This is a genomic window from Brevibacterium gallinarum (genome assembly GCF_014836885.1).
GTDB classification, from domain to species: Bacteria; Actinomycetota; Actinomycetes; order Actinomycetales; family Brevibacteriaceae; genus Brevibacterium; species Brevibacterium gallinarum.
Map to the genome: position 1 here is coordinate 55,861 of NZ_JACSPY010000008.1, position 56,304 is coordinate 112,164.

A 56,304-nucleotide genomic window follows, 5' to 3' on the forward strand; every position below is an offset into this window, starting at 1 on the left:
GTCTGCTCGGAGCGAAGTGGTGGCCCGCCGGTGTAGTTGCAGGCGTATTTTATGGATGGGCTTGGAAAAACCAGTCTGCCGTCAAGAAGTGTGCTTCGAAGGGCACTGGCATCAAGTTCAAAGAAGTCGGTGGCGTTGTGACTGGGTGCACAGCTCAATAAGGAGGAGCAGTGGAGAAGAATATTTCCGTTATTGTTCTGCTTGCAGCTGGGATTTCAGTACTCGTTGCTCGCTCGTTCGGATACGTGAGTGAGATTTTCACCACTGTAGCGCTTGGTTTGCTCATTGTCGCTGGGCTTGTGCTGAATTTTGTTTTTACTCGTAAGGAAAACACTGGTGGAAGACGTTGACTGCTGACGTATGATTCTTCCTCAACCCGGCACCGGGACGATATCGAAGCATTTCGATATCGTCCCGGTGCTTTTGGTTGCGTAATGTAAGTCTACGGGCTGTGGTACGGCATTTGGATGGCTGGGGTGCCATCGTTCCTTCATTGCTCAGTGCTTCCCGTCCCCGCCGGCGGCCCTGAGCCGGATCGAGCGGGCGAGGTCGTCACGCAGCTCGATGAGCAGCCGCCGCTGGGCTGCTGGGGCATCCGCATGGGACTCCAGCCACGCATCGGTCATCGCAAGCACCTCATCGGGGCGGATCGACCAGCTGGGGTAGAGCTCGTTGACGAGCCGGCGGGCGATCTCGATCGACCGCTCCCAGAAGCCTTCGAGCAGCCGGAAGTACTCCTCGACGAACGGCTCGGTGATCGGCAGACCTGAGGAGACCGTGAAGCCTGCGATGCGCGCGGAGATGACGTCGTTGCTCAGCGACTCATCGCTCGTTGCCGCGGTGAATGCCCGCTGCTTGGCGATCGGCAGCGGCCGGGCGGCCTCGGCGGTCAGGGCGTGCAGCCGGCCAGAACCGGTCTGGTCGACCACCAGCGCCTCGTCGATATCGCACACATCGGCCCAGCCGAGGGTCGCCAGCGCGGTGAGCGCATGCCAGCGCAGCGCATGGTCGATCGTCAGACCCGGGAAGTCCGGGCGCATATCAGAACCGGCTTCGACGGCGAGCATCGCCTGTGCCAGTTCCCGGCCGGCGCGCACCGGCGGAGTCGACGTGTGGACCTTCGCGCTGCGCAGAACAAGTGAGAGCAGCGTGCGGGCCAGCGCCAGCTGCTCATCCGAACCCGGTTTCGAGGCCGCCAGCGCATCGAAGCTGACACCGAGCAGCCCGTCGAGGGCCGGGTCGACGAACCGCTCCGGCAGCCACTCATCAAGCGCGGTGAGCATCGTGCGCATGAGCGTGGCCGAGATCCCGGCGTGGGTCTCGCGGCTGAGCGACCGGCTGTAGGCGGTGAGGAAGTCGGTGACCGGCAGCAGCCCGTCGCGCATCGCATTCGTCAGCGCCGACCACACCAGCGCCCGGTCCATCGGATCAGCGAACCGGGACACATGCCTGAGCGCGGTCTGCGTGGACGTGTCGTCGAGGCGGACCTTGACGAAGTCGTCGTCACCGTAGTTCAGCAGCAGCAGATCCGGACGCGCGACGCCCACCAGACCCGGGACCTCGGCACGTGCCGAATCGAAGTCGATCTCCCACGTCTGTGTGCGCGTGAGCACACTGCCCTTGCGGACGAATCCGGCGAGCTGGAGCCGGTGCGGGCGCACCACCTCGGCGCCGGCCTCACCCGCACCCGAGGTGCCGGTCCCGGAGTTCTGCTGCACCACCTCGGCGGCGGTGATGGTGCCCTCGTCATCGGTCTCGATCTCCAGGCTGAGCTCGGAGACTCCCGTCGTCTTCAGCCACGCATCGGCCCAGGCAGCCAGATCGCGGTCCGGGGCGGCTGCCTCGAGCGCGGTGAGGAAGTCGGTCAGCGTCGCGGTGCCGAACTCGTGGGCGCGGAAGTACTGGCGGGTGCCCTCCATGAAGGCGTCCTGGCCGACGTAGGCGACGAGCTGCTTGAGCACCGAGGCGCCCTTGGCGTAGGTGATGCCGTCGAAGTTGAGCTTGGCGGCCTCGACATCGGGGATGTCGGCGACGATCGGATGGGTCGTCGGATACTGGTCCTGCCGGTACGCCCAGCCCTTGCGCTGCAGCGCGAAGGTCACCCAGCCGTCATCGAACTCGGTTGCCTCAGCCAGCGCGAGCCCGCCCATGTAGTCGGCGAAGGACTCCTTGAGCCACAGGTCATCCCACCACGCCATCGTCACAAGATCGCCGAACCACATGTGCGCCATCTCGTGCAGGATGACGTTGGCGCGCGCCTCATAGGAGGCGCGGGTGACCTTGTCGCGGAAGATGAGGGAATCGGTGAAGGTCACCAGGCCCGGGTTCTCCATCGCGCCGAGGTTGTACTCAGGCACGAAGATCTGGTCGTACTTGCCCCACGGGTAGGGGTAGTCGAAGTGCTCGTGGAAGAAGTCCAGGCCCTGCTTGGTGACGGTGAAGATCGACTCGGCATCCATGTGCTCGGCCAGTGAGGCGCGGGTGTGGACGCCCAGTTCGATCGTCTGGCCGGTCTGCGGGTGCGTGTACGTGTCGGTCGCGGTGGCGTAGTGGCCGGCGGTCACACAGGTGATGTAGGAGGACTGCACGCCGGTGACGGCGAACTCGTGGCGCAGCAGACCCTGGGCCGGTGCCGAGACGCTGGCAACCGGGGAGTTGCTGAGGACGGAGAAGTCCTTCGGGGCGGTGACGGTGAACTGGAATCGGGCCTTGAGGTCGGGCTGGTCGAAGTTGGCGAACACCCGCCGGGCGTCGGTGGGCTCGTACTGGGTGTAGAGGTAGACCTTGTCATCGGCTGGGTCGAAGTAGCGGTGCAGGCCCTCACCGGAACGCGAGTACAGGCAGGCGGCGGTGATCTCCAGCCGGTTCGCCCCGGCGGTGACCGGGAAGTGGACGCGCGCGCCGTCGAAGGCGGTGCGCGGATTGAGCGGCTCATTGTTGATCGTGACCGAGGACACCGAGTCGGCGATGAGGTCGATGAAAGTCTCACCGTCGCGCACGGCATCGAGATCGACGATCGTCGTCGAGGCGAACGTCTCCGCATCAGGATCTGTGGCCGCACTGAGATCGAGGTCGACGGTGTAGAGCTCGACGCTGAGCAGCTCCGAACGGGAGCGCGCCTGCGCGCGCGTGAGATTCGTGGTCATCTGTCCTCCTGTCACCGAGTCCCAGCATGTCATATAACCGACCGCGCCGGGCAGGTGATCACTGGGATTCGCAGCACAGCCGACGACGGGCCGGACCACCCGTCTCTGCTCTCAGCAGATTTGGCAGACAGGCGGAGAACGTGCGGCCTACCATGAAGCATGACTGAGATACACGTCGTCGCAGATGTCGATCACGCAGGTTCTGCCGCAAGCCCGGTCACCGTGCGCTCGCACGAACCGCTGTGGCGGCAGATGGTCGGCCAGGCGCTGAGGCAGCGGCGGAGCGCTCGCGGTCAGACACTCGGACAGGTTGCGGCCCGAGCGGGGGTCTCACCGCAGTATCTATCGGAGATCGAGCGCGGCCTCAAAGACCCCTCGAGTGAGATCATCGCAGCCCTCAGCGGCGCCCTGGGCACCAGCCTGCTCGATCTCACCGCCGATGTCGCACGAACGCTCTCAGCATCGCGCACTCCTTGCGCGCAGGCAGCACCCGCCACGCTGTCGTGTGCGCTCGCTGCGTGAGCGAGCCGCGTCTGCATTCCCGGGCTGCTCACCGCTGAGTGAGCACATGATCGAGCAGTCCGTAGTCGCGGGCCTGCCGAGCGGTGAAGACCCGATCATGGTCGGTGTCAGCCCGCAGCGTGGTGAGGCTCTGCCCGGTGTGGTGTGCCAGCACCTCCTCGATGTCGGAGCGCAGGCGGATCACCTCGTCTGCCTGCAGGATGAGGTCCGGGATCGTGCCCCGTCCCTGTGCGGCCGGCTGATGCAGCACGATGCGCGCGTGGGGCAGTGCGGCGCGCTTGCCGGGGGCACCGCCTGCCAGCAGGACCGCACCGACAGCCACGGCCTGCCCCACGCAGGTGGTGGCCACATCGGGTTTGATGAAGGTCATCGTGTCGTAGACGGCGAGCATGGCGCTCGGGTCGCCGCCGTCGCAGTTGATGTAGAGCTGGATGTCACGCTCGGGGCTCTCGGTCTCCAGGTGCAGCAGCTGGGCGATGAGCGTATTCGCCGCCCCAGCGTCGATTCCGGTGCCCAAGTAGATGACGCGTTCGGTCAGCAGGTGGGAGTAGACGTCGACGATGCGTTCGCCGCGGGGATGCTGGGCGATGACATTGGGAATGGTGTAGCTGCCCATCAGGCATCAGTCTCCTTCTGAGGTGCGAAGCCGGCTGTCGAACGTGCCTGTGGGCGGTAGTCTGCGAACGATTTGACGATCACGTCGATGAAGCCGTAGTCGCGGGCCTCCTGCGCCGTATACCAGTGGTCGTGCAGCGAATCCTCGAACACCTGCTCGAGCGGCTGCCCGGTGTCTGCTGCGATGAGTCCGAGCACGGTGTCGCGCGTGTGCCGCAGGTCGTCAGCCTGGAGTGAGATGTCGACTGCGGAACCGCCGATCCCGGCCGAACCCTGGTGCATGAGCACGCGTGCGTGCGGCAGCGCCCTGCGCTTTCCCTTCGTCCCGGCGGACAGCAGGAACTGCCCTGCGCTGTAGGCGATGCCGAACACCAGTGTCGAGACGTCGTTCGGGATCGTGCGCATGACATCGCGTATCGCCAGCATGGCCGGCACCGAACCGCCGGGGGAGTGGATCCACAGGGAGATGTCGGAGATCGGGTCATCAGCTGCCAGCGTGATGAGCTGGGTGGCGAGCAGCGTGCCGTTGTCATTGTCGAGCGCCCCATCGAGGACGAGCACGCGGCGGTCATAGAATTCGCGTCGCACGGTCTCACTGAACAGCGGCGCAGTGGGAGTCTCAGTCATGAGTCCATCGTCGTCCAGGCTGCGTCTCGATCGGCCGTTCTCGTCTCACAGCAGAGCCGCTCAGAGCAGAGGCAGAACTGGGCAGAGCCGCCCAGAGCAGAGGCAGGACTGAGCAGAGCCGTTCACAGCAGAGGCAGGTCTGAGCGGTGCTGGAGCACGGTGATGGTGGTCGTGCACCGCACGCGTCGGCGATTGTGACCGGATCACAGGCGTGCGGTGAGCATCGGGTACAGCGTGGCGAGCAGCAGACCGGCCATCACGAGATTGACGATGCGCCGGTTCCGGGAGTTTCGCAGCCACCCGCTCACGGCCGAGCCGAAGACCGCCCACAGTGCGACACACGGCGCATTGACGAGCGCGTAGGTTGCGGCGACGACGGCGACCAGGGCGATCGAGGAGTCGGCCGGCAGGTAGTTGGCCGATGCGCCGACGGCCATCACCCACGCCTTCGGGTTGACCCACTGGAAGGCGGCAGCGCCGAGGAAGCCCATCGGCCGGCTGCGTGACTCTCCCTCCCCAGGTGCCGCAGCAGTCGCGATCTGCCACGCCAGCCATATGAGGTATGCCGCTCCGGCGATGCGCACCCCGGTGTAGAGCGGTGCGTAAGCGGCGAAGATCTGCGCTAACCCGAGTCCGACGCAGAAGACCATGACACCGAATCCGATGCTGATTCCCGCCAGATGCGGCAGCGTCCTGCGCAGTCCGAAGTTGACGCCGGATGCAAGCAGCATGAGGTTGTTCGGCCCCGGTGTGATCGACGTTGTCAGCGCATACAGCGCGAGAGCAGCGAGGGTTTCCGGGGTCACTGCGAGCACCTCGCATTCAGCGGTGTGATTCTGAGGTTCATCCACATCATTCGAGTAGCGTGGCATGCGTGGAACTGTGTGACAGGTGTCTTAGTACACGGAGGGCTGCGCGGTGACGGCCGAGCCGGGCTGGCAGCCGCGCATCGGTGAAGGGGTGCGTGCACCGCTGTACGAGCGGCTGGTGGCCGCGTTGGCCGAGGATATCGCCGGCGGCGTGCTGGCACCTGGAGACCGGCTGCCGGCGCACCGGGACCTTGCCGGGCGTCTGGGAATCTCCGTGGGCACCGTCACGCGGGCCTACGCAGCTCTTGAGCGACAGGGGCTCGTGCATGCTGTGCATGGGAGGGGAACCTTCGTATCGGATGCCGGGCCCGCCGATGAGGCAGTCGAGGTCATCGACCTGTCTGTCAATGTGCCCCCGCCCAAGCTGGCGGAGAGGACGCTTGCCAGTGCGCTGGCAGAGCTGCCGGGCAGCCTCTCGACTGCCGAGATGTTCACATATCCGGATCCGCTGGGCGCACCGCGCCATCGCCACGCGATCGCCGCCTGGCTGCGAGCACAGGGAGTGAATGCGTCCCCTGACCATGTGCTCATCACCCATGGCGCTCAGCACGCGCTGACGGTGGCCTTCGCCGCAACCTCGGAAAGCGGTGGGACGGTCCTCGCCGACCCGCACACCTACCCGGGAGCGCTCATCGCAGCGCAGCACGCGGGCCTCCGGGTTCTGCCGGTTGACAACGACGGCGCCGGGATGGATCCGCGCGCCCTGGATGCGGCGCTGCGGCAGACCGCCAGCGCACCGGCGAGGATCGTCTACCTCATGCCCACACTGCACAACCCCTACGGCACCACGCTGAGTCAGCGTCGCCGGCGTGACATCGCCGCCGTCTGCCGCCGGCGCGGCGCCGTCATCGTCGAAGACGACGTCTATTCGGTGTTTCGATCCGCGAGAACCACCCCGCTGGCAGCGCTCGTGCCCGAGCGCACCTGGTACGTCAACGGATTCTCGAAGAGCCTGAGCCCAGGGCTGCGCGTCGGAGCCCTCGTCGCGCCCGGTCAGAACCGAGCGCAGGCGCAGGCAGTCCTGCAGGCGACCACGCTGGCGGTCAGCCCGCTGATGGCGCAGCTCGTCTCTCAGTGGATCCTCGATGGGACAGCTGCCGGAGTCGCGGCAGCGCTGCGGGCAGAGTCGGAGGAGCGCCTGCGCATCGCCGCAGCCGCACTCTCCTCGCACATGGACGCGGTTCCTGCGGCCGGGTTCCATTTCTGGCTGCCGATGCCCCGGGCACAAGCAGAGCAGACCTTCCAGCTGGCTGCCGGGCAGGGACTGCTCCTCACGCCCCCTGCCGCCACGCTCGCAGACCCCGACTCCGATCGTGCCGGACTGCGCGTCTGCATCGGCCGCCCGCCGCTCCGCCAGCTCGAACGGGCACTGCACCGCCTGCGCGCAGTGCTCCGCAGAGTCTCACCGACCGGACCTGACGCCGCGATCCCCTCAAGCCGGTCCCCTCAAGCTCGGACCAGGTGATGGGCGGCCGCTGAGCGCGCACCCGGCGGGCCCGCCGGTGCACAGGACCGCAGCCCTCATCACCGCCTGCCGACCCTGGCCAGGACACTCAGTCCGTGCTCCCGGCCCTGCCCACCCGAGTAGACTCAAGAAGTGCAGCCAGGTGACTGACGCTGGTCAGCCGGCTGATGAGCGCATTCCGCAGTGTCGAAAGGCAGGAGGAGAGCTGATGCAGCAGCAGTCGTGGGCCCGCCCGTCCGACTGGCCCCGCCACCTCGGCAGCGTCGCCGAGAACCGCTCGCGCATCGGCGCTCGCCGGATCCGCACGAACATCTCCCAGCTGCTGCAGGTCACCGTCGGTGCCACAGCCGCCTACGCGTTCTGCTACTTCGTCCTCGGCCACGAATACCCCTTCCTCGCCGCCGTCGCCGCAGCCGTCGGCACCGGTGTGATGGTCGATCGCCGACTGCGCCGGGCGATGGAGATCGGCTTCGGGGCCACCCTCGGCGTGCTGGCCGGCGAGGTGATGGTCCACCTGTTCGGCCAGGGGATCATCCAGCTCATGATCGTGCTGTTCATCGGCCTGCTCATCGGCACGATGATCAACTCCGGGGGCATCTTCATCACCCAGATCGGGGTGCAGTCCGTCTACGTCGTCACCGTGCCCCCGGCAGTGGCCGCCCAGCCCTTCGACCGCACCATCGACGCCCTCGTCGGGGCGACCGTGGCGATCATCATGGCCCTCATCGTCCCGCATGATGCGCGCAAGGCCCCGCGCGACCGCGCCTCGGCGCTGCTGCAGGAGATCTCCGAACTCCTCATCGAAGCCGCCGATGCGCTCAAGCGCGCCGACGCCCACGCTGCGGAGCGGACCCTCTCACGGGCCCGTGACACCCAGGCGATGATCGACTCCTGGCGCTCCTCGCTGCGGATCTCGCAGGAAGCCGCTCGCATCAACGCCCGCTCCCGCCGCTACGCCGCCGAGGTCACCCGCCTGGCGAAGGCCTGCGAGTACGCAGACCGGGCGATGCGGCTGGTGCGCGTCATCGCCCGCCGCATCCTCGCGGTGTCGAAACTCGGCCAGCCGCACCCGGAGATGGCCGCGATCGTCGCCGACCTCGGCGAGGGTGCGAACCGGCTGCGGGTCGCGCTGCGCCGCGGCACCTCCCGGATCCCGGCCGAGGAGTACCTGTCCCAGGCGGCCAGCAGGCTCGACCCCAAGGGCGAGGCCGTGCGCGACTCCCAGGACGAAACACTCGTGCTGCTGCTGCGCCCGCTGGCCACCGACCTGCTGCAGGCCGCGGGCATGACCGACGGGCACGCCCGCGAGCAGCTGCCGACCCTGGAGGGCGACAGCTCGGAGGGCCCGCCGGTCGAGTGACCCGCACCCGAGGCGGTGGTCACCGGTGCCGTGTGCGCACCCCGGTCTGCTGCACACCCGGGCCTGCTGCTCAGCCGGGCCTGCGGCTCAGCCGGTCTGCACAGCGAAGACGGCCAGCGTGCCGGGTTCGAGGGCCTCGAAGCTGTGGGCGGCATCGCCGGGATAGCGCAGGTAGTCACCGGCTGCCAGTTCGATCGTCGCCTCCGCCACCGTCGCCCGGGCTGATCCCGAGCCGATGATGACGTGTTCGACGGTGCCGGCCTCATGCGGTTCGGAGTGCTTGATGGAACCCGGCTCTGCGGTGATGAGGTAGAGGTCGCGGCGGGCATGCGGCGGGCACGAACTCAGAAGCATCGCGGCATAGTCCGCCGAACCTGAGGCCAGCTGCGGCAGCTCCCCAAACCGGATGACCGACACCTCGGGAGCGGGAGGATCGAGCAGCTGGGCCAGCGGCACCTGGTAGGCCGTTGCCAGGGCCCACATCGTCTCGATGCTCGGGTTGCCGACGCCGGCCTCGAGTCCGGACAGCGTGGACTTCGACACCGCCGCGCGCTTGGCCGCCTCCGACAGGCTCAGGCCAAGACGCGTGCGCTCACGGCGCAGGGCGGCAGCGATCTGGGGCAGCGGAGATGACGTCATGCGGCCAGTGTAATGGACGCATGTTCGGTTTGACGAACGCTGTGGGCTCGTGCACCATGTGCTCATGGTCCCGTCTCCCGCCAGCAGCGCACTGCCCGCCAGCGCCTACCGCACCATCGCGGTCATCACCCTGACGATCTTCGCCGTCGCGGTCTCCTACGGCGCGATCTCGGGAGCTGCCGGCTTCCCGGTCTGGCAGACCCTCATGCTCGCCGTCTTCGCCCTCGGCGGGGCGGCCGAACTCACCTTCGTCGGCGTCATCGCCGCCGGCGGCGCACCCGTGCTCGCTGTGCTCGCCGGTCTGCTCGTCAACACCCGCAACCTGCCCTTCGGCCTCACCGTCGGTGCCTGGATCCCGCAGGATGCCCGCTCACTCTTCGCCGCCCACCTCGTCAACGACGAAACCGTCGCCTTCTCCCGCGCCCAGCCCACCGAACGCACCCGCTGGCACGGCTTCCTCATCATGGGTGTGGCGATCCTCATCTGCTGGCCGGCCGGCGCGGCCACCGGCCAGCTGCTCGGCCGCATCGTCGATGCCGACGCCCTCGGCGTCGACGCCGCCTTCCCCGTCATCCTGCTGGCCCTCATCACCTCCGACCTCAAACACCGCATCACCGGCCCGGCCGCCCTGCTCGGCATGGCCATCGCCTTCGCGCTCACCCCGCTGCTGCCGCTGGGCCTCGGCCCGGTCTCCGGGCTGATCGCCCTTCTGCCGTTCGGCATCTGGGTTGCACTCCGCTCCCGAGGCGGTGGTCGCCGGTGAGCCCGCTCGTCTTCCTCATCAGCCTCGCCGGCTTAGCCGGCGGCACCTATCTGCTGCGCCTGACCGGTGTGCGCCTGGGCGGTATGACCCGCACCGCCGGGCCCGATGAGACTGCTCCGAGCCCGGCCCGCATCTGGCTCGACCGGTCTGCCGTCGTGCTCATCGCCGCCGTGGCACTGACGACCGCGGTGTTTGACGGTCAGGAGCTGGCCGATCCGGCTCGGCTCATCGGTGTGGGCACCGGTGTTGCGGCGCTCATCTGCCGGGTGCCGATGCTCATCGCGGTGATCCTCGCCATGGCTGTGACCGGCGGGCTGCGGGTCTCCGGCTTGCTAGGCTGAGGGCATGCAGGTCCTCGCCAATATCCAGAGCCTTCTCTACCTGGCGATCGTCGTCGTCGCCTTCGTCGTCGAGATCGCCGCATTCCTCGATTCGCTGCGCTACAAGGACGAGGTCTACCGTGCTGCGGACAAGAAGTCGAAGGTGTTCTGGACGGTGCTGCTCGGCATCGCCGCCGTCGTCGGATTCCTCGCCCTGCCGCTCGGTGGCGGCATGCGCTTCCCGTTCTTCCTCTCCCTGCTCGGCTTCGTCGCCGCAGCCGTGTACTTCGCGGATGTGCGCAAGGCCCTGCGCTCGGTCGACCCGCGGTTCCGCAGCCGATGACCACCACTGCGGGAACACCTGACCGCAACCGTCCCGGCCCCGAGGCCGGTTACGTGTCGACATTCGGCGACGGCAGCCCGGTGACCCTGTTCGGTCACGGCTTCTCCGGCGCGATCCGCGATACCCGCCCGTTCGCCACCGGCGTCGAGGGCACGCGTGCGCTCGTCAACCTCGGCGGCCATGGCGGCCGCCCCTCACCGGGACGCCCGTGGACGTATCAGACGATCGCCGATCAGCTCGCCGACGCACTCGAGCGCACGCAGGCCACCCGCGCCCTCGGCGTGTCGATGAGCGCCGGCGGTCTTGCCCGCCTCATCACCAGCAGGCACCCGGCAGCCACCGGTCTGGAGAAGGTCGCCTTCGTGCTGCCGGCCTCCTTCGACGGCTTCCCCGACCACATCGCCGCACGCAACACCGAACACCTGGCGCTCATGCGCGGCCTGCTCAACGCCGGCGACCGGGAGGGCCTGTACGACGCGCTGCTGGCCGCAGAACCCGACGACCTCACCGTCCACAGACCCGTGCAGGACTGGGTGCGCCAGAAGGTCGACGCGCTCTTCGACACCGACATGTCAGACGGCGTCGGCTTAGCCGGTGAGTTCGCCGTCGATTGCCCAGCAGCTGCCGCTGAGTTCACCGGCGACGTCCTCGTCCTCACCCACGAAGACGACCCCGCCCACCCCGTCGAGATGGCCCAGCGGTACGCCGAGGCGTTCCCGGCAGCCGAGCTCATCGTGCTGCCGGCCGGCTCGATCCTGTGGAAGGGCCGCTCAGAAGTCCGCCGCATCCTCACCGGCTTCTTCAACGACCAGGGCACCTCAGCGGCGTGAACATCGCGCTCATCAGCCTGCATACCGCCCCCGACGCCCAGCCCGGGCAGGGCGATGCCGGCGGGCTCAATGTCTACGTCCGCGCCACCGCCGCCGAACTGGCCGCCCGCGGCCATCAGGTCGAGATCATCACCGCCGACCCCGCCCGCACATCCGACGCGGCAGCCGGGCACCGGGATCCCGCGCCCGAGGCGCCGGTCACCTGGGCCGCCAGCACCCACCTCGGGCCCGGGGTGCGGATCCACCGGCTGCACACTCCCGCCGGGACCAAAGAGGACCTGCTGACCCATCTCGATGCGATCGCTGCGGCGATGGCCGGGCTGCCGGAGCTGGCTGACTGCCAGCTCCTCTGGGCGCACTACTGGATCTCTGCAGCCGCGGTGCTGCGGATGCGCGAGACTCACCGCGCGGCCGCGACGTTGGCCGTGTCCTTCCACACGATCGGCGCGGTCAAGGACCGCGACACCGGCAGCCAGCGCGAACCGGCCGACCGGCTGGCAGTCGAGCCGCGCATCGCGGCTGCTGCCGACCTCGTCATCGCCAACACCCCAGCCGAACGCGGCGACATCATCGACCTGCTCGGTGCCCCACCGGCACGCGTCATCACAGCCGTGCCCGGCATCGACCACACCGTCTACACACCCGGCGACCGGCACGCCGCCCGCTACCGCCTCGGGCTCGGGGCGGAACCCGTGCTGCTGGCCGTCGGGCGGATGCAGCACATCAAGGGCACCGATGTGGCGATCGCTGCGATGCAGCAGCTGCGCGATCAGCTGCCGGAGGCGCGGCTGTACATGCTCGGGGCCGCCAGCGGCACCGATGCCCAGACAGCCGGGGCGATGGCCGAGGCTGCTGCAGCCGAACCGGCGATCACCGTGCTGCCCCCGGAACCGGCCGAACGACTGGCCGACTGGTACCGGGCCGCCGACGCGGTGCTCGTGCCCAGCCGCAGCGAATCCTTCGGCTTCGCCGCCGCCGAGGCCGCCGCCTGCGGCACGCCGGTCATCGCTGCGGCTGTCGGCGGGCTGTGCCACATCGTCACGCACGAGACCGGTGTCCTTCTTCACTCGCATGACCCGCAGATCTGGGCGCAGGCGATCGCCAGGCTGCTCGGCGACGACGCAGCCCGGCAGCAGATGGCTGCCGCAGCCGCCGGCCGGGCGACCCGGTTCACCTGGGCGCACTGTGTCGACACTGTGCTCGCCGGGCTGTCCGGTGCGGGTGCGACGGCGTAGGCTGAGACCAGCAGTGTCGACCGTTTGAGGCAGGAGCTTGAGATGCGCACGACCGATCCGCTTGCCGCCGCTGACCGGCTGGTGACCTGGGCTGAGGAATCCGGGCTAGAAGTCGACCGGCTCGCCGACACCCACGCGGTCGTCAGCCTGCCGGGGGAGAAGAAGCTCAAGACGACCGTGTCGGTCAAGTGCAGCCCGCGCAGCATCGACCTGCAGGCCTTCGTCATCCGGCATGCCGATGAGAACCACGGCGAGTTCCACGCCTGGCTGCTGCACAAGAACTCCCGGCTCAAGGGCCTGGCGTTCGCCACCGACAAGCTCGGCGACGTCTACCTCAACGCCTCGGTCCCGCCGCGCGCCTGGGACGACGACCTCATCGACGAGATCCTCGGCAAGATCCTCTCAGCCGCCGACGAGAGCTTCAACGAACTGCTCATCATCGGGTTCCTCACCTCGATGAAGAAGGAATGGGCGTGGCGGGTCAGCCGCGGGGAATCGACCCGCAACCTCGCCGCCTTCGAGCACCTGCTGGCCGAGGACAACGAATACCTCACGGTGTGAGAGCCTGGGGCGGCCTTGGGAGGGGGCAGACCGGGTCGATGTGGCACGACGAGGAACCCCAATCTGGTTGACATGGTTGACGGTGCTTATACTATAATTGGTTGACACGGTTGACGTGGGGAGGTTGCGATGAGCTCGTCGACTGCAGAAGAGAAGCGCGAAGCAATTGTGGATGGTCTGAGGAGCCGTCTGCAGCAGATGCCTGATGAGCGGTTCGATGATGTCTCCGATCCGCGGGCTGTCGGTGAGAATATGGCAGTTTTCGTTCCTGAATCGCCAGGGGCGTTCAGCAAGATCATCGGTCCGGTGTATTCCACCCGCGCCCTGACATCGCTGTGGCGTGTGTCGAGAGAGGCTGTGAGCAAAAGGGCAAGAAACGGCGACCTGCTCGTGCTGAAGGTCGAGGGAGAGAATCTGTTCCCGGTCTTCCAGTTCGACGGTGCTGAGGTGCGCCAGGACGTCATGGCGGTAGTGAAGGCCTTCGGGGAGCATGTCGATCCATTCACTATCGCGCAGTGGCTCAACACGCGTCAGGTTTCTGATGGAGCTCGGCGTACTCCGATCGAAATGCTGGACTCTGGTGCGTTCAATGAGGTGGTCAGCGCGGCACGCGTCGCTTCCGCACGGTGGGCGGCCTGAGGCCATGGTCGAGCGAAACCAGCCAAGCCAGAAGCCCCCGGCCGCCGAACTGGATCTTCAGCATTTTCCGTCGCGCGCCATCCTTGCGGGTACGCAGTGGAAGCGAGCGCATCGTGCCGAACGAGAACCGTGGTTCTTCGCATCCGCAGGCTCCGGCAGGTTCGATCTGGAAGAGCCGATGGGGACTTGCTACGTGGCCAACCGTGCCGAGGGAGCTGCACGTGAGGTGATCGGTCCAGAGTTCATCTCCACTGGGTTCGTCAACCGCCAGCTTCTCAAGGACCGCGTAGTCTCGACAGTTCTGATGCCGAGCGATCTGACCGCCGCAAAACTGACGGCGGACGGAGCTTTCGCCTTCGGGGTCTCGAATGAGCTGAGCGCGACGTCAGATTATTCGATCTGTCAGAGCTGGGCCGCAGCCTTCGCCAGTCACGGATTCACCGCAATCTGGTATCAACCGCGGTTCTCACCAGCCAAGGGTCGAGCTGTTGCAGTCTTCGGCGATGCAGGGGCTTGGACGGAGAAGCCGCACGAGACAACTTCTCTGGAATCTGTCGTCGAGCGTATGCCAGGAGTCACCATCGTCGACACTGGCAAGAAGAACAGCTTCGATATCAGAGACGAGCCGATGTGACGCGTCGTGACACAGGCCGCCGCCGGCCGCTGGGCTGCCTGACCTGCCGCCGATCCACGCGGTGGCGCTGTGCCACAATGGAGATATGACGTACAACCTTGTGCTGCTGCGCCACGGGCAGAGCGAATGGAACCAGAAGAACCTCTTCACCGGCTGGGTCGACGTGCCGCTGACCGAACAGGGCCGCACCGAGGCCGCCCGCGCCGGCGAGCTGCTGGCAGAGAAGAACCTGCTGCCCGAGGTGCTGCACACCTCCCGGCTCAAGCGCGCGATCATCACTGCCGACATCGCGCTCGAGCACGCCGACCGCGCCTGGATCGACGTCAAGCGCTCCTGGCGGCTCAACGAGCGCCACTACGGCGCGCTGCAGGGCAAGAACAAGAAGGAGATCCGCGACGAGTTCGGCGAGGAGCAGTTCATGACCTGGCGCCGGTCCTTCGACACCCCGCCGCCGGTCCTCGACGACTCCTCCGAATGGTCCCAGGCCGGCGACCCGCGCTATGCCAACCTCGGGGATGCGATCCCGCGCACCGAATGCCTCGCCGATGTCATCGTGCGCATGCTGCCGTACTGGTACGACTCGATCGTGCCGGACCTGCAGCTCGGCCGCACCGTGCTCGTCACCGCCCACGGCAACTCGCTGCGTGCCCTCGTCAAGCACCTCGACGGGATCTCCGACGCTGACATCCCCAGCCTCAACATCCCCACCGGCATCCCGCTGCACTACGAACTCGACGAGAGCTTCGCGCCGCTCAACCCCGGCGGCACCTACCTCGACGCCGCAGCCGCAGAAGCGGCGATCGGCCAGGTCGCCAACCAAGGACGCTGAAGCGCACCAGCAGCACTGACGCCATCTCACCTCGGGCACACAACCGCAGGTGAGATGGCGTCTTCGCGTCCCACCACGCGGGTGTAGCCTCAGGGCATGAGCGTCCGCGATGTGTTCATCGCCCTCGGCGTCGTCGTGCTGTGGGGCATCAACTTCCTCTTCATCGACCTCGGCGTACAGGACTGGCCGCCGCTGCTGCTCGTCGTCGCACGCTTCCTCGTCGTCGTCTTCCCGGCTGTCTTCTTCGTCCCGTTCCCGCGCGGCCGCTTCGCCCGGGTGCTGCTTGTGGGCCTGTTCATGTCCGCCGGCCAGTTCGGGCTGCTCTACATCGCCATGTCCCTGGGCCTGCCGCCGGGCCTGGCCTCGATCCTTCTGCAGATGCAGGCGGTGTTCACCACCGTCGTCGCCGTCATCGTGCTGCGCGAATGGCCCAGGGCACGCACTGTCATCGGCATCCTCATCGGTGTCGCCGGACTCGCGGTCATCATCGCCGGGCGCACCGCAGGCGTACCGGCCATCGCAGTGGTCGTCGTGCTCGGCGCGGCACTGTCGTGGGGCATCGGCAACGTCGCCGCCCGCGGTGCCGGGGTCGGCGGGGTGAGTCTGACGATCTGGTCGGCGACCGTGGTGCCGATTCCGCTGTTCGTCCTCTCCCTCGTCATCGACGGCCCGGCCGCCGTCGGCACCGCGCTGGCGAACCCCACTTGGGGTGTCGTCGCCTCGACGGCTTACACCGCGGTGTGTGCCTCACTCATCGGCTACGTCGCCTGGAACACGCTGCTCGGCCGCTACGCAGCCGCCGAGGTCGCCCCGTTCACCCTCCTCGTCCCCGTCGTCGGAGTCACCTCCGCATGGGTGGTCAAGGGCGATGTGCCCACCGTCGCCGAGGTGGCAGGCGGCTGCCTGCTGCTGCTCGGGGTGGCCGTGACGACCGGGATCCTCGGCCGCCGGCGCACACAGAAGCGTCAGGGCCGCACTCAGATCGAGTGCGGCCCTGACGGAAGTGGCGAACCGGAGGGCAGCTGAGCCGCAGCTCAGCCGGCAGCCTCAGTCCTTGGCGGACAGATCCGGGACCCAGCTGCCGGTGAGCAGGTACTCGACCCGCTGGGAGACGTTGACAGCCTGATCGCCGAAGCGCTCGAAGTAGCGTGAGAGCAGGGTGATGTCGGCGATCTGGGCAGGCGAGAGCACGCCGTGGTCGGACTCGGCGATGAGCGCGAAGACCCGCAGGTGCAGCTGGTCGAGCTCCTCGTCGATGGCGTTGATGAGCGGCACACCGCGCAGGCCCGGGTTGTCGAGCAGCTGCTCCATCTCCTCACCGATCCGGATCGCGGCCTCGCCCATGCGCAGGAACACGTCCCGGAATCCCTCCGGCAACGCCGGCTGCGGGTGGCGGATGCGCACCAGCGAGGCGATGTGACGGGCAAGGTCGCCCATCCGCTCGAGGGCCACGCTCATCTTGAGTGCGGAGATGACAACACGCAGGTCAGCGGCAACCGGTGCCTGCAGCGCCAGCAGCTCAGCAGAGCGCTGGTCGAGATCGGCAGTCATATTGTCGATCTCGGTATCGGCGTCGATGACCTTCTCCGCCAGCTCCAGGTCGTTGTTCTCAAGAGCTTCAGTCGCTGAGCGCATCGCCTCGCTCACCTTGGCTGCCATTTCGACGAGCTCGTCGGCGATGTTCTCGAGCTCGGCCTTGAAGACCTCGCGCATTCGGAATGCTTCCTTTCAGATTGAAGCGTCAGACCCCTGGCTGCAGCGCATGCACGGCTGCGGCCACGGGGCCGTGAATCGTTCTCACCTTCCCAGTCAGCAGTGAATCCATGCTGACGGCTGGGTGAACAGTTCGCTAATGTCAGAACCGCCGTCATTATATCGGACAGGCGTCTCATCAGCAGACCCGTATGCTGGTGTGTGTGGAAGATCCGTTGTTCATAGCTGCAGTGACAGGCCTCGTGGGCCTGGCGATCGGCATCGTCGCCATCCTGGCGTTCCGGTTCTCCGATCGCACGCGCGATTCAGCCGATCTGCATTCGAACAACGAGCTTCCCGACGGCATCGCCGAGGTGCTCGCCGTGCTGCCGAGTGCCGCGATCGTCGTCGACGCCGGCAACGACGTCATCAAGGCCTCACCGGCGGCCTACACCTTCGGGCTCGTGCGCGGCCACCGCATCGTCGCCTCTGAACTGGCCGCAGTCATCGACCGGGTCCGCACCCGCGGGCTCATCGAGGAGACGAACTTCGAAACCCAGCGTGGCCGCTCCCGCCAGGCGCTGCGTCACCTCCACGCCCGCGTCGCCCCGCTCGGCGCCGCATTCGTCCTCGTGCTGTGTGACGACCAGACCGACGCCCACCGGCTGGAGGCCGTCCGCCGCGATTTCGTCGCCAACGTCTCCCATGAGCTCAAGACCCCCATCGGGGCGATCGCGCTCTTAGCCGAGGCGGTCACCGACTTCTCCGACGACCCCGAGGCCGTCGAGCGCTTCGGTGGGCGGATGCAGCGCGAATCCCACCGGCTGTCCCAGCTCGTCCAGGAGATCATCGACCTCTCAGCCGTCCAGGACCACGAGGCACCCTCAGGTGAGATCAACCCGGTTGCTGACATCATCGACGATGCCGTCGACCGTGCGGTCACCGCTGCTGATGCCAAGAACATCTCGCTCACCGTCGACTGCCCCGCAGACTGGTGTGTCGAGGGCAATCCGGACCTGCTGTCCAATGCGATCCGCAACCTCGTCGACAATGCCGTGAACTACTCCAATGCCGGCACCCAGGTCGGCATCGGGGTGAGGGTCAGCGACGAGCGGGTGTTCATCGCCGTCAGCGACCAGGGCATCGGCATGACCGGCGAGGAGACCGAACGGGTCTTCGAACGCTTCTACCGCGTCGACCCGGCACGTTCCCGGGCGACCGGAGGGACCGGCTTGGGACTGTCGATCGTCAAGCACATCGTCGCCACCCACGGCGGCGAGGTGCGCGTATGGTCGAAGCCCAAGCAGGGCTCGACCTTCACCGTGGTGCTACCGTTGGCTCACACCGAAGAGCATCCGGTGATCGCCGAGGCTGCCGAATCCGGCATCCTCATCGCCGGCGAACCGGAAGCCCGCCCGGGCCCGGCGCCAGCGAAGGAAGAAGACGGACGCGCCGTGGACGGCACGGCCGACCGTGAGACAACTGAAGAACAAAGGAAACAGACGACGTGACCCGCATTCTGCTCGTCGAAGACGAAGAGTCATTCTCCGACCCCCTGTCGTACCTGCTCGGCAAGGAAGGGTTTGATGTCACCGTTGCCGCCGACGGCCTGGAGGCCATCGCCGAATTCGACCGGGTGGGCGCCGACCTCGTGCTGCTCGACCTCATGTTGCCCGGCGCCTCGGGGACCGAGGTGTGCCGCCAGCTGCGCGCGAAGTCGAACGTGCCGATCATCATGCTCACGGCCAAGGACTCCGAGATCGACAAGGTCGTCGGCCTTGAGCTCGGCGCTGATGACTATGTCACCAAGCCGTACTCGTCTCGCGAGCTGCTCGCCCGCGTGCGCGCCGTGCTGCGCCGCAACGCCGAACCCGATGACCTGATGGACTCCGTCATCGAAGCCGGCGGGGTGCGCATCGACGTCGACCGGCATGTCGCCAGCGTCCGCGGTGAGGAGCTGTCCCTGCCGCTGAAGGAGTTCGAACTCCTCGAGATGCTCGTGCGCAATGCCGGCCGCGTCATGACCCGCGGCCAGCTCATCGACCGGATCTGGGGCCAGGACTACGTCGGCGACACCAAGACCCTCGACGTGCACATCAAGCGTCTGCGCGCCAAGGTCGAAGTCGAACCGTCCAGCCCGCAGCTGCTCGTCACCGTCCGCGGACTCGGCTACAAGTTCGAAGGCTGAGCCCGCCGATAGCGAGAAATCTGGACGCGAAGCTCTTAATGATGAGCACGCGGTCTGAATAGAGGAGCCAATGGCCGAGAGCGAGCTGCAGCAGGATATCAATAGTCTCGACGAGGGGTATGGAATTACCATGGCGTACCTCGGACGCCTGGTCGAGAATCCAGCCTCAGTGGAGCGGGATGCGAACAGTGCAATCGCTACTCACATGCGGAAATTCGGCGAATCAGAACAGCACCTCAACCCTGCGTATCTTGCGTGGAGGTCTATTGCCAGCGCAGGTGAGCACGCTGGAATAGCGGAGCACCTCCGCTTTGTGACGGGTGGAGGAATTCTCGATCGCCCACAGGCGAGCTTGGCGCGCGCAACCCTGCTTGGCGCCGCAAGAGCGATTTTTGTTCTGCAGCCCGATTCCGCGAGAGAGAGAATATCTCGGGCCGCGAAGCTTGCGAATAACGAAGTAAAAGACGCGCGCCGGATGCTCGATGCATGGAGTGACCGGACAGCAATGGTTCCGGGCCTACTAGACTCACTGGACAAACATACGTCGGAGCTCGCGGAAAGCGCGGGTCGAATACTAGTACGTGAGGGGCTTAAAGAACGGACCTCCGTAAATGAGTCGGATATGTTTCGGGTCGTCGCTCCTCAGCTGCCTGGAGATCCCGATCAGTCAGTCACCAGAGTCTTCGAGCTTTGGAACCGTGCTTCGGGAGTAGCACACGCCCGATCATGGACTTGGAACACGCCGTACGGCATAGACCATCAATTCGACTTCATCGATACATGGTCGGTTCCAGTCGAGCTTCTGGTTGAGGCATGGAAACTCTGGAACTTGCGCCGAGGCATTGACAATCCCTCGCCTGAGCCGCCGATCGGGTGGGAGCCAGATCGTGATCACTGGGGCTCATATCCGCGAAACGATCGAGAGTAATACCCGGCGGTGAGCGCACGAAAGAAGGGGAGGCAGAGCATCTGCTCTGCCTCCCCTTCTATGTCTGAGCGGATCAGGGGGTCGCGGTCGGCGACTCCTCTGGCCCGGGGGTCTCGACGACGCCGGTGGCGGAATCGTCACCGGGAGCGCCGGTGGGCTCGAGATCCTGGTAGTCAGGGTGGGCGCCGTTGAGCACCTGGGTGCGCACGATCTCGGTCTCGCCGTTGATCGTCACCTCGACATCGACCTTGTCGCCGGGCTTGCCGCCGTAGTTCTCGGTCAGCAGCGGTTCGGACTCAGCGGCGGCGTTCTCCGGGTTCTGCACCCAGCGGCCGCCGGCCGGTACGGTCTCCGAAGCGGTGGCGGAGCCGACGGAGATCTGGACGTCGGCGTCCTCATCGGAGTTGTTGACGACAGTGAAGAACACTTGCGCGACATCGTCGTCATTGGCGATGAGGAGCAGTCCGCGGACCTTGACCTGCTCGTTCTCGACGTTCCAGGCTCCGTCGCCGCCGTTGTACTGATACTCCGCGGTCTGCTGCGCCGACAGCAGGCTGGCACAGCCGCTGGCAGGGATCACGAGGGCGACGGCAGCGGCCGCGAGAGCCGCACGGGTGGACCGTTTCACGTTCAAGCTCCTTGGAGTGACGACGGAGTGAAATGACAGAATCACTGGATATCCTACCCGCTTTTTGACCGCACGTAGAACTCACCCGCTGACCGCATCCCCATCCCCAGCCCCGTGCCCGAGGTGGTCGCGTGCCCCGGAAGTCCAACGCGCGCCCGCGTAGCGCGTGTGACCCGCGCGCGCAAGGGGTGCACCCTAGCACGATTCAGCCCCCGGCACACCGTCTGAAGCCGCGTGTTCGTGGTAAACTGGAAGTCCGCGAAAGGGGAAAATGAAGAACATGAGTTTTCAGGTCGGCGACACAGTTGTTTATCCGCACCACGGGGCAGCCACAGTCCAGGAGATCAAGACCCGGGCGATCAAAGGCGAAGACAAGCTCTATCTGAAGCTTCAGGTATCCCACGGCGATCTGACCATCGAAGTGCCAGCCGAGAACTGCGATCTCGTCGGCGTGCGCGATGTGGTCGGCGAAGAGGGACTGGAGAAGGTTTTCCAGGTGCTGCGGGCTGACATTTCAGAAGAGCCCTCCAACTGGTCCCGCCGCTACAAGGCAAATCTCGAGAAGTTCCAGTCCGGCGACGTCATCAAAGTGGCTGAAGTCGTCCGCGATCTGTGGCGTCGCGAGCAGGACCGTGGGCTCTCCACCGGCGAGAAGCGCATGCTCGCCAAGGCCCGCCAGGTGCTCGTCTCCGAGCTCGCCCTGGCTGAGAAGAAGGAAGAGGAAGAAGCCGAGGCCCTGCTCGACGAGGTCCTCGCATCATAAGAACCTGCATCGTCATCCCGGCCGCCGGCTCGGGCACCCGCCTGGGAGCCGGCATTCCGAAGGCATTTGCCGAACTGGCCGGAACGACCCTGCTTGAGCACTGCGTTCGCGGTGCACACGCCTCGGGAGTCGCCGATCACATCGTGGTCGCCGTTCCCGAGGCGTTCCTCTCTGCCGCACGGGACACCCTCGGCACCGCCGCCGAGGTGGTGGCCGGCGGCGCTGATCGCGTCGCCAGCGTGCGTGCAGCCCTGGCAGCCGCCCAGCGCTCCGATCCTGGCATCGAAGCCGTGCTCGTCCACGACGCCGCCCGCTGCCTGACACCTCCCGAGGTGTTCACCCGCGTCACCGATGCCCTGGGCGCCGGTGCCCAGGCAGTCGTGCCGGTGCTGCCGGTGACCGATACGATCAAACGCGTCGAGACGCTGCGCAGCCCATGCGCGGCCGCCGGAGACGAACGCGTTATCGGCGACATCGACCGCGAGCAGCTCAGACGAGTGCAGACACCGCAGGGCTTCGCCGTCGAGGTGCTCGAAGAGGCCCACGCTCTGCAGGCCCGCGACCCGATCACTGCCACGGATGACGCGATGCTCGCCGAGCGCCTCGGCCACGAGGTGCGGGCGGTTGCCGGTGATGAGCGGGCGCTGAAGATCACCCACCCGCTCGATATGCGCATCGCCGAACTGCTGCTGGAAGACGCGACTGCTGGAGGGCAGAGCTGATGACTGAGGACACCCCTGCCATGATCCTGCCGCGGGTGGGCATCGGCACCGACGTCCATGCCTTCTCGAAGGACCCCGACCGGCCGATGTGGCTGGCCGGGCTCCTGTGGGCAGGCGAGGTCGGGCTTGAGGGCCACTCGGATTCCGATGCTGTCGCCCACGCCTGCTGCGATGCGCTCTTCACGGCCGCTGGGATCGGGGACTTGGGCGCGCACTTCGGTGTCGACCGGCCGGAACTCGCCGGCGCCTCGGGAGCGGAGCTCCTGACGGAGGCCGCCCGGCTCGTGCGCGCGGCCGGGTTCGAGATCGGCAGCATCGCCGTGCAGGCGATCTGCAACCGGCCCAAGATCGGCACGCGCCGGGACGAGGCTCAGCAGGTGCTCTCGGCTGCCGCCGGGGCGCCGGTCGCGGTCTCCGGCACGACGACCGATGGGCTCGGCCTCACCGGCCGCGGCGAGGGGGTCGCGGCGATCGCGACCGCCGTCGTCGTCGAGCGCAGCTGAGGCGCTTCCTCAGAGCGGTTCTTCGAGCTCGCCGATCGCCCGGGCGCCGTCGCTGAAGTCGATGCGTCCGATCATCGGTGCCGACTTGTTCGCCGGCACCCACGAGCTCAGCTTCACCGTCTCGCCGAGGCTGACCGGCACCGTGTCCTTGCCCTCAGCAGGAGTCGGGGCCGGTCCGCGCAGGGTGACTTCGCCGCCGTTGGCGTAGCGCAGCACCATGCCGCGCAGATCGGAGATCGTGACGATCTCGACGTCATCGACGTGATCGGGTTCGCGTCCCTTGCGCAGCCGCTGCAGCGGCGTGATCCGGGTGGCAGCGCGCAGGGTGATCCACACGCCGAGGCCGATGATGAGGGCGCAGGCGATGAGGCAGATGATGAGCGCAGCCTGGCTGATGTTGGCCATCCAGGACGAGATCGCCAGCACGATGCCGAAGACGATCGCGACGAGACCGTAGAACACACCCCAGCCGGGGGCGTTGACGCGTTCGGTGACCCACATCTGCTCGTTGCGGCTGAGCGGGGTCTGCGGGGTGCTCACGGAATCACTCCTAGCGATCGAAGCGGTGCTCATGCACTGCTGGGGACGGAGCTGCCGAGATGACACACAGCAGCTGTCATGTACAACTGTTTCACAGCCCGATTGCTTCCCACCGAGCGGTTCGAATCCACCGGCATCATCTGCCTGGACCGGAAACACCGGCCAGGGCTCGCGCCACCTCGGCCTACCGGCCGGATGGGGCCGCAGATACGATTCAGCTATGACCTCACACCCCGCCTTCGAACGGATCGCCGGTACCTGGAGCGGCAGCGGCTTCGGCGAATACCCGACGATCGACGACTTCGAATACCAGGAGGAGACGGAGTTCCGGGACGTCGGCAAGCCGTTCCTCGCCTACTCCCAGCGCACCTGGTCACCCGACGGCACGCCGATGCACGTGGAGACCGGGTACCTGCGGCTGGTCGGAGACTGGGCGGAATTCACCATCGCGCAGCCGACCGGCCAGACCGAACTGCTCGAAGGTCACATCGATCTGACCGATGAGCGGATCGTCCTGCAGCTCACCGGCCGGGTGCTCAACACCTCGACGGCCAAGAACGTCGAGATGACCAAGCGGCGCTTCGTGTTCGCCGGCAACGACCTGACGGTGAACTTCTCGATGGCCGCCGTCGGCTGTGAGATGACACGGCATCTCACAGCCCAGCTCATGCGCAACCCCTGAGCCCAGCTCGCCGGGAACGACCGGGGCCGCCGTGCAGGCAAGGCCGGCTGCACGGCGGCCGTCAGCGTAGGTCTCAGCGGATCCGGTACAGCCGGTTCGCAGCGATCAGGGCAATCGTGCTCAGCGCCGCAACGAGCATCACCCAGTATGAGGGTGCATGCGCGTGGCCGGTCGACTTCGTCAGCCACAGCGCCACCGTCGGAGTGAGGCCGCCGAAGATCGCCACACCGAGGTTGTAGCCCAGTGACAGCCCGGTGCCGCGGTTTCTGGCCGGGAACGTATCGGCCAGCACCGAGGCCATCGGCCCGTAGTAGAACGCCTTGAGCAGGCTGAGCACGACGACGAGCACCACCAGCAGCGACAGCTGCGGTGACGCCTCTACGGCTCTGAACAGGAAGAACACAGATCCGAACACGAGCACGGCAGCCGGCAGCATGATCGGCAGCCGGCCGAAGCGGTCGGCCAGCAGGCCGGCGATCGGCGCGCCGAGGAACAGCACCACACCACCGGCGGTCGCGGCGATGAAGCCGCTGTTGGCCGCCAGGCCGAGGTTGTCGACTGCGTAGGTCGGGACATAGCTGATGAAGTACGTCAGCGCTGTCGAGACCGCCAGGGTGCCCATCGCGACGAGCAGGCGGATCTTCTGAGCGCCGAGCACCTCGCGGATCGCGATGAGACCGGACTCCGGTGCCGTGGCCTTGTCGAACTCAGGGGATTCCGGAACATGGCGGCGGATGTAGAGCCCGACCGGACCGACGAGCAGACCGACGATGAACGGGATCCGGAAGCCCCAGCTGTCGAGCGCCTCAGCCGGCATCCAGGTCGTCAGCGAGATGCCGATGAGCCCGGCGATGAGGCTCGAGGCGGCCTGGCTGGCGAACTGCCAGCTGGCGGCGAACGCCTTGCGATCGGGCAGATGCTCCATCATGAGCGCTGTGGCCGAGCCGAACTCGCCTCCTGCCGCGAAGCCCTGGATGAGGCGGGCGATCATGATGAGGACGGGGGCGGCGAGCCCGATGACGTGCGCCGGCGGGGTCACGACGATGATGAGCGTGCCGAAGAACATCAGCAGGATGGTGAGCGTGAGCCCGGGTTTGCGCCCGTGCCGATCAGCGAAGCTGCCGATGACGAGCGCGCCGATCGGCCGGATGAAGAAGGACAGCGCGAAGGTCCCCAGCGTCAGCAGCATTGAGACGAACGGGTCGTCGCTGGGGAAGAACGCAGCTGCGAGATAGACGCTGAAGTAGGCGTAGACGGCGATGTCGTACCACTCCAGCGCATTGCCGACACAGGCGGCGGTGATGATCTTCCACGGCGGCGGGTGAGCGACATGCGCAGATGGGGGCGGAGGATGGATTCCGCTGGAGCTGTTGAGGTTCGGCATTCAGGCCTCCTGGGTGGTGCGTGATGGTACGGCAGGTGCTGCGAACCAGTGACCGGGATGTTCGCCCATGTCGAGGAAGATGGTGCGCATGATCTCGTACCCTTCAGCCAGGATCGGCAGCAGCAGGTGCTCGTCCGGGGCGTGCTGGTTGCAGGCAGGGTAGGAGTGAGGGATCCAGACAGTCGGCAGGTTGAGCGTCTGACTGAAGACAGCGTTGGGAATCGTGCCGCCGAGGTTGGGCAGCACGGCCGGGTCCCTGCCCGTTGCCGAGGTGATGGCACAGGCTGCAGCGGTGACCGCCGGATGGTCGGGCGACAGGCGGGTGGCCGCCATCCCCTCCTCGGCACGCACCTCGACATTGCGGATCCCGGCGCGCGTCAGGGCGGTGCGGATCGCCGGGACCACCGCCTCGGGATCGGTGCCGAGGACGAAGCGCAGCTGGAGCAGCGCTGATGCCTCACCGGGGATCGCGTTGACAGGTGCGGCCGGGGTGCCGGCGTCGAGTGTCAGCACTTCGAGCGTGTTGAACCCCAGTGCCCGCTCGGTGGGGCTCAGGCCGGGCTCACCCCAGTCGGTGTCAACCGCAGGATCGCCGGGTGAGGCGGCGCCCGCCGGCAGTGCCGCGATGGCCTCGCGCACTGCCTCCGGCAGCGCCGGCGGGCGCAGCGCGTCGATGAGGATGCGCCCGTTGCCGTCGACGAGAGCGGCGATCGCAGCGGCGAGGACTGTGGCGGGATTGCGGAGCTTCCCGCCCCAATTGCCCGAATGGTGGGCGCCAGCGCGCTCCGTGCACGTCAGGCGGATGTTGAGGCTGCCGCGGGAGCCGAGGAAGATCGTCGGAGCTGCGGCGGTGAAGCGCGGGCCGTCGGAGCCGAGGAACAGATCGGCGCGCAGCTTCCCGGCATGGGTGCTAGCGAAGGCGTCGAGGCCGAGCGAGCCGACCTCCTCGGCGGTCTCCATCAGGACGGTGATGTTGAAGCCGAGGCGCGCAGCCGCCGGCGTCGTCTGCTGTTCGGCCGCACGGCTGGCCAGCGCGGCTTCGAGGGCGACGAAGTTGATGGTGTGCTGGCCCTTGTTGTCAGCTGTTCCACGACCGTAGACCCGCTCGCCGACGACGGTGAGCTGCCACGGGTTGAGGCCGGCGGCCCACTGCTCGCTGTGTGCGAACTGCACATCCCCGTGGCCGTAGAGCAGCACAGTCGGGCTGGCGGCGGATTCCCGGCGCGTGGCGATGAGCAGCGGGTGATCGGCCGAGGCGGGGTTGGCGCAGGTCTCGGTGGTGAAGCCGAGTGGCTGGAGCTGGCTGGCGATGTCGCGCAGATAGGCGTCGTTCGCCTGCCGGCAGTGCGGTGCCTGGCTCTCGGTGCGCAGACTGATCCGTCGCTGCAGCAGCGCAAGGATCCGCTCACGCGGGTCGGCTGCTGCGCTCGGCGCCTGTTCGCGTCCCGGTGTCGCTGTCACGTCGTTGTGCCTCACTTCGGTTTCGGGGACAGGTGGGCCACGGCCGGAATGCGGTTCCGGAGCCGGTGTGCTGGTGAATGCAACTCATCGTGACATGCTTCGCAATGATTCTGTGCAGCGTGCGTCTCAGAGCCGGTGCTAAGGTCTGCAGGAGGTATTGCGTTGTGTGCAATACGCGTTGGGGGAGTGGGGTGAGAGGTGTGCATTCGGAGGATCTCGAACTGTTTCTGTCGCTGTATGAGACGGGGTCGATCCATCAGACGGCCAGGCGCCTGTTCGCGTCTGCGTCGACGGTGAGCCGGCGGCTGCGGGGTTTCGAAGACGAGCTCGGCGTTGAGCTCTTCACGCGCTCGCCGGCTGGTCTCGAGCCGACCAGGCGGGCCGACACGCTGCTGCCGTATGCGCAGAGGATACTCTCCGAAGCGGCGACGATGACCGCCTCACTGCATGCCGAGGCCTCGGGCATCAAGCCGGTGCGGGTCGCAGCGACGATCGGGCTGGCGCAGTTCGTGCTCGCTCCGGTCGTGCGCGCTCAGCTCGGCGCTGATGCCGGGAGCATCCCCGTCGGGGTCGCGATCGAGATGCGCAGCTCCGATGACGTCCTCAGCGCTGTCGCCGGCGACGAGGCCGACCTCGGCCTCACCTTCGCAGCAGGATCAGCGCGCGGGCTGCGCGAGGAGTTCGCCGCACCGACGGCCAACGTCGCCCTCGTCGATGAGAGCCATCCGCTCGCTGCGGCGGCCGCGGTGTCGTTCGCCGATCTCGCCGACTACCCGATCGCGGTGGAGCGGCAGGGCAATACCGCCCGGCTCATGCTCGACCGTGCCTTCGCCAGCCTCGGCCGGCCGCTGACGCCGCTGGTCGAATGCGCCTGCCCGGCGACGATCCGCACGGTGGTGCGCGGCACCGACTGTGTGGCGGTGTTCGCCCAACGCCTGCTGCCGCGCAGCAGCGACGATCATGGGTTCGCGCACCTGCCGATCGATGACCCGGCAGTGCAGCCGCGGCAGATCCGGGTCATCACCCGCGGCGGCGTCGCCCGCACACACGCATTGGAGAGCCTCATCGCCGGGCTGCGCGAACGCCTGAGCGACTGATCCCCAGCCACGGTCGTGCACACAGCGACAGGGGCAGAGCGCGGCTGCGCTCTGCCCCTGTCAGTCGGCCCGCTGCCGACGGGCGGTGCGTGTTGTCAGCGGCTCACTCGCCGCGGTCGATCCACTCCTGCAGATGCGGCTTCTCCAGCCCGATCGCCGTGGCCGGCCCGTGACCGGTGAGCACGACCGTCTCGGCCGGCAGCTGGAACAGCCGGGTCGAGATCGAGTCGATGATCGTCTCGAAGCTCGAATACGACCGGCCCGTCGCGCCCGGTCCGCCCTGGAACAGGGTGTCACCGGAGATGAGGATCGGGTTCGTGGCACCGGCTCCGACCTTCCCGGCGGCCTCAGCGGCCACCTCGGGAACGGCGACCCCATCAGCGATGTAGAAGCACGTCGACCCGGGCGAATGCCCCGGCGTGTGGATTGCCGTCAGGGTCGCACCGCCGACGGTGATCGTCTCGCCGTCGGCCAGCTGCTTCTCCGGCTTGCGGTCCGGATAGACCATCTCCCACAGCATCATGTCCTCGGGGTTGAGGTGAACCGGCGGGCTGCCGAGCAGCTTCTGCGTCTCGGCGACCGCGCGGATGTGGTCGTCGTGGCCGTGGGTCAGCAGGATCGCCGTGACCTTCCGGTCGCCGACGGCCGCGGCGACCTGCTCGGGCGAGTGGGCCGGGTCGATGACGACGACCTCGGAGTCGTCGCCGACGATCCAGACGTTGTTGTCGACATCCCAGGTGCCCCCGTCAAGCGAGAACGTGCCGGATGTCTCGATGTGATCAATGCGTGCGCTCATGAAAACTCCACTACCGATCGAAGGACTTCTCCTCGTCCCATCTTGTCAAAGGCCTCCTCGACCTGGTCAACGGTGATCCGTTCTGAGACGAACTTCTCCAGCGGCAGGCGGCCCTGCTTGTACAGCTCGGTGAGCATCGGGAAGTCGCGTTCGGGCAGGCAGTCGCCGTACCAGGAGGATGTGAGCTTGCCGCCGCGGCCGAACACGTCGAGCAGCGGGAGGTTCAGCTCCATCTCCGGGGTCGGTACGCCGACGAGCACGACGGTGCCGGCCAGATCGCGGGCGTAGAAGGCCTGCCGCCAGGTCTCGGGACGGCCGACGGCGTCGATGACGACATCGGCGCCGAATCCGCCGGTGAGCTCCTGGACAGCTGCGACGAGTTCGTCTTCGCTCATGCCCTTTGAGCAGATCGTGTCAGTCGCGCCGAGCTCACGTGCGGCATCGAGCTTGCGCTCATCGAAGTCGATGGCGATGATCGGGCTGGCTCCCGCCAGGTGGGCACCGGCGACGGCTGCCGAGCCGACGCCGCCGCAGCCGATGACGGCCACCGAGTCGCCGCGGGTGACCTCGCCGGTGTTGATCGCTGCGCCGATGCCGGCCATGATGCCGCAGCCGAGCAGCCCGACGACAGCCGGATCGGCCTCATCGACCTTGGTGCACTGGCCGGCGGCCACGAGCGTCTTCTCGGCAAACGACCCGATTCCCAGGGCGGCCTCGAGTTCGGTGCCGTCGGCCAGGGTCATCTTCTGGGAGGCATTGTGGGTGTCGAAGCAGTACCACGGTTCGCCGCGCTTGCAGGCCCGGCACTCACCGCAGATCGCCCGCCAGTTGAGGATGACGAAGTCGCCGACCTCGACGTTGGTGACACCCTCGCCGACCTCGGAGACGATGCCGGCGGACTCGTGGCCGAGCAGGTACGGGAAGTCATCGCCGATCCCGCCTTCGCGGTAGTGGAAGTCAGTGTGGCAGACACCGCAGGACTTCACATCGACGATCACCTCGCCGGGGCCGGGATCGGGGATGACGATGTCGGTCAGCTCGACCGGCTGCCCCTTGGCCATGGCGACGATTCCCTTGACGGTGGTGGGCATGATGCCTCCTTCTCAGCAGAGATCAACACGTGCTCATGCGTACATCCGTCAGTCTACGGAACCCGTCTGCGGCATGCAGGAATATCCGCGTGCGTTCTCACCTGGCAGGAAACCCCTGCTCATGCCCGAGGCGCCGGGAACCATGGCAGGAACCCCTGTCCACGCCCGAGGCGTCGGGAACCATGGCAGGTTCCCAGCGCCTCGGCAGCGGTGGCGGCTGGTGCCGCGCTCAGGGTGTGCGGATCAGATGATGTCGTCGTGGCCCATCTCGTCCGGGTGTCCCTTGAGGTGGACGAGGGAGGCGACGAGGCCGCCCCAGACGATGAACAGGGCCAGGACCATCATGATGATTGCTTCAGGTGTCATCGGTTGTCTCCTTCCGTGCGGCGGGCCGCATCGGCACCGGTGGTGCCGGTGGTGGGGTTGTCGTCGAAGCCGGTCATGTGTGCAGGCGTGTACAGCTCCGGGTACGCCTTGGTGTCAGCATCGTTGGCCTCCACAGCCCGGTCGGTGAACTCCTGTGAGGCGCGCGGCCACGGCAGCACGGAGAGCACCACCGCTGCGATGATGAGGACGGCGATGATCACCCAGCCGATGATGTCGGCTGAGGTCTCGGTGTAGCCGGTCGTCGCGTAGGTCCAGATCTGCTGGACGAGCATGAAGCCCAGCACGATCGGGGTGATGATCGTCAGCGCGATCGTCCACATCTTGCCGATGCGGAACGAGGAGATCGCGTTGAGGTGATCGCGCAGCAGCGGGGTGGACCGCTTGATCCAGGCCACGGCGATGATCGCCAGCAGTGCACCGCCGACGATGCCGATGTTGTTGGCGAAGGCGTCAGCGACATCGAGCACGGTCAGACCGGTGGCCGTCGGCATGGTCAGCAGCGAGACGAGCGCCATGCCGCCGCCGACGATCGCCAGCGAGGTGCGGTTGGAGATGCCCAGCTTCTCCGCAACCGCCTGCACCGGCACCTGGATGATCGAGATGAGCGATGACAGGCCGGCGAAGACGAGGCTGAGGAAGAACAGCACACCGAAGATCGGCCCGCCGGGCATCTGCGAGATCAGCGTCGGGAAGCCGACGAAGGCCAGTCCGACACCGCCGGCTGCGACTTCATCGACACCGGTGCCGGCAGCGTGGGCCATGAAGCCCAGGGCTGCGAAGACGCCGACGCCGGCGAGGATCTCGAAGCTGGAGTTCGAGAACGCCACGACGAGGCCCGAACCGGTCAGGTTCGTGCGACGGCGCAGGTAGGCGGCGTAGGTGACCATGATGCCGAAGCCGACCGAGAGCGAGAAGAAGATCTGACCGTAGGCGGCCACCCACACATCGGCCTTCGCCAGAGCGGAGAAGTCCGGGGTGAAGAGGGCGTTGAGGCCGTCGACGGCACCGGGCAGGAACAGCGAGCGGACGACGAGGGCGAGGAACAGCACGACGAGCACCGGGATGAAGATCTTCGAGAACCGCGCGATGCCGCCCTGCACGCCCAGGAACAGCACGCCGAGCACGATCACCCACACGATGATGAGCGGGATGAGGATGCCGGGCACGAAGCTGAAGGCATTGCCCAGCGACAGCTCACCGGCGTGCAGGTAGGTCGCCTCGAAGAAGGTGCCGGCATCATCGCCCCACGCCTCGGTGATCGAGAACACCGTGTAGCTCAGCGCCCAGCCGATGATGACGGCGTAGTAGATGCCGATGACAGTGGCCACACCGGTCTGGAACCAGCCCAGCGGCTCGAAGGACTTCGACACGACCCGGAACGACATCGGTGCCGAGGACCGCGAGCGGTGGCCGAGCACGTAGTCGAAGAACAGGATCGGGATACCTGCCGTCAGAAGCGCGACGAGGTATGGGATGAGGAAGGCTCCGCCTCCGTTTTCGAAGGCGACGTATGGAAAGCGCCAGATGTTTCCCAGGCCGATGGCAGAACCGATGGCTGCCAGGATGAACGCCATCCGTGTCGGGAAGACTTCGCGCTGCAGCGACTTAGTCGACATGATGTCCTTTCGGATCCAGGTGAGGGGCACGGCGGTGTGCACTCGGGGGGCCTTATGTCAGGCATGACCCTCACAGTCCAGAAGCTCGCAGGGATCCCCACGAAACTCACAGCTGAGATTGACCTCACACTAAAGGTAGTCCGCAGGCGTGGTGCTTGTCACCTCTGGAGCCTGGGCACAGCTCCTTTGCTCCCGAAAAGTTATAACCGGAGGTCAGCCCGACCAACACCGGTCCGGGCAGCACCGCCTCGTGGCCAGGGCATGCGCTGTTGCCGGCCGGGGTGTGAGCTGTGGGCGGCCGTGGCCGCCGCTTGCGGCGAATCGCTAGACTGAGCCCTGTGACCATACAGCTCTTCAACACCGCCACGCGCCGCCTCGAACCCTTCGCACCCGTCACAGACGGTCAGGCCAGCCTCTACGTCTGTGGTGCCACCGTGCAGGGATCTCCGCACCTGGGCCACATGCGCACTGCGGTCGTGTTCGACCAGCTGCGCCGCTGGCTGCTTTACCGCGGCTTCGACGTCACATTCGTGCGCAATGTCACCGACATCGACGACAAGATCCTGGCGAAGTCGGTCGAGGAGTCCCGCCCGTGGTGGGCTCACGCCTACCACTACTTCCAGGAATTCACCGCCGCACACGACGCCCTCGGCGTGCTGCGCCCAACCTATGAGCCGCTGGCCACCGGGCACATGACGGAGATGATCGAGCTCATCGACCGCCTCATCGCCGCCGGCCACGCCTATCCGGCCCTCGACGGCTCCGCTGATGTCTACTTCGATGCGCGGTCCTGGCCGGACTACGGTTCGCTGACGAACCAGCAGCTCGACGACATGGCCGCAGCCGATGACGCCCCGCTGCGCGGGAAGAAGGACCCGCGGGACTTCGCTTTGTGGAAGGCACACAAGGACGGCGATCCGCTCACCGCCTCGTGGCCGTCGCCGTGGGGACGCGGCCGGCCCGGCTGGCACATCGAATGCTCGGCGATGTCGACGAAGTACCTCGGACCCGAGTTCGACATCCACGGCGGCGGACTCGACCTGCGCTTCCCGCACCACGAGAACGAGCGCGCCCAGTCGAATGCCGCCGGCGACGCCTTCGCCCGCATCTGGATGCACTCCGGGCTGCTCAACGTCGGCGGGGACAAGATGTCGAAGTCACTGGGCAACTCGATCTTCGCCCTCGACCTGCTCGCTGAGCACGATCCGATCGCCATCCGCTACGCGCTTTCGACTGCGCACTACCGTTCGGTCCTCGACTTCTCCGAAGACCTCGTCACCGCCCAGGCCAACGCGCTCGAGCGGTTCGAGAACTTCCTCACCCGCGCCCGCGAGGTCCTCGGCGACGATGCCCCGCCCGCGCCCGAGGTGGCAGACGGCTACCAGAACCGCGTCGCCGAGGTGCCGGCCGAGTTCGCTGCGGCGATGGACGACGACCTCTCGGTGCCCAAGGCGCTCTCGGTCGCGTTCAGCGCCGTCGGCGAGGGCTACCGGCTGCTGGAGTCCGGTGACCCCGACCGGCAGGCGCTCGCCCGCACCGTGGCCGAACTCGAGCTCATGCTCGATGTGCTCGGCATCAACCCGCTGGCTGCCAACTGGACCGCCGCCTCGGGCGCGGACAGCGCTGCCGAGACCGGGCTGCGCGTGCTCGTCGAGGAGCTGGCGACCCAGCGCCTGGCGGCCAAGCAGGCCAAGGACTATGTGCGCGCAGATGAGCTCCGCGATCTGCTCACCCGCGCCGGCGTGCAGCTGGAGGACACCCCCGGCGGCTACCGCTACAGCCTCAAGGGCTGAGGTGCCCGCCGGCCGGCGCCGCACCTGACCGCTGCTGACCTGCCGTGACAGACCGGCCGCAGTGACAGGCCAGCCGCAGTTGACAGGCCGGCCGCACGACCCAGCCCACCGACACGAACCGAAGGAGCCGCAATGGCGACGAAGAAGGGCCCTGCCAAGGGCACCGGCGGCCACGGCCGCCGCAAGCTGGCCGGCAAGGGGCCGACTCCCAAGGCCGAGGACCGCGTCTACCACAAGGCGCACAAGGCCAAGCAGGCCAAGCTCAGGCGAGAGGCCACCCAGCCCAAGCGGCGGCGCAAGGATCCCGGTTCGGACATCATCGCCGGACGCAACTCCGTCGTCGAGGCGCTGCGCGAGGCCGTGCCGGCCACGGCGCTGTACATCTCCCACAAGGCCGACTCCGACGACCGGGTGCGCGAGGCGATCGCCCTGGCCGCCGACCGCGGCATCCCGATGCTCGAAGCCGGCAAGATGGATCTCGACCGGCTCACCGACGGTGCCGTCCACCAGGGCATCGCCCTACAGGTGCCGGCCTACGAGTACGCGCACCCCGACGACCTCATGGAGGCAGCCGCCGAGGCTGTCGAGACGCCGCTGCTCGTCGCCCTCGACGGGATCACCGACCCGCGCAACCTCGGCGCCATCGTGCGCTCAACCGCGGCCTTCGGCGGCCACGGGGTGATCATCCCCGAGCGCCGTTCTGCCGGCATGACCGCCTCGGCGTGGAAGACCGCCGCTGGTGCCGCCGGGCGGATCCAGGTCGCCCAGGTCGTCAACCTCGCTCGCGCGCTGCAGGCGCTGAAGAAGCAGGGGGTGTTCGTGCTGGGCCTCGACATGGACGGCGACGTCGAACTGCCCGAGGTCGCGCTCGCCCGGGAACCGGTATGCATCGTCGTCGGGTCCGAGGGCAAGGGGCTGTCCCGGCTCATCAGCGACATCTGCGATCAGATCGTGTCGATCCCGATGGCCGGGCAGATGGAGTCCCTCAATGCCGGAGTCGCCGCCGCCGTGAGTCTCTACGAAGTCGCCCGCACCCGCCGGGCCGAGGGGCTCGCCGGGGGCTGAGGGTTTAGAGCTGGGGCTTGGAGTTGGGGACTGGGGCTTGGAGGCGGTACGGGAGACGCTTCCCGACGCGGATCAGGAGGGCCCACAGCGACCGCTGCCCGATCGCCCTGCCCTGCACGGACACGTGAGTGTGTCGTTCGTGTGGAACCGACGCCTCTCGAGTCGACACGAAATGCACGGTTCCGAGTCTCGCGGCGTGCTTTTCGTGTGGAATCGACGATGCACGAGCGAGCATGAAGTGCACGACTGACGTCGACGTGCCGGCCGGGGTTCAGCCGGCGGCCACTTCCGCAGACCGCGTTGAGTGTCATATCCAGCGTCGTCGATATCGCACTGAACGACTATGAATCGGCCGAAACGTAGCCGTTCAGTGCAAGATCCAGTGTCGTGGATTCTGCACTGAACGACGATCGACGCGAGTGCCCGGCCCGCACCCAGGTCAGCCCCAGGCCAGTCCCAGCTCAGCCCAGGTCGACGTTGCGCGGATCCACCGCCGGGGCCGTCGTGCGGGTGGCGGTTTTCGGCAGTGCGCCGAGCGAGATGGTGATGATCGCTGCGATGACCATCGCCGCACTGATCGCCCACATGCCGGCAGACTGCGAACCGGTCGTGTCGGCGAGGAAGCCGGTGATGTAGGGGGCGAAGAAGCCGGACATGTTGCCGATCGAGTTGACCAGGGCGACGCCGGCAGCTGCGGCGGCACCGGAGAGGAACGCGGTGGGCAGCGGCCAGAAGGTCGCGAGGGCGCACATCACGCCGCAGGCGAAGATCGACACGCACACCATCGCCAGGAACGGCGAGTTGACGAACGAGGTCACCGGGATGACGGCGGCAGCCACGAGGGTCGGCAGGGCGACATGCCAGACGCGCTCGCCGGTCTTGTCGCCGTGGCGGGCCCAGAACACCATGGCAACCGCAGCGAAGGCGAACGGGACGGCGGTGAGCAGGCCGCGTTCCATGAGCGAGTACTCGACGCCGAAGCGCTCCTGGAATCCGCCGATGATCGTCGGCAGGAAGAAGCTGATGGCATACAGGCCGTAGACCACGCCGAAGTACACGAACGCCAGCGCCCACACCCGACCGCTGGTCAGCGAGGTGCGCAGCGGCACATGGTAGGTCGCAGCGGTCTCCTCCTCCTCGCGGTCCATCTCGGCTTTGAGCCAGGCGCGTTCGTCATCGGCCAGCCACTTCGCATCGTGCGGGCGGTCGGTGAGGAAGAACCAGCAGATGAAGCCCAGCAGCACCGCCGGCAGACCCTCGATGAGGAACATGAAGCGCCAGCCGGACATACCCCACAGCAGGCCCTCGCCGTGCTCGATGAGCCAGGCCGACAGCGGCGCACCCAGCACCGAGGAGGCCGGGATGGCGAGCATGAAGAACGAGATCGCCTTCGCCCGCTCCCGCTTGGGGAACCAGAATGTCAGGTACAGGATGATGCCCGGGAAGAATCCGGCCTCGGCGATGCCGAGCAGCACCCGCAGGATGACGAGCCACCACTCGCCGCCGAGCCCCAGCCACGTCCCGGCCGGCACGAACGCCATGAGCGCGGCGACGATGCCCCAGGTGACGAGGATGCGGGCGATCCAGCGTCGCGCACCGAACTTGTGCAGCGCGAGATTCGAGGGGATCTCCAGCAGCAGGTAGCCGATGAAGAACACACCGGAGGCCAGGCCGAACATCGTCTGGGTCAGGCCCAGCTCGTCGTTCATGCCGTTGGGCCCGGCGAAGCCGATGTTGGTCCGGTCGAGGTAGTTGATGAAGTACAGCAGACCGAGGAACGGGGTGAGACGCAGGGCGACCTTGCGCAGGGTCCGCCTGCGCAGTTCGGCGTCGGCTGCGGTCGGCGCGGAGGATGGGGGCATCGTCATCGGCGGGTGATCCTTGTCGGCGGATGTGCGCGATCCGGCAGCGCGTGCAGATCATGTCCGCTGCCGCCGTCCGCGTTGGCTTCGGTCAGGTATATCGCCGTCGACCGCCTGCCGCCGCCTGTGTCCCAGCAGGCGAGACATAGGTCGTAGCGGCCGGCCCCGAGGTGTCACACGCGTGGGGTGAAGCGTCCGTCCTGGGCCATCCAGCCGCCGTCGACGAGCAGCGAGTGCCCGGTGACGTAGCTGGAGGCGTCCGAGGCGAGGAACAGCACCGGTCCTGCGATCTCGTGCAGCAGGCCCCAGCGGCCGAGCGCGGCCTTCTGGGCGTAGGCGTCCCACCACTCCTCATCGGACTTGATCTGCTCGGTCAGCGGGGTCTCGAACGGTCCGGGCAGGATCGAGTTGACCCGCACGCCTGCGGTGCCGAGCTCGCTGGCCAGCGTCTTCGTCAGCTGCACGACCCCGGCCTTGGCGGCGGCGTAGATCCCCTGCCCGGGTTCGACGACGATCGCGCGGAAGGAGGCGAATGTGATGATCGAGCCGCGCTGCCGGCTGGCCATCTCACGGCCGAAGCCGCGCATGAGCCGATAGGTGCCCTTGAGGTTGATGTCGATGACCCGGTCGAACTCGTCATCGGTCGTCTCGACCATCCGCTTGCGCACATTCATGCCCGGGGTCATGACGAGCACCTCGGCAGCGGGGAAACGCTCAACGAGGGCGTCGACAGCCGCCGTCGAGGTGATGTCGAGTTCGACGGCGCTTGCGGCGCTGCCGGCGCGCTGTTCGATGATCATGGCTGTTGCCTCGGCGCCGGTGAGGTCGAGGTCAGCGCACACGACGTGGGCACCGGCGTCGGCCAGCCCGAGAGCTGAGGCCTGGCCCAGGCCCGAGGCGGCGCCGACGACGACGGCGGTGCGCCCGGTCAGGTCGAACAGGTCGGGAATGCGGGGCAATGCGCTCATCGGGGTTCTTCTCTCGTCTCATCTGCGGCAGCCGGCGGTTCCGGCGTCTCAGGCGGCACCTGCCCGGACTCTGCCGGCTCAGGGTCTGCCGGTTCAGGGCCGGCCTGCGCTGATTCTGCCAGCTCAGGGTCTGCCTGGGCTGATTCTGCCTCTGCGAGCCGGCGCAGCACTGCGGTGTCCGGATCGCGGAACAGGTGGGCCTCGCGCGGGTAGTGGGCGAGCTTCTCATCGCGGTAGGCGGCCACCGCCTCGGGCGTGGAGACATCCCGGCCAGCGGTCTCCGACATCTCCGCGCGATGGTCAAGGAACTCGTGGAACACCTGCGGCGGCTCCAGCCGGCCGCTGTACTCATCGGTGATCGCCTCGAGCACCGGCCGGTAGACATCGGCCAGCCAGCGCTCGGCGACGATCACCTCGGCCTCATCATCGAGCCCTTTCGCCGCCCGGTAGACATCGAGGTCGTTGAGCATCCGGCGGGCCTGCTGCTTCTCCGCGTCGATTCCAGTCAGCCGCCTGAGCCGGCGCTGGAAGTGCCCCGGCGCCACGACTTTGGGTTCGATGCGGGTGGTGACGCCGTCAAGGTCGGTCGTGACCGTCAGCTCGCCTAAGTCGAAGCCGAGCTCGTTGAGCCTTTCGATGCGCTGGTCGATGCGCCAGCGCTCGTACATGTTGAACGCCTCAGCAGCAGTGAGCTCGGCCCACAGCTCGTCGTAGCGCTCGCTGAGCCGGTTGCTCATCGCCATCGGATCGACATCCGGGTCGGCCAGCCCGCCGGCCTGCAGGTCGAGGAACTCCCCGGCGATGTTCGTGCGCGCCAGGTCGAGGTCGTGGCTGCGCTGCCCGGCTGACAGCGAGTCGTGCAGCTCCCCGGTCTCGGCGTCGACGAGATAGGCGGCCAGCGCGTCGGCATCGCGGCGGAACAGCGTGTTCGACAGCGACACATCACCCCAGAAGAACCCGACGAGGTGCAGTCTGACGATGAGCACTGCGAGGGCGTCGACGAGCAGGTCGGCCATCTGCGGGGGCACGGACTTGCCGCACAGATCGCGAAACGGCAGCGAATACGACAGGTGCGGGGTCAGCAGCGCCCCGGGCAGCGGCTGGCCGTCGGCATCGGTGCGCCCGGTGACGTACCCCAGCGGCCGCACAGCAGGCGCGTCGAGATCGGCCAGCGCGGTGAGCAGCTCGTATTCGCGCACCGCGATCGCATCCTGGGTCTCTTTGACCGCCAGGATCGTGCCCTCGAACTCGACGAAGCGCACCACATGCCGGGAGATGCCGCGCGGCAGGCCGATGAGCAGCTCGGGCTTCCACCGCGCCAGCGGCACATCCCACGGCAGCGCCTCGACGAGCTCAGTGAACTGATCGACGTGGATCTTCACGTGTCCTCCCGCACGCCAGCCGGCCGCCAGGCGGCGGCGACCGCAGCTGCGCTTCCATCGTAGCGAAACCCCTTCCCGGGCCGCCGCTGTTGCCAGCGCGCCCGCCGTAGACTGGCGCTATGAGAGTTCGGCTGGAGGATGTCGCCGAGGCGGCGGGCGTGTCGGTCACGACGGTCTCGCGGGTGCTCGGCGGCCGCGGCACCGTCGCCGCGGCGACCCGCACCCGGGTGCTCGACGCCGTGCGGGACCTCGGCTACGACCGCTCGACCCTGCTGCACCGTCAGGCGGCCCGGCTTGTGGCCGTGTGCGCACCGGCCCAGCCGGAGCACTGGCAGATCGAGGTGTGCCGCTCGCTGTCGATGCAGCTCCAGGACGCCGGCATCATCGCCGCCACTCCGTTCCTCGATGAGGACATCGCCGAGGTCCGCGCCTGCATCGACGCCGGCGCCGCGCTTGTCGTCACACCGACCTTCACCCCGCTCGACGTCGACGTCCCGGTCGTCCGCTTCGCCGAGGCGACCGCCGCCTGGCCCACCGCGACCGCCGGGCCCGAGGTGAGCCCCGCCTCGGGCACGGGCAGCGCCGGTTCCGCCTCGGGCACGGGCAGGGCGGGTCCCGAGGCAGGAGCCGGCCGGGCTGTCGACGCTGAGCGGATCGCCGCCAGGGTCGACCTGTCCGGTGGGATGAGCCTGGCGTTCGAGCACCTGCATGCGCTCGGCCACCGACGCATCGGCCTGGTGTGCAACGACTCCGGTGCGCTGGCAGAGCAGCTGAAGAACCGGTTCCGGCGCGAGCATCCGATGCGCGATGTCACCGACCGGCTCGATGAGTGGATCGCCGCCGTCCCGAAGTCCCATTCCGGCGGCATCGCAGCAGCCACCCAGCTGCGCGACGCCACCTGCACGGCTGTCATCGTCCAATCCGCTCTGCAGCTGCACGGCGTCTTCGCCGCCGTCCGCCGCCGGCGCCTGGCGATCCCGCGCGACCTGTCCGTGGTGGGGTTCGGGGACTTCTCGACGATGCGCTACACGAACCCGCCGGCCACCGTGCTCCGGTTGGACAATCAGGCGCTGGCCGAGGCGCTCGCCGCAGGGGTGCGCAGCGTGCTCGGCCTGCCCGGTCGGCAGCTCGCCTCGGTCCCGCCGACGCTGCGCCCGAGGCTCCTGGCCCGCCAGTCGACTGCGGCGGCGAGGACCTGATGCGCTCGGACATCTCGCTCAAGCAGATCGCCGCGGCCTCCGGGCTGTCGGTCTCCACGGTCTCCCGGGTGCTCAGAGAGCAGCCCGGCACCTCAGCAGCCGCCCGCCGTGCCGTCGCCGTGGCACTCGGCACGCTCGGGGTGCGGCACGGGGAGGAGGCGGCCCGGACCGGCACTGTCATCGCCGTCGTGCACGCCGCCCCGCTCGCCGGTGACGTCGACCCGTTCGAAAGCCTCTACCTGGAGATCGTCGAGCGGATCTTCGCCCTCGGCTGGGTGGCCGTGCGCATCCAGACCGGCCCGGATCTCGCCTCGGCCGCCGAGGTGCTCGAGTCCTTCGGCGTCGCCGGCGCGGTGGTGCTCGGCGGCGGTTCGGCCGGTCCCGAGGCGCAGCGGCTCGCCGCCCACGGGGTGCCGGTCATCCGCGTCTCCAACGCCCGGCACGCAGGCTTCGCCCAGCTCGTCCTCGACTCCGGGGAGGGCATCCGCACCGCAGTCCGCCACCTCATCCACCTCGGTCACCGGCGCATCGGGCTCGTCGTGCCTGAGGACTCGGCGGCCTCCACCCGGGTGAGTGCGTTTCGGCGGGCGATGGCCGATGTGCTGCACATCCCCGCCACCCGCGACCAGGCTCCCGTCGTGGTCGCCGGGCCGGGGATCCTCGCCGGTTCGCAGGCCGCCGATGATCTGCTGGAGGCGCAGTGCTCGGCAGCGATCAGCTGCGCCCCGGCGATCACCTTCGGATTCCTCGAATCGACCCGCCGGCTGCGCCTGGCGGTGCCGCAGGACTTCTCGCTGCTGACGGTCGGGGACATGCCCGACGCCGAGGTGATCCACCCGCCGATGTCACAGGTGACCTTCGACTGGGCCGCCCTGGCCGAGGCTGCGCTGCGCGAACTCGAACGGCTCATGCGCGCCAGCGCCGATGGGGCAGGAGCTGCTGGGCCCGGGGCCGGCAGCGGGCGTACACCCCGGCTGCCGGACTACCGCGTCAGCCCCGAACTCGTGCTCCGGGCCTCCGAACGGGCCATCGGCCGGCGCTGAGTCTCCTGGCATCGAGCGCGCCGCGGCTGCGCATCGCAACGCCGCAGCTGCGCATCGCGCCGCCCGGCCCGTCCTTCAGCGTCCTGCGCGGGTCTCCGCTCAGCGGCCGGCGCGGGCGGCGGCGAGCCGGCCGAGGAACACGGCGACGTCATCGGGGGACTGGAGGCGCACCTCGGCGGCGGTGCCGGCGGGCCCGACCTTGATCGACAGCCGCGGGAAGTCCTCCGGGTAGGTGCGCAGCTTCTTGAAGGCATCCTCATCCGTGCGGTCATCGCCGATGTAGAGCGCGGCAGTCGCACCGGTCTGGCGGATCATCCGCTCGAGTCCGTTGCCCTTGGTCTGGTGGCGCAGCGCGAACTCGAACATCTCGTGCCCGGTGAGGAACCGCAGCTGGCCCAGCCGCTTGGCCAGCGCCTCGAGCTCGGTGGCATAGAAGGCGGTGCGGTTATCGGAGCATCCGCGGGTATGGAAGGTCCGCCCGAGCGGCTTGCGCTCGATGCGCAGCAGCCCGTGGCCCTCCTCCGGGGTGCGGGTGCGGATGTCGGTGAAGGCGGCATCGAGCTCATCGAGCAGCGCCTGCTCATCATTGCTCGGCCCGCTCGCGTAGGTGCCCGCGGCCGGATTGCCGCCGGAGCGGCGGCCGTCGACAGCACCGATGTCCTCACCGCCGATCGCACTGAAATCGCTCTCCACCCCATGCGAGCCGATGAAGATCGCGCCCTCGGGTGCGTTCGACAGCTGCTTGAGCACCGAGAGGTTGCGCCCGGAGATGTAGCCGACCACCGTGTTCGGATCAGCAGCCAGCGCCTCGGCCGCGGCAGCCGAGGCCGGCAGCGGCGCGGCGTCCATCGGATTGTCGACCAGCGGGGCGATGACCCCGTCGAAGTCGAGGCCGACGAGCAGCCGGTCGGCCGCTGCCAGTGCGGTGATGTCGATGTCCTCCGGGGAGGAGTACCCGGGTGCGGAATCCGGCTGGGCATCGGCGTCGGTCGGGTGCTGGTCGGTGCGCATGAGGGCTGCCGCCTCGGCCTGGCCGGCCCGGTCGGTCTGCTGGAGGCGGGTGAGGAACGCATCGGACCAGGCGCGCACGTCCTCCTCGGCGAGGCTTTCGCGCATGGCGCGCATGCGGGCGCGCTTCTCACCTGGATCCATCGTCACCGCTGCGGCGATGCGGGACTTGAGCCCGGAGATGTCATGCGGATTCACCATCACCGCCTGGGTCAGCTGTTCGGCAGCACCGGCGAACTCGGAGAGCACGAGCACTCCGTCGTCATCGGTCTGGCAGGCGACGTACTCCTTGGCCACCAGATTCATGCCATCGCGCAGGGCGGTCACGAGCATGACGTCGGCGGCGATGTAGAGCGCGGTCATCTCATCGCGCGGATAGGAGTGGTGGAAGTAGTGGATGACCGGATGCCCCATCCCGGAGTACTCGCCGTTGATCCGGCCGACCGCCAGCTCCACATCGGTGCGGATCTGCTGATACTGGTCGATGCGCTCACGGCTCGGGGTCGCGATCTGCACCAGAGTCACCGTGCCCGGATCGAGCACACCGTCGTTGAACAGCTCGCCGTAGGCCTTGAGCCGGTGGCGGATGCCCTTGGTGTAGTCCATCCGGTCGACACCGAGCAGGATCGTCTCCGGGTTGCCGAGCTCGGCGCGGATCTCCTTGGCCCGGGCGCAGATCTGCGGGTCGCGGGCGAGCTGGGCCAGATGCTCGGTGTCGATCGAGATCGGAAACGCACTGGCCTCGGCGGTGCGCGTGATCGTCGTCGTATCGCCCAGCTCGCTGGCCGGGTCCTCCGCCGCCGGGATCTTCACGAGGTTGCCCGAGCTCGGCAGGCCCAGGCAGATGCGCACGGCACGGCGGAAGTTCTGGGCATCGGCCGGACGCTGGAAGCCGATGAGGTCGGCGCCGAGCAGGCCGCGCAGGATCTGCGCGCGCCACGGCAGCTGCGCGAAGATCTCCCACGGCGGGAACGGGATGTGGTTGAAGAAGCCGATCCGCACGTCCGGGCGCATGCCGCGCAGCAGATAGGGCACCAGCTGCAGCTGATAGTCGTGCACCCACACCGTCGCCCCTTCCGAGGCGGTGCGCGCCACCGCCTCGGCGAAGCGCCGGTTGACCGTCCGGTAGCTGTTCCACCAGGTGCGGTGGAACTCCGGGGGCACGATCACGTCGTGGTACAGCGGCCACAGCGTGGCATTGGAGAAGCCTTCGTAGTAGCGGCGGACTTCCTCCGAGCTCAGCGGCACCGGCACGAGGTGCATGCCGTCGATGTCGAACGGATCGAATTCCTCATCGGCCACTCCGGCCCAGCCGATCCAGGCACCCTTGTGGGTCTGCATGACCGGGGCGACGCCGGTGACCAAACCACCAGGTGAGGTGCGCCAGGACGGCGTCTCACCCGAGGTGTCGCGGTCCACCGGGAGCCGGTTGGCCACGACGATGAAGTCGGCCCCGTCCTCCGGCGGAGCCACCAGGGTTGAACGAGCTTCCAAAGGGGCGGAGGTGTGAATCACGTTACTCCTATCAGCACTCGATCCTCATGAGAAACTCTACCGCCTCAGCTAACCTGGGTTGAGTGGCAGTACAGGAACTCGGCGGCTATCGGCTGCTGAATGAACTCGGTTCCGGCGGCATGGGCGTCGTCCACCTCGGGGTGGATGCTGAGAACAACCCGGTCGCCGTCAAAGTGCTGCACGCGCACATCGCCAACGACGAGACCGCCCGCAAGCGGCTCGCCCGCGAGGTGCGGACACTGAGGCGGATCAAGCATCCGCGGATCGCAGCGGTCCTCGACGCCGAACTTGAGACCGCCCAGCCGTTCATCATCACCGAGTTCGTCGACGGGCAGACGCTGTCCGACGATGTGCGCGACAACGGCCCGTTCGCCGAAGACGAGCTCGTCCACTTCGGCCATGCGCTGCTCGATGCGCTCAACGCCGTGCACGAAGCAGGCGTCATCCACCGTGACCTCAAGCCTGCCAACGTCATGATCATGGACGGTGAGCCGATGGTCATCGACTTTGGCATCGCCCAGGCCGCCGACGAGGTCAAGGTCACCGCCACCGGCCTCGTCATGGGCACCCCGGGCTATCTCAGCCCCGAGATCGCCGACGGCCGCGAAGCCAGCGAGAAGACCGACTGGTGGGGGTGGGCGGCGACGATGGCGTTCGCGGCCACCGGCCGCAACCCGTACGGCTCCGGCCCGCTCGAGGCGGTGCTCGGACGCGTGGCCACCGGCCGGTACAACCTCGAAGGGGCACCGGAGCTGTTCGTGCCGCTGCTGCAGGCCTGCCTCGACCCCAAACCCGAGCGGCGGCCATCGGGAGCCATGATCCTCGACGCCCTCGTCGACATCGAATCCGGGCAGCTGCCGGCATTCGGCAGCCCCCGCCATGCAGCCGGACCCGGCCGCGGCGACACCGGCGGCACCCGGGTCGACCTGCCCGCCGTCGGCGCGGCAGGAGCCGCCGCTGCCGCTGCCGCAGCCGGGGCAGCCCATGACCCGCTGGCCCCGCCGACCGGCCCGATGGGCCGCACCGGACCCGGTGGCGCCTACCAGCTCGGCGGCGAGCCCGGCGGCATGGAGGGCTTCCAGGCCGGCGGCTTCGCCGGCCACCGCCCCGACCAGCACGGGGTGCCCCGCCACGGCAACGCCCCCGGCGGCCGCCCGCAGCCGGTTCAGCCCTCACCCGGCACACCCGGCGGCAGCGTCTACGGGGGAGCAGCCCCCTACGGCAGCCAGCCCGGCCACATGCAGGGCAGCCAGCCGGCCGGATCCGGCCCAGCCCACGCCTCGGGGCCGGCACATGCCTCGGGCCCGGCACACGCCTCGGGCCCGGCACACGCCGCCGTCGGCTCACCGCCGGCCTACGGCCCGCTCGGCATCGACCCGCGCCCCCAGCCGCACCAGCAGGTCGAGCCCTACCAGCACGCCGGTGCCCCGGTGCCGGCCGAACAGCCCTGGCAGCCCCAGCAGCTGCGCCCGCCCGGCCCGCCGCGCCCGCAGCGCCTCGGCGGGGCCTGGCCGCTGCTCATGCTCAACCTGCTGGCCGTCACGCTCGTAGCGCTCGGGCCGATCATCATGCTCATCGCCTCCTACCTGTGGCAGGTCGCCGCCCGCACCACCGGATCGATGGCGCAGGTGCGCAACTGGCGGCAGTTCAACGACGGTCCCTCCGGCGTGTCAGTGTGGTCCTCGATCGCCAGCCTGCCCGGCGCGCTGTTCCGGTCGCTGTTCACCTCGCTGTTCTCGATGATCCTGCCGGCCATCGCCTTCGTTGCCGTCGCGGTGCTCATGCGCCTCGACATCGCCGGGATCATCCCCTCAGGCCGGTCCTTCGAATGGACCCTGTGGGCAGCTGGGCTGTCCTATGCGCTCGTGCTGTGGTTCGGGCCGGGCTCGGCGAACCTGCGCGTCGGCTCTCGGGCTGCACTCACCTCGATCGCCCGCAACCGCACCGGCGAATGGATCATGTTCGGGGTGCTCGCGCTGCTGTTCGTCATGGCTATCAGCGTCATCCTCTCCACCGCAGGCGTCACCTGGTGGCCGCTGACCTTCAACCCACTCGAGCTCATCCCGCGCGCCTCTGAACTTTAAGACCCAGCCACCGCCTCGGGAGCGGATGCCCTGAAGAACGGCTGAACCCCGTAGGATGGCCGAGGATCTAAGATAGCCCTCGAACCAGTAAGCCCCTGCGCCGAAGCCCGCGCAGCGACCGACATCACGTGAGGAAACATGGCGAAGAACTCATCGGCCGCCGACCGCCGACAGGCAGCGCGCGAGAAGGCCCGGCAGATCGCAGAGAACGACGCACGGCGGGAGAAGAAGGCCAAGACGATCCTCTTCACCTCGGTCGGCATCGTCGTCGTCGCCTTCATCACCGTCGTCGGCTTCCTCATCTTCCAGAGCCTGCAGCCGGTGGCCGGCCCACGCAACTACGCCCAGGGCACGATGACCGTGGCCAAGGACGGCGACGAGCTCAAGGCCTACACCGCACCCGGCATCGAGGACCCCGGCGAGAATCCGCCGCCGCCGATCGCTGAGTCCCCGCTCGGCTCCGACGCCGCCGTGGTGACCGTCTACTTCGACTTCCAGTGCCCGGCCTGCAAGGCCTTCGAGGACACCCACGGCAAAACGCTGAACAAACTCGTCGAGGACGGCAAGATCGCCCTGCAGTACGCGCCGGTCGCGTTCCTCGACAACGCCTCAGGCGGCAACAAGTTCTCCACCCGCTCCGCCAACGCCGCAGCCTGCGTCGCCGACTCCGGCCAGGTGCAGGGATACTCGGACTTCGTCATGGCGATGTTCGCCCAGCAGCCGCAGGAGGGCGCCGAGGGCATGGAGGACGACCAGATCATCTCGATCGCTGAGGAAGCCGGCGTCGACGTCAGCGCAGCCGTGGCTCCCGAGGACTCCGACGCTTCGGACGTGCGCAGCTGCATCACCGAACAGGCCTTCGCGAAGTCCGTGGAGAAGGAGACGCAGGCTGCGTTCGACGACCGCGGACTCTCCGGCACCCCGCGCGTGCTCATCAACGGCCAGGAGACGCAGTCGTGGAGCGAACAGGATCCGCAGAAGTTCCCGCTTGAGGTGCTGCGCGCCGCCGGCGGCAACTGATCACCCGATAGCCTCAGCTGGCAGACGCCCGCCAGGTCACGGATTCCGCAGGCCACGGATTCCGTGCCCGGTGGGCGTCAGTCGTCAGTGGGTGCGTCTCTGCGTGCTGGTGCCGAGACGAACGGGGTGCGGAAGCGGGCGTGCGTGGCGGACGGCAGGCCGATGTTCTACACTGTCTTAGGCTCACTGCGGTGAGCACGCCTCCTTAGCTCAGTTGGTAGAGCACCGCTCTTGTAAAGCGAAGGTCGTCAGTTCGAGTCTGACAGGGGGCTCTTCTCATACCCAGACGCACCGTCTGTTCCTCCGCTGACCGCATCTCTGCTGGCCCTCCTTCCACGCTCGAACGGAGCCCCTCATGACCCCGGAACAGGAATCACTCGTCGAACGGCTGAGGCACCTGCTCACAGACCAACCCGTGCTGCGCGAGGTCTCGATGTTCGGCGGCCGGTCCTTCATGGTCAACGAGAAGCTGGCCGTCAGCGCGCTCAAGTCCGGCGGCCTGCTGGTGCGGGTGGATGCGGCGCAGCACGCAGAGCTTCTCACTCGGCCCGGCGCCCGCCGAGCCACTATGGGGGCTGATCGCGAAATGGGGCCCGGCTGGATCGAAGTCGATGCCGCCGCAGTCGAGGACGACGAGGGCCTGGCCGCGTGGCTGGATGTCGCGCTGCGGCACAACCGCGAAGTGAACTGAAGGTCCCTGCAGGCGCGCATACCGCGCTGTCCTCGCCCTGGGCCGAAAGAGTTTGCAAAGTTGTTCACGGTTTCCAATGCCGAAACCGTGAACAACTTTGCAAACTTTTCTTCAGCAGCCCTGGGGAGCCGCTTTGTGGAGCCGCTCTATCGAGCAGCTCTGTGGAGCAGCTCAGGCCCTACTGCCTGCCTTCCTTCTCTGCCCGTGTCTTGCCGGTGGACTCGGCGGCGGCCTCCTGCGCCTCATCGAAGACCGACGGCGCGCCCTCACCGGCGTCGCCCTCCTCTTCACGGCCGGGCGTGTGGAGGTTGAACTTCACGATCGCCCACCGGAACAGGAAGTAGTACACCGCCGCATAACCCAGGCCGATGACGATGAGCAGCAGCACCGGCAGGAACCCGCCGGAGAGCTCCGCGGCCCGGCCCATGTTGAGCAGATAGTCGATCGCCCCGGCGGAGAACCCGAACCCGGATTTGATGCCCAGCGCATTCACCAGCGCCAGCGAGGTGCCGGTGAGCACCGCGTGCACGGCGTAGAGCGGGAACGCGACGTAGGCGAAGGCGTACTCCAGCGGCTCGGTGATGCCGGTGATGAAGGCGGTCAGCGCCACCGAGATCATGATGCCGCCGACGAGCTTGCGGCGGGACTTGTGCGCGGTGTGGTAGATCGCCAGCGCGGCTGCCGGCAGCGCGAACATCATGATCGGGAAGAACCCGGTCATGAACGAGCCGGTCCAGTCGGCAGTCCCGTCGACGCCGTTGAAGAAGCAGGTGATGTCACCGTGCATCGTCTGGCCGTCGGCGTTCGTGCACGATCCCAGCTGGAACCACGGCAGGTTGTTGAGCAGATGGTGCAGGCCGAAGGGGATCAGCAGCCGGTTGATGGTGCCGAAGATGAAGCCGGTGGCCGGGTTCGAGCCGTGCTCCATGAGGAATCCGCCCACGCCCTTGTTGATGAGCACATCGAAGAGCGGGTAGATGATCGCCATGATGACACCGGTGATCATCGCCGCGACAGCGGTGATGATCGGCACGAAGCGCCGCCCGCCGAAGAACCCGAGGTAAGTCGGCAGCTTGATGCGGTAGTAGCGCTGGTACAGCACCGCCGCGACGATGCCGACGATGATGCCGGCGAGCACGCCGTAGTTGATGACGTTCTCGCCGTCGCCGCCCGGGGCGCCGAACGTCGGGGCGAGGGCCGTGAATACGTTGTCGAGCACCAGGAAGCCGACGACGGCGGCCAGCGCGGTCGACCCGTCGGCCTTCTTCGCGAAGCCGATCGCCACACCGACGGCGAAGATGAGCGCCAGGTTGTCGAACAGCGCCCCGCCGGCGGCTGCGAGCACATCGGCGACCGGCTGCAGCCAAGAGGCGAACTGCGCCAGGCCGTCGGCGCCGAGCATGTCCGGCTGGCCGAAGCGCAGCAGCAGCGCGGCCGCTGGGAGCACGGCGATGGGCATCATGAGGGAGCGGCCGACGCGCTGGAGCTGCGCGAAACCGGGAATGTGGCGCTTCTTCTTGCCTGCGCCGGAGGCTGTTGCGGTAGACATCGCTGTCCTTCCCTTCGAGGTGAGCGCCCGCCTGGTGCGGCAGAACGCGGGTGGTGCGAACCGGTGGGTCTCAGCTGCGCGGATGCGCCGCCGGTGACGTCAACGGTCGTAGACTGAAACACACGAGGCCCGGGGCGGGGACCGCATCGGGGCACCCACACCTACGACAGAGGAGTCACAGATGGACAAGGCAGAGCAGATCGTCGCCGGCCTCGGCGGGGCGGACAACATCGAGGACATCGAGGCCTGCATCACCCGCCTGCGCGTCGAGGTCGAGGACGGCAGCCAGGTCGATGAGGGCGCGCTCAAGGCCGCCGGTGCGTTCGGTGTGGTCGCCCAGGGCGAGATCGTCCAGGTCGTCGTCGGCCCGGAGGCCGACATCCTCGTCGACGACATCAAGGACCTGCTTCCCTGATCACTGTCTGTTCCCCATGACAGTCTGTTCCCTTCCGTGAGCCGGCGCTGAGATCTCAGCGCCGGCTCATGCGTCTCCGGTGGCTGCGGCCTCGACGGCGTCGACCGCCTCGGCTGCGGCCGGGCCGGTGGCGTGGACCTCGATCGTGTCGCCGGGATCGGCGCCGAGTGCCATCATCTCCATGACGCTGCCGCCGTCAGCGGTGCTGCCGCTGCCGGCGTGTGTGATCTGCACGCGTGCGTCGAGTGCCTTGAGCGCCTTGGCCAGCACGGCGGCCGGCCGGGCGTGCAGGCCGGTCGGGGCGGTCACCTCGATGGTGCGGCGCACCTCGGCCTCCTCCGCGCCCGAGGCGGCGGTAGCCTGGGCTGCTTCCGCTCCCGAGGCGGTGGGGGCCTGGGCTGCTTCCGTGCCCGTGGCGGCGGGAGCCTCGGCATCGGCGCTGCTGCCTGCGGCTTCACTGTCTGCGGTTCCGCTGTCGGTGACTGCGGCGGGTGCGGCGACGGCGGCGGTGACGACCGAACCGTCAAGCGCTGCTGCGGCAGCTGCCCGGGCCTCGGCGAGCGTGACCTCGGACAGCTGCGCGGCAACCCGGCCAAGTGCCGGGGCCGACATCGACAATGATGTGACACCGAGTCCGGCGAGGATGACGGCCAGGCGCGGGTCAGCTGCGGCCTCCCCGCACACGCCCACGGTGCGCTGAGCGCCATCGTCAGCCTGCGCCTCGGCCTGCTCGGCACCGCGGACGGTCGCACCGATGAGGCTGAGGACAGCCGGGTGGGCGGCGGACTGCAGCCCGCCGTAGTCGGGCAGCTCACGGTCGAAGGCCAAGGTGTACTGGGTCAGGTCGTTCGTGCCGATCGACGCGAAGGCCACCGGCGCCAGCGTCGCGCCGGCGCACAGCGCGGCAGCCGGGGTCTCGACCATGATCCCGGCGCTCTGCAGCCCGGCATCGGCGACAAGCTCGGCGAACCGAGCCGCCTCCTCAGCCGTCGTGATCATCGGGGTCATCACCTTCACCTCGGCCTCGGAATGCTCCGCGGCCTGGGCGATCGCCTGCAGCTGGCGCTCCAGCACCTCAGGGGCGAAGGAGTGGGTGCGGAACCCGCGCATCCCCAGCGCGGGATTCGGTTCGCTCACCTGGCTGCCGGCAGCGCTGCGCTGGGCATCGCTGCGCTGGGCGGCGGTGATGAAGGGCATCGGCTTGTCCGAACCGGCATCGAGGGTGCGGATGACGACCGGCTGGTGGGGGAAGCGGGCGAAGATCGCGGCGTAGACTTCGGCCTGCTCCTCGACGCTGGGCTCATCGGCCCGGTCGAGGAAGAGGAACTCGGTGCGCAGCAGCCCAACCCCCTCCGCGCCGGCCTGCGCTGCTGCCTCGGCGTCGGCGGCTGAGCCGATGTTGGCCAGCAGCTGCACCCGGTGACCGCAGGCGAGCGCGCCGCGACCGGAGAAGGCGCTCGCCTCGGCACGGCTGGCCTGCCATTGGGCCGCCCGGTCCTTCTCCTCGTCGCCTGGGTCGGTGGTGATGATTCCGGCCGTGCCGTCGACGAAGACCTCGGTGCCGGCCGCCAGCTCGGTGATCGCCGGGTCTGTGCCGACGACGGCGGGGATGCCGAGGGCGCGGGCGAGGATCGCCGAATGGGACTGCGGGCCGCCCTGGACGGTGACCAGCGCGAGGACGAGAGCCGTGTCGAGGTCAGCGGTGTCGGCAGGGGAGAGTGATGCGGCGACGAGCACGAACGGCTCATCAGGGGAGTCCAGGCTGCTCTCTTCGCCGCGCAGGCTGGCGATGATCCGGTCGCGGACATCGGCGACATCGACAGCCCGCTCCCCGAGGTAGCCGCCGAGGCGCTCGAGCCGCTCGCGCAGCTGCCCGGCGGCCACCCAGGCGGCGCGCTCGGCGGTGAGATCCTCATCGCGGATGAGGGCGGCGGCCGCCGTGGCCAGGGCCGGGTCGGAGGCCATCTGGGCGGTGGCCGAGAGGATCTCGGCGGCCTCCCCGGAGGCGCTGGCGGCGGCGGTCTCCAACGCTGCGGCGACGGTGCCGGCGGCCTCGGTGAAGCGGGTGACCTCAGCGGCGGGATCGGACCCGGATGGCCGCTTCGCAGCCGGTGGTTCGGCGATGCTGCGATCGACGTGATGGACCGGCCCGAGGGCGCAGCCCTCACTGGCTCCGATGCCTCGCATATGTCTGTCTCCCTCTGCTCTCGCATTCGATTGTGCGCTCGCGTCTGCTTCTGCTCTCGCGCCCGATTCTGCTCTCGCATCCGCCGTACGCGCCTGTTGGCCGCCCCGCTCATCCCACAGACCGCCAAGCCCGCTGCAGCGGGAGCCGAGCCGATCGGATGGCGCTGTGACCTTTGACACAGCATAGGGCAGGTGGAAAACTTCAGTCTATGTCCAAGTCTGTGGAGAAAAACTCCTCAACATCGGGTCGGGCCCAGCCGCCGGCCCCAGAGGCGCTGCTGGCGCGCCTGCGCTCGCTCGTGCCGACCCTCAGCCGCGGCCCGGCACAGGTGGGCCGGGCAGTGCTCGCCAACCCGCAGGCCATTGTGCCGATGACGATGGGCCAGCTGGCCGCCCACACCGAGACGAGCGACGCCTCGGTCACCCGGCTCGCCCAGGCAATCGGCTGCTCAGGCTACCGGGAGTTCCGCGCCCTGCTCGCCGCCTCGACCGCGGTGCAGACCGCCGTCACGGCAACGCCGGGCACCGGACAGCTGCCGGCTGACATCGAACTCGACGACGCACCAGCCGAGGTCGTCGCCAAGCTGCTGGCCGAAGAGCAGCAGGCGCTGGCAGACTCCGCAGCCGCCCTCGACATCGCCGCCCTGACCGCAGCCGCCGAGGCGATCTGCGCGGCCCGGCGCGTCGTCATCGCCGGCATCGGCGCCTCGGGCATCGTCGCCCGGGACCTCTCAGCCAAGCTCGAGCGCATCCGCATCATCAGCCAGCCGATCACCGAGGGACACTATGCGCTCACCCTCGCTGCCGTCATGGAACCGGCCGATCTGCTCATCGCCATCAGCGCCTCCGGTGAGACCGCCGACATCCTCGAACCCCTCGACGCCGCTCGGGAATCCGGCATCCCCACCGTGGCGATCACCGTGCGGCCGCGCTCGCGCATCACCGCAGCCGATCACGTCCTCATCGGCGTCGCTGCCCGGGAGAGCGACATGCGGCCTGCCGCCATGAGCTCACGCACCGGACAGCTGTTCATCGTCGACTCGCTCTTCGCACTCGTCTACCAGCGCCGCGCCGACCAGGCCGGTGCCGCCGTCACCACCTCCCACCAGATGCTCGCCCCGCGCCGAGCGCGAAAGGACCCCTCATGACCGACAGCACCACCCCGGCATCCCCGGCCGACCTCCCGTCCACCTCGGCGGTTGGTTCGACGTCCACGGCGACGGCCGCCTCGACGACCGAGGCGATCGACTCCCGGTTCGCGCACATCGACACCCTGTCGACGATCGAACTGGCCGGGGTGATGAACAACGAAGACGCCCGCGTCGCCCCATCCGTCGGCGCGCATCTGGCCAAGATCGCCTGCGCCGTCGACGGGATCACCGAGCGGATGCGCCGCGGCGGCCGGCTCATCTACGTCGGCGCCGGCACCGCCGGGCGGCTCGGCGTGCTCGACGCCTCCGAATGCCCGCCGACCTTCAGCACCGACCCGAGCCTCGTCATCGGTCTCATCGCCGGGGGCAGGGATGCGCTCATCACCGCCGTCGAAGGCGCCGAAGACGACACCGCCCGCGGCCGGGCCGACATCGCCGCCCAAGCCGTCGGACCCGATGACGCCGTCGTCGGCATCGCCGCCTCCGGCGCAACCCCATACACCGTCGCCGCCGTCACCGCCGCCCGCGAGGCCGGCGCATTCACCGCAGGCATCTCCTGCAACGCAGACTCCGCACTCGGTGCCGCCGCCGAGGTGCCGATCGAGGTCGTCGTCGGCCCCGAGCTCATCGCCGGCTCCACCCGGCTCAAAGCCGGCACCGCCCAGAAGCTCGTGCTCAACATGCTCTCGACGATGACGATGATCCGGCTCGGCAAGACCTACGGCAACCTCATGGTCGACGTCGACGCCACCAACCACAAGCTCACCACCCGCGTGAAACGCATCGTCACCGAAGCCACCGGCGCCGATCCACGCACCGTCACCGCCGCCGTCGAGGCCTCCGGCGGGAAGGCCAAGACCGCGATCCTCATGATCCTCTCAGGCCTCGACGCCACCGCCGCCGAGGCAGCACTGACCGTCGCCGGCGGCGTGCTGCGCACAGCCCTCACCACCCACACCCCGACGCCTCCGAAGGAGCAGTCATGACCGCATCCCCGCAGACCATCGCCCACCAGGTGCTCGCACACCTCGGCGGCGCCGGCAACGTCGCCTCCGTCGAGAACTGCATCACCCGCCTGCGCCTGCCCGTGGCTGACCAGGACCTCGTCGACACCGCCGGCCTCAAAGCCGTCGACGGTGTGCTCGGCGTCGTCGAGGACCAGACGATGCAGGTGATCCTCGGACCCGGCCTCGTCGACGAGGTCGCCGACGCAATCGAGCGGACCCTCGCCTCCGGCGCGGACAGCGCCCCGGCGACTCACGCCTCGGGGACGGACAGCGCCCCGGCAACCGGTGCCTCGGGAGCGGATGCCGCAGGCACCGGTGGAGCCGATACGGCCGACCGGCTGCAGCAGCGCGGGGCGGACATGAAGGCCGCGCAGAAGCAGCGCAACCGCACCCCGGTCAAGGCGTTCCTCAGGCGGGTGGCCAACATCTTCCTGCCGCTCATTCCCGCCCTCATCGCCTGCGGCATCATCGCCGGGTTCAACGGCCTGCTCACCAACCTCGTGCAGAACGGCACCTGGACGTGGGCGGCTGGGCTGACCCCGATCCTCACCGCGATCGCCAGCGGCTTCATGAGCCTCATCGCGGTGTTCGTCGGCATGAACGCAGCCAAGGAGTTCGGCGGCACCCCGATCATCGGCGGTGCGGTCGCAGCGATCATCCCATTCGCCGGGGTTGCCGATGTCACGATCTTCGGCACTGAGCTCGCTCCCGGCCAAGGCGGTGTCATCGGCGCGCTGCTGGCCGCCGTGCTCGCCGCCTACGTCGAACGCTGGGCCCGCACCTGGGCGCCGCGCTCGCTGAGCATGCTCATCGTGCCGACGTTCACGGTCCTCGTCGTCGGCGTGCTCACCCTGTTCCCGCTCATGACGGTGGCCGGCTGGATCGCCGAGGGCATCGGCGTGCTCGCCAACCAGCTGCTGCAGGTCGGCGGCGGCATCGCCGGATTCGTCCTCGCCGGGCTGTTCCTGCCGCTGGTGATGTTCGGGCTGCACCAGGCCCTCATCCCCATCCACGCCACCCTCATCGAACAGGCCGGCTTCACCGTGCTGCTGCCGATCCTCGCCATGGCCGGCGGCGGCCAGGTCGGTGCGGCCGTGGCCGTGTTCCTCAAGGTCAAGGACGCGAGCATGCGCCGGACCATCAAATCCGCGCTGCCGGCCGGCGTGCTCGGCGTCGGCGAGCCCCTCATCTACGGCGTCACCCTGCCACTGGGCCGGCCATTCATCACCGCATGTGTCGGCGGTGCCTTCGGCGGGGCGTTCATCGGCGTGTTCAACCAGCTGGGCACCACCGTCGGCTCGACGGCGATCGGCCCGAGCGGCTGGGCGCTGTTCCCGCTCACCACCGGCAATGAGGGGATCGGCGCAGCCGTGGCGATCTACGGATTCGGTCTGCTCGTGGCCTATGTGGCAGGCTTTCTGGCAACGTACTTCTTCGGATTCTCGAAGCAGGCGCTGGCCGAACTCAACGACCCGCACACCGACGCCGCCATCGCCGACTCACAGCAGGGAGCAGCGCAATGACCACCACCATCACCGCCCCGATCACCGGCACCGTCGTCGCCCTCGCCGAGGTGCCCGACCCCGTCTTCGCCGAGGAGATCGTCGGCCCCGGTACCGCCATCGATCCCGGCCAGGCGCAGTCGCTGACCGCCGTCGCCCCGGCCGCCGGGACGCTGTCGAGCCTCAAACCGCACGCCTTCGTCATTTCCACCGCAGACGGCCGCGGCATCCTCGTCCACCTCGGCATCGACACCGTCGAACTCTCCGGCGCCGGATTCGAGCTGCTCGCCGAGGCCGGAGCCGAGGTGGCTGCCGGTGACGCGCTCATCAGCTGGGACACCGCCCCGGCCCGGGAGGCCGGCAAGTCGCTCATCGTCCCGGTCATCGTCCTCGAAGCCGAATCCGGCGACCTCAAGATCACCCCCGCCGCCGAGGTCGCAGCCGGCGAGGGACTCATCGAACTGGCATGAGCGCACCCGGCGAGGCCCCACCGGCAGCAGGTCCCGGGACCGAGGCGACGCTGCTCATCGGCGACGTCCGCCTCGTCGATGCCCACCGCGACACCCCCGCCGGCTGGGTGCTGGCCGGGCCCGCGGGGATCCTCGACGTCGGTGCCGGGCCCGCGCCCGAGGTGCCGGCCGGCTGCCAGCAGATCGCCGGGGCCGGCAGGATGCTCACCCCCGGGCTCATCGACATGCACTCCCACGGAGGAGGCGGCGGGTCCTTCGACGGTGATGCCGAGCAGATCCGCACCGCGCTGAGCGCCACCGCCACCCACGGGGTGACGCGTTCGATGCTCAGCCTCGTGACCGGTTCGGCACCGGACACCGCGGCAGCACTCGCATCGATCGCCGCGCTGGCCAACAGCACAGCAGACCCGGCAGCCCCGGAAGGTCCGGCGGCTGCCGGTGCCGGGATCATCGGCGTGCACCTGGAGGGGCCGTGCATCAGCCCGCACAAGGCCGGCGCCCACGACCCGGCGCTCATG

General features: G+C 68.1%; 56 protein-coding genes and 1 tRNA gene (2 of these 57 cut by a window edge). 37 read left to right on the forward strand and 20 right to left on the reverse strand.

The window, feature by feature from the left end:
- Together H9634_RS09340 and H9634_RS09345 are read left to right on the forward strand one after the other, a co-directional pair.
- A protein-coding gene (locus tag H9634_RS09340) for a hypothetical protein (protein WP_191726406.1) crosses the window boundary here: on the forward strand, positions 1-161 show its 3' portion. 76 nt of this gene lie to the left of the window's left edge; the window shows 161 of its 237 coding nt (coding positions 77-237); its start codon lies beyond the left edge, outside the window; its stop codon occupies positions 159-161.
- A 9-nt stretch (positions 162-170) separates the two neighbouring features.
- Positions 171-350, forward strand: coding sequence for a hypothetical protein (locus H9634_RS09345; protein WP_191726407.1), 180 nt, complete (start codon positions 171-173; stop codon positions 348-350).
- 147 nt (positions 351-497) lie between these two features.
- Here the strand turns inward: H9634_RS09345 and pepN are convergent, their stop codons facing one another.
- On the reverse strand, positions 498-3,146 hold the full coding sequence (gene pepN, locus H9634_RS09350; protein WP_191726408.1) for an aminopeptidase N: 2,649 nt from the start codon (positions 3,144-3,146) through the stop codon (positions 498-500).
- Positions 3,147-3,305: 159 nt separating this feature from the next.
- Here pepN and H9634_RS09355 point away from each other — a divergent pair, with 159 nt between their 5' ends.
- Positions 3,306-3,668, forward strand: a complete 363-nt coding sequence (locus tag H9634_RS09355) for a helix-turn-helix domain-containing protein (RefSeq protein WP_191726409.1) — start codon at positions 3,306-3,308, stop codon at positions 3,666-3,668.
- A gap of 28 nt (positions 3,669-3,696) precedes the next feature.
- Here H9634_RS09355 and H9634_RS09360 read toward each other — a convergent pair whose 3' ends face one another.
- From H9634_RS09360 to H9634_RS09370, 3 genes are all read right to left on the reverse strand, one after another.
- Positions 3,697-4,284, reverse strand: coding sequence for a ClpP family protease (locus H9634_RS09360; RefSeq protein ID WP_191726410.1), 588 nt, complete (start codon positions 4,282-4,284; stop codon positions 3,697-3,699).
- Positions 4,284-4,910: a ClpP family protease gene (locus tag H9634_RS09365; RefSeq protein WP_191726411.1), complete on the reverse strand. Its 627-nt coding sequence runs from the start codon at positions 4,908-4,910 to the stop codon at positions 4,284-4,286. The genes H9634_RS09360 and H9634_RS09365 overlap by 1 nt, the downstream gene beginning before the upstream one ends.
- A gap of 203 nt (positions 4,911-5,113) precedes the next feature.
- Entirely contained in the window at positions 5,114-5,716 is a 603-nt protein-coding gene (locus tag H9634_RS09370; RefSeq protein ID WP_318245060.1) for a LysE family translocator, read from the reverse strand.
- Positions 5,717-5,828: 112 nt separating this feature from the next.
- Here H9634_RS09370 and H9634_RS09375 point away from each other — a divergent pair, with 112 nt between their 5' ends.
- Positions 5,829-7,244: an aminotransferase-like domain-containing protein gene (locus H9634_RS09375; RefSeq protein ID WP_191726413.1), complete on the forward strand. Its 1,416-nt coding sequence runs from the start codon at positions 5,829-5,831 to the stop codon at positions 7,242-7,244.
- 208 nt (positions 7,245-7,452) lie between these two features.
- Entirely contained in the window at positions 7,453-8,604 is a 1,152-nt protein-coding gene (locus tag H9634_RS09380) for an FUSC family protein (RefSeq protein ID WP_191726414.1), read from the forward strand.
- An 87-nt stretch (positions 8,605-8,691) separates the two neighbouring features.
- Here the strand turns inward: H9634_RS09380 and H9634_RS09385 are convergent, their stop codons facing one another.
- The gene (locus tag H9634_RS09385; RefSeq protein WP_191726415.1) at positions 8,692-9,243 is read right to left on the reverse strand and encodes a helix-turn-helix domain-containing protein; all 552 of its coding nucleotides are present in this window, start codon (positions 9,241-9,243) and stop codon (positions 8,692-8,694) included.
- Between the two features lie 64 nt (positions 9,244-9,307).
- Here H9634_RS09385 and H9634_RS09390 point away from each other — a divergent pair, with 64 nt between their 5' ends.
- The 10 genes from H9634_RS09390 to H9634_RS09435 all read left to right on the forward strand — a co-directional run bounded on the left by H9634_RS09390 (position 9,308) and on the right by H9634_RS09435 (position 16,423).
- Entirely contained in the window at positions 9,308-10,006 is a 699-nt protein-coding gene (locus H9634_RS09390; protein WP_191726416.1) for an AzlC family ABC transporter permease, read from the forward strand.
- Positions 10,003-10,347 (forward strand): AzlD domain-containing protein, encoded by a 345-nt coding sequence (locus tag H9634_RS09395; protein ID WP_191726417.1) that lies wholly within the window; start codon positions 10,003-10,005, stop codon positions 10,345-10,347. The genes H9634_RS09390 and H9634_RS09395 overlap by 4 nt, the downstream gene beginning before the upstream one ends.
- A gap of 4 nt (positions 10,348-10,351) precedes the next feature.
- Entirely contained in the window at positions 10,352-10,669 is a 318-nt protein-coding gene (locus H9634_RS09400) for a DUF2516 family protein (RefSeq protein WP_191726418.1), read from the forward strand.
- Positions 10,666-11,499, forward strand: a complete 834-nt coding sequence (locus H9634_RS09405) for an alpha/beta fold hydrolase (protein WP_191726419.1) — start codon at positions 10,666-10,668, stop codon at positions 11,497-11,499. The genes H9634_RS09400 and H9634_RS09405 overlap by 4 nt, the downstream gene beginning before the upstream one ends.
- Positions 11,496-12,734 (forward strand): glycosyltransferase, encoded by a 1,239-nt coding sequence (locus tag H9634_RS09410; RefSeq protein WP_191726420.1) that lies wholly within the window; start codon positions 11,496-11,498, stop codon positions 12,732-12,734. Before H9634_RS09405 ends, H9634_RS09410 begins: the two co-directional genes overlap by 4 nt.
- A 42-nt stretch (positions 12,735-12,776) precedes the next feature.
- Positions 12,777-13,295 (forward strand): YbjN domain-containing protein, encoded by a 519-nt coding sequence (locus H9634_RS09415; protein ID WP_175293846.1) that lies wholly within the window; start codon positions 12,777-12,779, stop codon positions 13,293-13,295.
- Between the two features lie 129 nt (positions 13,296-13,424).
- Entirely contained in the window at positions 13,425-13,934 is a 510-nt protein-coding gene (locus tag H9634_RS09420; protein WP_175293847.1) for a hypothetical protein, read from the forward strand.
- 4 nt (positions 13,935-13,938) lie between these two features.
- A complete protein-coding gene (locus tag H9634_RS09425) occupies positions 13,939-14,568 on the forward strand; it encodes an RES family NAD+ phosphorylase (protein WP_191726421.1) in 630 nt (209 codons plus the stop codon).
- A gap of 85 nt (positions 14,569-14,653) precedes the next feature.
- Positions 14,654-15,397, forward strand: coding sequence for a phosphoglyceromutase (locus H9634_RS09430; protein WP_175293849.1), 744 nt, complete (start codon positions 14,654-14,656; stop codon positions 15,395-15,397).
- 96 nt (positions 15,398-15,493) lie between these two features.
- Positions 15,494-16,423 (forward strand): EamA family transporter, encoded by a 930-nt coding sequence (locus tag H9634_RS09435; RefSeq protein ID WP_191726422.1) that lies wholly within the window; start codon positions 15,494-15,496, stop codon positions 16,421-16,423.
- Between the two features lie 21 nt (positions 16,424-16,444).
- On the opposite strand, the gene phoU is transcribed toward H9634_RS09435, so the two are convergent.
- A complete protein-coding gene (gene phoU / locus H9634_RS09440) occupies positions 16,445-17,110 on the reverse strand; it encodes a phosphate signaling complex protein PhoU (RefSeq protein ID WP_191726423.1) in 666 nt (221 codons plus the stop codon).
- A gap of 230 nt (positions 17,111-17,340) precedes the next feature.
- Between phoU and H9634_RS09445 the strand changes: the two genes are divergently transcribed.
- The 3 genes from H9634_RS09445 to H9634_RS09455 all read left to right on the forward strand — a co-directional run bounded on the left by H9634_RS09445 (position 17,341) and on the right by H9634_RS09455 (position 20,205).
- The gene (locus H9634_RS09445; RefSeq protein WP_318245061.1) at positions 17,341-18,600 is read left to right on the forward strand and encodes a sensor histidine kinase; all 1,260 of its coding nucleotides are present in this window, start codon (positions 17,341-17,343) and stop codon (positions 18,598-18,600) included.
- A complete protein-coding gene (locus H9634_RS09450; RefSeq protein WP_191726425.1) occupies positions 18,597-19,277 on the forward strand; it encodes a winged helix-turn-helix domain-containing protein in 681 nt (226 codons plus the stop codon). The genes H9634_RS09445 and H9634_RS09450 overlap by 4 nt, the downstream gene beginning before the upstream one ends.
- Before the next feature lie 70 nt (positions 19,278-19,347).
- Complete coding sequence (locus H9634_RS09455) at positions 19,348-20,205, forward strand: hypothetical protein (RefSeq protein ID WP_191726426.1); 858 nt, start codon at positions 19,348-19,350, stop codon at positions 20,203-20,205.
- Positions 20,206-20,278: 73 nt separating this feature from the next.
- Here the strand turns inward: H9634_RS09455 and H9634_RS09460 are convergent, their stop codons facing one another.
- Positions 20,279-20,833, reverse strand: a complete 555-nt coding sequence (locus tag H9634_RS09460) for a hypothetical protein (RefSeq protein WP_170274477.1) — start codon at positions 20,831-20,833, stop codon at positions 20,279-20,281.
- A gap of 280 nt (positions 20,834-21,113) precedes the next feature.
- Here H9634_RS09460 and H9634_RS09465 point away from each other — a divergent pair, with 280 nt between their 5' ends.
- The 3 genes from H9634_RS09465 to ispF are packed head-to-tail and all read left to right on the forward strand — an operon-like array spanning position 21,114 to position 22,821.
- Entirely contained in the window at positions 21,114-21,596 is a 483-nt protein-coding gene (locus H9634_RS09465) for a CarD family transcriptional regulator (protein ID WP_102162005.1), read from the forward strand.
- A gap of 53 nt (positions 21,597-21,649) precedes the next feature.
- Positions 21,650-22,318, forward strand: coding sequence for an IspD/TarI family cytidylyltransferase (locus H9634_RS09470; protein WP_318245068.1), 669 nt, complete (start codon positions 21,650-21,652; stop codon positions 22,316-22,318).
- A complete protein-coding gene (gene ispF, locus H9634_RS09475; RefSeq protein WP_225210786.1) occupies positions 22,318-22,821 on the forward strand; it encodes a 2-C-methyl-D-erythritol 2,4-cyclodiphosphate synthase in 504 nt (167 codons plus the stop codon). Before H9634_RS09470 ends, ispF begins: the two co-directional genes overlap by 1 nt.
- A 9-nt stretch (positions 22,822-22,830) precedes the next feature.
- Here the strand turns inward: ispF and H9634_RS09480 are convergent, their stop codons facing one another.
- Positions 22,831-23,361, reverse strand: a complete 531-nt coding sequence (locus tag H9634_RS09480) for a TMEM70/TMEM186/TMEM223 family protein (RefSeq protein WP_191726427.1) — start codon at positions 23,359-23,361, stop codon at positions 22,831-22,833.
- A gap of 220 nt (positions 23,362-23,581) precedes the next feature.
- On the opposite strand from H9634_RS09480, the gene H9634_RS09485 reads away from it, so the two are divergent.
- Positions 23,582-24,043: an FABP family protein gene (locus tag H9634_RS09485; protein WP_191726428.1), complete on the forward strand. Its 462-nt coding sequence runs from the start codon at positions 23,582-23,584 to the stop codon at positions 24,041-24,043.
- Positions 24,044-24,116: 73 nt separating this feature from the next.
- Here H9634_RS09485 and H9634_RS09490 read toward each other — a convergent pair whose 3' ends face one another.
- Together H9634_RS09490 and H9634_RS09495 are read right to left on the reverse strand one after the other, a co-directional pair.
- On the reverse strand, positions 24,117-25,427 hold the full coding sequence (locus tag H9634_RS09490; protein WP_191726429.1) for an MFS transporter: 1,311 nt from the start codon (positions 25,425-25,427) through the stop codon (positions 24,117-24,119).
- A complete protein-coding gene (locus tag H9634_RS09495) occupies positions 25,428-26,888 on the reverse strand; it encodes a M20/M25/M40 family metallo-hydrolase (RefSeq protein WP_191726430.1) in 1,461 nt (486 codons plus the stop codon).
- Positions 26,889-27,079: 191 nt separating this feature from the next.
- On the opposite strand from H9634_RS09495, the gene H9634_RS09500 reads away from it, so the two are divergent.
- A complete protein-coding gene (locus H9634_RS09500) occupies positions 27,080-27,985 on the forward strand; it encodes a LysR family transcriptional regulator (protein ID WP_191726431.1) in 906 nt (301 codons plus the stop codon).
- A 103-nt stretch (positions 27,986-28,088) separates the two neighbouring features.
- Here the strand turns inward: H9634_RS09500 and H9634_RS09505 are convergent, their stop codons facing one another.
- From H9634_RS09505 to H9634_RS09520, 4 genes are all read right to left on the reverse strand, one after another.
- The gene (locus H9634_RS09505; protein ID WP_191726432.1) at positions 28,089-28,781 is read right to left on the reverse strand and encodes an MBL fold metallo-hydrolase; all 693 of its coding nucleotides are present in this window, start codon (positions 28,779-28,781) and stop codon (positions 28,089-28,091) included.
- Positions 28,778-29,872: an S-(hydroxymethyl)mycothiol dehydrogenase gene (locus tag H9634_RS09510; protein ID WP_191726433.1), complete on the reverse strand. Its 1,095-nt coding sequence runs from the start codon at positions 29,870-29,872 to the stop codon at positions 28,778-28,780. The genes H9634_RS09505 and H9634_RS09510 overlap by 4 nt, the downstream gene beginning before the upstream one ends.
- 243 nt (positions 29,873-30,115) lie before the next feature.
- A complete protein-coding gene (locus H9634_RS09515; RefSeq protein WP_175293862.1) occupies positions 30,116-30,238 on the reverse strand; it encodes a methionine/alanine import family NSS transporter small subunit in 123 nt (40 codons plus the stop codon).
- Positions 30,235-31,875 carry a sodium-dependent transporter gene (locus H9634_RS09520; protein ID WP_191726434.1) on the reverse strand — a complete coding sequence of 547 codons (1,641 nt, stop codon included), beginning with the start codon at positions 31,873-31,875 and terminating at the stop codon, positions 30,235-30,237. The genes H9634_RS09515 and H9634_RS09520 overlap by 4 nt, the downstream gene beginning before the upstream one ends.
- Positions 31,876-32,213: 338 nt before the next feature.
- On the opposite strand from H9634_RS09520, the gene cysS reads away from it, so the two are divergent.
- On the forward strand, positions 32,214-33,668 hold the full coding sequence (gene cysS, locus H9634_RS09525; RefSeq protein ID WP_191726435.1) for a cysteine--tRNA ligase: 1,455 nt from the start codon (positions 32,214-32,216) through the stop codon (positions 33,666-33,668).
- A 132-nt stretch (positions 33,669-33,800) separates the two neighbouring features.
- A complete protein-coding gene (gene rlmB, locus H9634_RS09530; RefSeq protein ID WP_175293865.1) occupies positions 33,801-34,733 on the forward strand; it encodes a 23S rRNA (guanosine(2251)-2'-O)-methyltransferase RlmB in 933 nt (310 codons plus the stop codon).
- Positions 34,734-35,194: 461 nt separating this feature from the next.
- On the opposite strand, the gene H9634_RS09535 is transcribed toward rlmB, so the two are convergent.
- From H9634_RS09535 to H9634_RS09545, 3 genes are all read right to left on the reverse strand, one after another.
- Complete coding sequence (locus H9634_RS09535) at positions 35,195-36,601, reverse strand: MFS transporter (RefSeq protein ID WP_225210788.1); 1,407 nt, start codon at positions 36,599-36,601, stop codon at positions 35,195-35,197.
- 167 nt (positions 36,602-36,768) lie between these two features.
- Positions 36,769-37,563, reverse strand: a complete 795-nt coding sequence (locus H9634_RS09540; RefSeq protein ID WP_175293866.1) for an SDR family NAD(P)-dependent oxidoreductase — start codon at positions 37,561-37,563, stop codon at positions 36,769-36,771.
- Positions 37,560-38,945 (reverse strand): DUF4032 domain-containing protein, encoded by a 1,386-nt coding sequence (locus tag H9634_RS09545; protein WP_191726436.1) that lies wholly within the window; start codon positions 38,943-38,945, stop codon positions 37,560-37,562. Before H9634_RS09545 ends, H9634_RS09540 begins: the two co-directional genes overlap by 4 nt.
- A 119-nt stretch (positions 38,946-39,064) precedes the next feature.
- Here H9634_RS09545 and H9634_RS09550 point away from each other — a divergent pair, with 119 nt between their 5' ends.
- Both H9634_RS09550 and H9634_RS09555 read left to right on the forward strand, forming a co-directional pair.
- Positions 39,065-40,144: a LacI family DNA-binding transcriptional regulator gene (locus H9634_RS09550; protein WP_191726437.1), complete on the forward strand. Its 1,080-nt coding sequence runs from the start codon at positions 39,065-39,067 to the stop codon at positions 40,142-40,144.
- Positions 40,144-41,187, forward strand: coding sequence for a substrate-binding domain-containing protein (locus H9634_RS09555; protein ID WP_191726438.1), 1,044 nt, complete (start codon positions 40,144-40,146; stop codon positions 41,185-41,187). The genes H9634_RS09550 and H9634_RS09555 overlap by 1 nt, the downstream gene beginning before the upstream one ends.
- Positions 41,188-41,286: 99 nt before the next feature.
- On the opposite strand, the gene H9634_RS09560 is transcribed toward H9634_RS09555, so the two are convergent.
- On the reverse strand, positions 41,287-43,710 hold the full coding sequence (locus H9634_RS09560) for a trehalose-6-phosphate synthase (protein ID WP_318245062.1): 2,424 nt from the start codon (positions 43,708-43,710) through the stop codon (positions 41,287-41,289).
- A 62-nt stretch (positions 43,711-43,772) separates the two neighbouring features.
- Here H9634_RS09560 and H9634_RS09565 point away from each other — a divergent pair, with 62 nt between their 5' ends.
- The 4 genes from H9634_RS09565 to H9634_RS09580 all read left to right on the forward strand — a co-directional run bounded on the left by H9634_RS09565 (position 43,773) and on the right by H9634_RS09580 (position 47,505).
- Positions 43,773-45,794 (forward strand): serine/threonine-protein kinase, encoded by a 2,022-nt coding sequence (locus tag H9634_RS09565; protein WP_191726439.1) that lies wholly within the window; start codon positions 43,773-43,775, stop codon positions 45,792-45,794.
- 138 nt (positions 45,795-45,932) lie between these two features.
- Entirely contained in the window at positions 45,933-46,814 is an 882-nt protein-coding gene (locus H9634_RS09570; RefSeq protein ID WP_175293870.1) for a DsbA family protein, read from the forward strand.
- Between the two features lie 199 nt (positions 46,815-47,013).
- Positions 47,014-47,086 (forward strand) — tRNA-Thr (locus tag H9634_RS09575).
- Positions 47,087-47,169: 83 nt separating this feature from the next.
- Positions 47,170-47,505 (forward strand): TfoX/Sxy family protein, encoded by a 336-nt coding sequence (locus H9634_RS09580; RefSeq protein WP_191726440.1) that lies wholly within the window; start codon positions 47,170-47,172, stop codon positions 47,503-47,505.
- 178 nt (positions 47,506-47,683) lie between these two features.
- On the opposite strand, the gene H9634_RS09585 is transcribed toward H9634_RS09580, so the two are convergent.
- Positions 47,684-49,054 (reverse strand): PTS transporter subunit EIIC, encoded by a 1,371-nt coding sequence (locus H9634_RS09585; protein ID WP_191726441.1) that lies wholly within the window; start codon positions 49,052-49,054, stop codon positions 47,684-47,686.
- A gap of 145 nt (positions 49,055-49,199) precedes the next feature.
- Between H9634_RS09585 and H9634_RS09590 the strand changes: the two genes are divergently transcribed.
- Complete coding sequence (locus H9634_RS09590) at positions 49,200-49,469, forward strand: PTS glucose/sucrose transporter subunit IIB (protein ID WP_318245069.1); 270 nt, start codon at positions 49,200-49,202, stop codon at positions 49,467-49,469.
- A gap of 66 nt (positions 49,470-49,535) precedes the next feature.
- On the opposite strand, the gene ptsP is transcribed toward H9634_RS09590, so the two are convergent.
- Positions 49,536-51,656, reverse strand: a complete 2,121-nt coding sequence (gene ptsP, locus H9634_RS09595) for a phosphoenolpyruvate--protein phosphotransferase (RefSeq protein WP_191726443.1) — start codon at positions 51,654-51,656, stop codon at positions 49,536-49,538.
- Between the two features lie 209 nt (positions 51,657-51,865).
- On the opposite strand from ptsP, the gene H9634_RS09600 reads away from it, so the two are divergent.
- The 5 genes in view from H9634_RS09600 to nagA are tightly spaced (each overlapping or abutting the next) and all read left to right on the forward strand, a layout consistent with a single transcriptional unit that may run on beyond the window.
- Positions 51,866-52,804: a MurR/RpiR family transcriptional regulator gene (locus H9634_RS09600; protein WP_191726444.1), complete on the forward strand. Its 939-nt coding sequence runs from the start codon at positions 51,866-51,868 to the stop codon at positions 52,802-52,804.
- Positions 52,801-53,793 carry an N-acetylmuramic acid 6-phosphate etherase gene (gene murQ, locus H9634_RS09605; protein ID WP_191726445.1) on the forward strand — a complete coding sequence of 331 codons (993 nt, stop codon included), beginning with the start codon at positions 52,801-52,803 and terminating at the stop codon, positions 53,791-53,793. Before H9634_RS09600 ends, murQ begins: the two co-directional genes overlap by 4 nt.
- On the forward strand, positions 53,790-55,337 hold the full coding sequence (locus H9634_RS09610) for a PTS transporter subunit EIIC (RefSeq protein WP_191726446.1): 1,548 nt from the start codon (positions 53,790-53,792) through the stop codon (positions 55,335-55,337). The genes murQ and H9634_RS09610 overlap by 4 nt, the downstream gene beginning before the upstream one ends.
- Positions 55,334-55,786, forward strand: a complete 453-nt coding sequence (locus H9634_RS09615; RefSeq protein ID WP_191726447.1) for a PTS sugar transporter subunit IIA — start codon at positions 55,334-55,336, stop codon at positions 55,784-55,786. The genes H9634_RS09610 and H9634_RS09615 overlap by 4 nt, the downstream gene beginning before the upstream one ends.
- Positions 55,783-56,304 carry the start of an N-acetylglucosamine-6-phosphate deacetylase gene (gene nagA, locus H9634_RS09620; protein WP_191726448.1) on the forward strand. The gene runs 720 nt beyond the window's last position, so 522 of the gene's 1,242 nt are visible here — the first part of the coding sequence; it begins with the start codon at positions 55,783-55,785; the stop codon falls past the right edge of the window. Before H9634_RS09615 ends, nagA begins: the two co-directional genes overlap by 4 nt.

Bases quoted from the DNA above. Each gene is read 5' to 3' on its own strand.
- H9634_RS09550 (WP_191726437.1), top strand. From the start codon at position 39,065: ATGAGAGTTCGGCTGGAGGATGTCGCCGAGGCGGCGGGCGTGTCGGTC.
- ispF (WP_225210786.1), top strand. From the start codon at position 22,318: ATGACTGAGGACACCCCTGCCATGATCCTGCCGCGGGTGGGCATCGGC.
- H9634_RS09420 (WP_175293847.1), top strand. From the start codon at position 13,425: ATGAGCTCGTCGACTGCAGAAGAGAAGCGCGAAGCAATTGTGGATGGT.
- H9634_RS09425 (WP_191726421.1), top strand. From the start codon at position 13,939: ATGGTCGAGCGAAACCAGCCAAGCCAGAAGCCCCCGGCCGCCGAACTG.
- H9634_RS09510 (WP_191726433.1), bottom strand. From the start codon at position 29,872: ATGCCCACCACCGTCAAGGGAATCGTCGCCATGGCCAAGGGGCAGCCG.
- H9634_RS09355 (WP_191726409.1), top strand. From the start codon at position 3,306: ATGACTGAGATACACGTCGTCGCAGATGTCGATCACGCAGGTTCTGCC.
- H9634_RS09580 (WP_191726440.1), top strand. From the start codon at position 47,170: ATGACCCCGGAACAGGAATCACTCGTCGAACGGCTGAGGCACCTGCTC.
- phoU (WP_191726423.1), bottom strand. From the start codon at position 17,110: ATGCGCGAGGTCTTCAAGGCCGAGCTCGAGAACATCGCCGACGAGCTC.
- H9634_RS09455 (WP_191726426.1), top strand. From the start codon at position 19,348: ATGGCCGAGAGCGAGCTGCAGCAGGATATCAATAGTCTCGACGAGGGG.
- murQ (WP_191726445.1), top strand. From the start codon at position 52,801: ATGACCGACAGCACCACCCCGGCATCCCCGGCCGACCTCCCGTCCACC.
- H9634_RS09520 (WP_191726434.1), bottom strand. From the start codon at position 31,875: ATGTCGACTAAGTCGCTGCAGCGCGAAGTCTTCCCGACACGGATGGCG.
- H9634_RS09415 (WP_175293846.1), top strand. From the start codon at position 12,777: ATGCGCACGACCGATCCGCTTGCCGCCGCTGACCGGCTGGTGACCTGG.
- H9634_RS09610 (WP_191726446.1), top strand. From the start codon at position 53,790: ATGACCGCATCCCCGCAGACCATCGCCCACCAGGTGCTCGCACACCTC.
- H9634_RS09490 (WP_191726429.1), bottom strand. From the start codon at position 25,427: ATGCCGAACCTCAACAGCTCCAGCGGAATCCATCCTCCGCCCCCATCT.
- H9634_RS09400 (WP_191726418.1), top strand. From the start codon at position 10,352: ATGCAGGTCCTCGCCAATATCCAGAGCCTTCTCTACCTGGCGATCGTC.
- rlmB (WP_175293865.1), top strand. From the start codon at position 33,801: ATGGCGACGAAGAAGGGCCCTGCCAAGGGCACCGGCGGCCACGGCCGC.
- ptsP (WP_191726443.1), bottom strand. From the start codon at position 51,656: ATGCGAGGCATCGGAGCCAGTGAGGGCTGCGCCCTCGGGCCGGTCCAT.
- H9634_RS09360 (WP_191726410.1), bottom strand. From the start codon at position 4,284: ATGGGCAGCTACACCATTCCCAATGTCATCGCCCAGCATCCCCGCGGC.
- H9634_RS09535 (WP_225210788.1), bottom strand. From the start codon at position 36,601: ATGACGATGCCCCCATCCTCCGCGCCGACCGCAGCCGACGCCGAACTG.
- H9634_RS09585 (WP_191726441.1), bottom strand. From the start codon at position 49,054: ATGTCTACCGCAACAGCCTCCGGCGCAGGCAAGAAGAAGCGCCACATT.
- H9634_RS09600 (WP_191726444.1), top strand. From the start codon at position 51,866: ATGTCCAAGTCTGTGGAGAAAAACTCCTCAACATCGGGTCGGGCCCAG.
- H9634_RS09435 (WP_191726422.1), top strand. From the start codon at position 15,494: ATGAGCGTCCGCGATGTGTTCATCGCCCTCGGCGTCGTCGTGCTGTGG.
- H9634_RS09505 (WP_191726432.1), bottom strand. From the start codon at position 28,781: ATGAGCGCACGCATTGATCACATCGAGACATCCGGCACGTTCTCGCTT.
- H9634_RS09380 (WP_191726414.1), top strand. From the start codon at position 7,453: ATGCAGCAGCAGTCGTGGGCCCGCCCGTCCGACTGGCCCCGCCACCTC.
- H9634_RS09555 (WP_191726438.1), top strand. From the start codon at position 40,144: ATGCGCTCGGACATCTCGCTCAAGCAGATCGCCGCGGCCTCCGGGCTG.
- H9634_RS09485 (WP_191726428.1), top strand. From the start codon at position 23,582: ATGACCTCACACCCCGCCTTCGAACGGATCGCCGGTACCTGGAGCGGC.
- H9634_RS09570 (WP_175293870.1), top strand. From the start codon at position 45,933: ATGGCGAAGAACTCATCGGCCGCCGACCGCCGACAGGCAGCGCGCGAG.
- H9634_RS09390 (WP_191726416.1), top strand. From the start codon at position 9,308: ATGGTCCCGTCTCCCGCCAGCAGCGCACTGCCCGCCAGCGCCTACCGC.
- H9634_RS09515 (WP_175293862.1), bottom strand. From the start codon at position 30,238: ATGACACCTGAAGCAATCATCATGATGGTCCTGGCCCTGTTCATCGTC.
- H9634_RS09365 (WP_191726411.1), bottom strand. From the start codon at position 4,910: ATGACTGAGACTCCCACTGCGCCGCTGTTCAGTGAGACCGTGCGACGC.
- H9634_RS09430 (WP_175293849.1), top strand. From the start codon at position 14,654: ATGACGTACAACCTTGTGCTGCTGCGCCACGGGCAGAGCGAATGGAAC.
- pepN (WP_191726408.1), bottom strand. From the start codon at position 3,146: ATGACCACGAATCTCACGCGCGCGCAGGCGCGCTCCCGTTCGGAGCTG.
- H9634_RS09465 (WP_102162005.1), top strand. From the start codon at position 21,114: ATGAGTTTTCAGGTCGGCGACACAGTTGTTTATCCGCACCACGGGGCA.
- H9634_RS09405 (WP_191726419.1), top strand. From the start codon at position 10,666: ATGACCACCACTGCGGGAACACCTGACCGCAACCGTCCCGGCCCCGAG.
- H9634_RS09540 (WP_175293866.1), bottom strand. From the start codon at position 37,563: ATGAGCGCATTGCCCCGCATTCCCGACCTGTTCGACCTGACCGGGCGC.
- H9634_RS09615 (WP_191726447.1), top strand. From the start codon at position 55,334: ATGACCACCACCATCACCGCCCCGATCACCGGCACCGTCGTCGCCCTC.
- H9634_RS09385 (WP_191726415.1), bottom strand. From the start codon at position 9,243: ATGACGTCATCTCCGCTGCCCCAGATCGCTGCCGCCCTGCGCCGTGAG.